The organism is Flavobacterium tagetis (assembly GCF_016735615.1).
GTDB classification, from domain to species: domain Bacteria; phylum Bacteroidota; class Bacteroidia; order Flavobacteriales; family Flavobacteriaceae; genus Flavobacterium; species Flavobacterium tagetis.
Genome location: NZ_JAERSF010000003.1, coordinates 461,374 through 519,044 on the forward strand (window position 1 = coordinate 461,374; position 57,671 = coordinate 519,044).

General features: G+C 33.2%; 44 protein-coding genes, 1 tRNA gene and 1 pseudogene (2 of these 46 only partly in view). 35 read left to right on the plus strand and 11 right to left on the minus strand.

The window, feature by feature from the left end; all coding sequences use genetic code 11:
- The 13 genes from JI750_RS16130 to JI750_RS16190 form a co-directional block, all read left to right on the plus strand.
- Positions 1–3,773: the 3' portion of a T9SS type A sorting domain-containing protein gene (locus tag JI750_RS16130; RefSeq protein ID WP_202004221.1), read on the plus strand. Its footprint begins 1,396 nt before the window's first position; only the last 3,773 of its 5,169 coding nucleotides appear in the window; its start codon lies beyond the left edge, outside the window; the stop codon is at positions 3,771–3,773.
- Between the two features lie 3 nt (positions 3,774–3,776).
- Positions 3,777–6,845, plus strand: a complete 3,069-nt coding sequence (locus tag JI750_RS16135; protein ID WP_202004226.1) for a fibronectin type III domain-containing protein — start codon at positions 3,777–3,779, stop codon at positions 6,843–6,845.
- Complete coding sequence (locus tag JI750_RS16140; RefSeq protein WP_202004229.1) at positions 6,835–7,293, plus strand: hypothetical protein; 459 nt, start codon at positions 6,835–6,837, stop codon at positions 7,291–7,293. The genes JI750_RS16135 and JI750_RS16140 overlap by 11 nt, the downstream gene beginning before the upstream one ends.
- Entirely contained in the window at positions 7,274–7,954 is a 681-nt protein-coding gene (locus tag JI750_RS16145; protein ID WP_202004232.1) for a hypothetical protein, read from the plus strand. The genes JI750_RS16140 and JI750_RS16145 overlap by 20 nt, the downstream gene beginning before the upstream one ends.
- 271 nt (positions 7,955–8,225) lie before the next feature.
- Complete coding sequence (locus JI750_RS16150) at positions 8,226–8,606, plus strand: hypothetical protein (protein WP_202004235.1); 381 nt, start codon at positions 8,226–8,228, stop codon at positions 8,604–8,606.
- Between the two features lie 227 nt (positions 8,607–8,833).
- Entirely contained in the window at positions 8,834–9,676 is an 843-nt protein-coding gene (locus JI750_RS16155) for a hypothetical protein (RefSeq protein ID WP_202004238.1), read from the plus strand.
- A gap of 30 nt (positions 9,677–9,706) precedes the next feature.
- Positions 9,707–11,005 carry an IPT/TIG domain-containing protein gene (locus JI750_RS16160; RefSeq protein WP_202004251.1) on the plus strand — a complete coding sequence of 433 codons (1,299 nt, stop codon included), beginning with the start codon at positions 9,707–9,709 and terminating at the stop codon, positions 11,003–11,005.
- Between the two features lie 28 nt (positions 11,006–11,033).
- Positions 11,034–12,080, plus strand: coding sequence for a hypothetical protein (locus tag JI750_RS16165; protein ID WP_202004254.1), 1,047 nt, complete (start codon positions 11,034–11,036; stop codon positions 12,078–12,080).
- 56 nt (positions 12,081–12,136) lie between these two features.
- Positions 12,137–13,480: a PKD domain-containing protein gene (locus JI750_RS16170; RefSeq protein ID WP_202004270.1), complete on the plus strand. Its 1,344-nt coding sequence runs from the start codon at positions 12,137–12,139 to the stop codon at positions 13,478–13,480.
- A 7-nt stretch (positions 13,481–13,487) separates the two neighbouring features.
- On the plus strand, positions 13,488–15,944 hold the full coding sequence (locus JI750_RS16175) for a TonB-dependent receptor (RefSeq protein WP_202004273.1): 2,457 nt from the start codon (positions 13,488–13,490) through the stop codon (positions 15,942–15,944).
- 73 nt (positions 15,945–16,017) lie between these two features.
- The gene (locus tag JI750_RS16180) at positions 16,018–20,715 is read left to right on the plus strand and encodes a hypothetical protein (protein WP_202004276.1); all 4,698 of its coding nucleotides are present in this window, start codon (positions 16,018–16,020) and stop codon (positions 20,713–20,715) included.
- A 152-nt stretch (positions 20,716–20,867) separates the two neighbouring features.
- The gene (locus JI750_RS16185) at positions 20,868–21,128 is read left to right on the plus strand and encodes a hypothetical protein (protein WP_202004279.1); all 261 of its coding nucleotides are present in this window, start codon (positions 20,868–20,870) and stop codon (positions 21,126–21,128) included.
- 51 nt (positions 21,129–21,179) lie between these two features.
- Positions 21,180–21,617, plus strand: a complete 438-nt coding sequence (locus JI750_RS16190) for a UCP033725 family protein (RefSeq protein WP_202004282.1) — start codon at positions 21,180–21,182, stop codon at positions 21,615–21,617.
- A 153-nt stretch (positions 21,618–21,770) separates the two neighbouring features.
- On the opposite strand, the gene JI750_RS16195 is transcribed toward JI750_RS16190, so the two are convergent.
- Positions 21,771–22,592, minus strand: a complete 822-nt coding sequence (locus JI750_RS16195; RefSeq protein WP_202004284.1) for a hypothetical protein — start codon at positions 22,590–22,592, stop codon at positions 21,771–21,773.
- 86 nt (positions 22,593–22,678) lie between these two features.
- Positions 22,679–23,479, minus strand: a complete 801-nt coding sequence (locus JI750_RS16200; protein WP_202004287.1) for a helix-turn-helix domain-containing protein — start codon at positions 23,477–23,479, stop codon at positions 22,679–22,681.
- A 184-nt stretch (positions 23,480–23,663) separates the two neighbouring features.
- On the opposite strand from JI750_RS16200, the gene JI750_RS16205 reads away from it, so the two are divergent.
- The 4 genes from JI750_RS16205 to JI750_RS16220 all read left to right on the plus strand — a co-directional run bounded on the left by JI750_RS16205 (position 23,664) and on the right by JI750_RS16220 (position 27,984).
- Complete coding sequence (locus tag JI750_RS16205) at positions 23,664–24,995, plus strand: amidohydrolase (protein WP_202004290.1); 1,332 nt, start codon at positions 23,664–23,666, stop codon at positions 24,993–24,995.
- Positions 24,996–25,011: 16 nt separating this feature from the next.
- Complete coding sequence (locus JI750_RS16210) at positions 25,012–25,677, plus strand: ankyrin repeat domain-containing protein (protein WP_202004293.1); 666 nt, start codon at positions 25,012–25,014, stop codon at positions 25,675–25,677.
- 272 nt (positions 25,678–25,949) lie between these two features.
- Entirely contained in the window at positions 25,950–26,924 is a 975-nt protein-coding gene (gene lhpI, locus JI750_RS16215) for a bifunctional Delta(1)-pyrroline-2-carboxylate/Delta(1)-piperideine-2-carboxylate reductase (protein ID WP_202004295.1), read from the plus strand.
- Positions 26,917–27,984, plus strand: a complete 1,068-nt coding sequence (locus JI750_RS16220; protein WP_202004298.1) for a proline racemase family protein — start codon at positions 26,917–26,919, stop codon at positions 27,982–27,984. The genes lhpI and JI750_RS16220 overlap by 8 nt, the downstream gene beginning before the upstream one ends.
- Before the next feature lie 104 nt (positions 27,985–28,088).
- Here the strand turns inward: JI750_RS16220 and JI750_RS16225 are convergent.
- The 5 genes and pseudogenes from JI750_RS16225 to JI750_RS16245 form a co-directional block, all read right to left on the minus strand.
- Positions 28,089–28,169 (minus strand) — tRNA-Tyr (locus JI750_RS16225).
- A 407-nt stretch (positions 28,170–28,576) separates the two neighbouring features.
- Positions 28,577–28,963, minus strand: a pseudogene (locus tag JI750_RS16230) (TlpA family protein disulfide reductase); the annotation flags it as partial.
- An 18-nt stretch (positions 28,964–28,981) separates the two neighbouring features.
- On the minus strand, positions 28,982–29,743 hold the full coding sequence (locus JI750_RS16235; RefSeq protein ID WP_111425513.1) for a DUF4369 domain-containing protein: 762 nt from the start codon (positions 29,741–29,743) through the stop codon (positions 28,982–28,984).
- 262 nt (positions 29,744–30,005) lie between these two features.
- The gene (locus JI750_RS16240) at positions 30,006–30,446 is read right to left on the minus strand and encodes a KTSC domain-containing protein (protein WP_095931645.1); all 441 of its coding nucleotides are present in this window, start codon (positions 30,444–30,446) and stop codon (positions 30,006–30,008) included.
- A 378-nt stretch (positions 30,447–30,824) separates the two neighbouring features.
- A complete protein-coding gene (locus JI750_RS16245; protein WP_202004301.1) occupies positions 30,825–31,070 on the minus strand; it encodes a hypothetical protein in 246 nt (81 codons plus the stop codon).
- Between the two features lie 86 nt (positions 31,071–31,156).
- Here JI750_RS16245 and JI750_RS16250 point away from each other — a divergent pair, with 86 nt between their 5' ends.
- From JI750_RS16250 to JI750_RS16290, 9 genes are all read left to right on the plus strand, one after another.
- Entirely contained in the window at positions 31,157–31,699 is a 543-nt protein-coding gene (locus JI750_RS16250; RefSeq protein WP_202004304.1) for a hypothetical protein, read from the plus strand.
- The gene (locus tag JI750_RS16255; protein ID WP_167511672.1) at positions 31,699–31,839 is read left to right on the plus strand and encodes a hypothetical protein; all 141 of its coding nucleotides are present in this window, start codon (positions 31,699–31,701) and stop codon (positions 31,837–31,839) included. Before JI750_RS16250 ends, JI750_RS16255 begins: the two co-directional genes overlap by 1 nt.
- A gap of 116 nt (positions 31,840–31,955) precedes the next feature.
- Entirely contained in the window at positions 31,956–32,189 is a 234-nt protein-coding gene (locus tag JI750_RS16260) for a hypothetical protein (RefSeq protein WP_111289368.1), read from the plus strand.
- Positions 32,161–32,559 carry a YchJ family protein gene (locus tag JI750_RS16265; RefSeq protein WP_236673062.1) on the plus strand — a complete coding sequence of 133 codons (399 nt, stop codon included), beginning with the start codon at positions 32,161–32,163 and terminating at the stop codon, positions 32,557–32,559. The genes JI750_RS16260 and JI750_RS16265 overlap by 29 nt, the downstream gene beginning before the upstream one ends.
- 106 nt (positions 32,560–32,665) lie before the next feature.
- Positions 32,666–33,784, plus strand: a complete 1,119-nt coding sequence (locus JI750_RS16270; protein ID WP_202004307.1) for a vWA domain-containing protein — start codon at positions 32,666–32,668, stop codon at positions 33,782–33,784.
- A gap of 267 nt (positions 33,785–34,051) precedes the next feature.
- The gene (locus tag JI750_RS16275; RefSeq protein ID WP_202004310.1) at positions 34,052–35,515 is read left to right on the plus strand and encodes a MoxR family ATPase; all 1,464 of its coding nucleotides are present in this window, start codon (positions 34,052–34,054) and stop codon (positions 35,513–35,515) included.
- A gap of 100 nt (positions 35,516–35,615) precedes the next feature.
- Positions 35,616–36,467, plus strand: coding sequence for an EamA family transporter (locus tag JI750_RS16280; protein ID WP_202004313.1), 852 nt, complete (start codon positions 35,616–35,618; stop codon positions 36,465–36,467).
- A gap of 451 nt (positions 36,468–36,918) precedes the next feature.
- A complete protein-coding gene (locus JI750_RS16285) occupies positions 36,919–38,205 on the plus strand; it encodes a Glu/Leu/Phe/Val family dehydrogenase (RefSeq protein WP_202004316.1) in 1,287 nt (428 codons plus the stop codon).
- Positions 38,206–38,338: 133 nt separating this feature from the next.
- Complete coding sequence (locus JI750_RS16290; protein ID WP_202004329.1) at positions 38,339–39,562, plus strand: sterol desaturase family protein; 1,224 nt, start codon at positions 38,339–38,341, stop codon at positions 39,560–39,562.
- Positions 39,563–39,708: 146 nt separating this feature from the next.
- Here the strand turns inward: JI750_RS16290 and susR are convergent, their stop codons facing one another.
- Positions 39,709–41,307 (minus strand): SusR family glycan utilization regulator, encoded by a 1,599-nt coding sequence (susR, locus tag JI750_RS16295; RefSeq protein ID WP_202004332.1) that lies wholly within the window; start codon positions 41,305–41,307, stop codon positions 39,709–39,711.
- A gap of 482 nt (positions 41,308–41,789) precedes the next feature.
- Here susR and JI750_RS16300 point away from each other — a divergent pair, with 482 nt between their 5' ends.
- The 6 genes from JI750_RS16300 to JI750_RS16325 all read left to right on the plus strand — a co-directional run bounded on the left by JI750_RS16300 (position 41,790) and on the right by JI750_RS16325 (position 51,468).
- Positions 41,790–42,311: a DUF5004 domain-containing protein gene (locus JI750_RS16300; protein ID WP_202004336.1), complete on the plus strand. Its 522-nt coding sequence runs from the start codon at positions 41,790–41,792 to the stop codon at positions 42,309–42,311.
- A gap of 8 nt (positions 42,312–42,319) precedes the next feature.
- Positions 42,320–43,402, plus strand: a complete 1,083-nt coding sequence (locus JI750_RS16305; protein ID WP_202004338.1) for a hypothetical protein — start codon at positions 42,320–42,322, stop codon at positions 43,400–43,402.
- Positions 43,403–43,430: 28 nt separating this feature from the next.
- Positions 43,431–46,448, plus strand: a complete 3,018-nt coding sequence (locus JI750_RS16310) for a SusC/RagA family TonB-linked outer membrane protein (protein WP_236673063.1) — start codon at positions 43,431–43,433, stop codon at positions 46,446–46,448.
- A 28-nt stretch (positions 46,449–46,476) separates the two neighbouring features.
- Positions 46,477–47,988 carry a RagB/SusD family nutrient uptake outer membrane protein gene (locus JI750_RS16315; RefSeq protein ID WP_202004341.1) on the plus strand — a complete coding sequence of 504 codons (1,512 nt, stop codon included), beginning with the start codon at positions 46,477–46,479 and terminating at the stop codon, positions 47,986–47,988.
- Between the two features lie 191 nt (positions 47,989–48,179).
- Positions 48,180–49,424 (plus strand): glycoside hydrolase family 99 protein, encoded by a 1,245-nt coding sequence (locus JI750_RS16320; RefSeq protein WP_202004344.1) that lies wholly within the window; start codon positions 48,180–48,182, stop codon positions 49,422–49,424.
- Between the two features lie 25 nt (positions 49,425–49,449).
- The gene (locus JI750_RS16325; protein WP_202004348.1) at positions 49,450–51,468 is read left to right on the plus strand and encodes a glycoside hydrolase family 97 protein; all 2,019 of its coding nucleotides are present in this window, start codon (positions 49,450–49,452) and stop codon (positions 51,466–51,468) included.
- A 401-nt stretch (positions 51,469–51,869) separates the two neighbouring features.
- Here JI750_RS16325 and JI750_RS16330 read toward each other — a convergent pair whose 3' ends face one another.
- Positions 51,870–52,784, minus strand: a complete 915-nt coding sequence (locus JI750_RS16330) for a hypothetical protein (RefSeq protein WP_202004351.1) — start codon at positions 52,782–52,784, stop codon at positions 51,870–51,872.
- Positions 52,785–52,958: 174 nt separating this feature from the next.
- Between JI750_RS16330 and JI750_RS16335 the strand changes: the two genes are divergently transcribed.
- The 3 genes from JI750_RS16335 (at position 52,959) to JI750_RS16345 (ending at position 56,547) form a co-directional block, all read left to right on the plus strand.
- Positions 52,959–53,435, plus strand: a complete 477-nt coding sequence (locus tag JI750_RS16335; RefSeq protein WP_202004354.1) for a MarR family winged helix-turn-helix transcriptional regulator — start codon at positions 52,959–52,961, stop codon at positions 53,433–53,435.
- A 60-nt stretch (positions 53,436–53,495) separates the two neighbouring features.
- Positions 53,496–54,917 carry an MATE family efflux transporter gene (locus JI750_RS16340; protein WP_202004358.1) on the plus strand — a complete coding sequence of 474 codons (1,422 nt, stop codon included), beginning with the start codon at positions 53,496–53,498 and terminating at the stop codon, positions 54,915–54,917.
- Positions 54,918–55,380: 463 nt separating this feature from the next.
- A complete protein-coding gene (locus JI750_RS16345) occupies positions 55,381–56,547 on the plus strand; it encodes a hypothetical protein (RefSeq protein ID WP_202004361.1) in 1,167 nt (388 codons plus the stop codon).
- Between the two features lie 100 nt (positions 56,548–56,647).
- On the opposite strand, the gene JI750_RS16350 is transcribed toward JI750_RS16345, so the two are convergent.
- Together JI750_RS16350 and JI750_RS16355 are read right to left on the minus strand one after the other, a co-directional pair.
- Entirely contained in the window at positions 56,648–57,082 is a 435-nt protein-coding gene (locus JI750_RS16350) for a DUF6526 family protein (protein ID WP_202004364.1), read from the minus strand.
- Positions 57,083–57,382: 300 nt separating this feature from the next.
- On the minus strand, positions 57,383–57,671 hold the 3' portion of the coding sequence (locus tag JI750_RS16355; RefSeq protein ID WP_202004367.1) for a DNA-deoxyinosine glycosylase. 197 nt of this gene lie beyond the right edge of the window; only the last 289 of its 486 coding nucleotides appear in the window; its start codon lies off the right edge, out of view; it ends in the stop codon at positions 57,383–57,385.

Sequence of the window (57,671 nt, forward strand, 5' to 3'; positions counted from 1 at the left end):
TAAAAGAAATACCTGTAGAAATTGAACAGCCTGAAAGTCCGTTAGCATTGTCAGGTGATGTTTCTCAAAAGGATCCGACTTTTAAAGGAGCTCAAGATGGAACTATTATAGCTTCAATAAAAGGGGGGAGTCCAATAGGTGGAAATAAGTATTCTTATGAATGGAGAAATGAAAAAGGTGATTTGATAGATGCAGGTAAGTCAAAAGGGAGTTTTTTTGATGGCATTTATACAATTACATTAAGCGGTGTTCCTGAAGGGACGTATACTTTGAAAGTGACAGACAAATTTAGTTGTGAATTAACACTAAAAGATATTGCTGTTTTAGACGATCCTGAGCCAATTGAAATTATACTGAAAGTTAAACAGAATATTTTTTGTAATTCAGCAAATTTAGGCGAAGAAGGATTTGAAAATAAGACTCTAGCGGCCAACGGAAGTTTAGTAGCTTTAGTTAAAGGTGGAAAAACATTAAAAGCAACAGACAATAAAGGCCTGCCATATTATTTTTATTGGAAAAAGCAAGTTTCTAAGGATGTTTGGGAGGACTTGGAAGTAAATGATTCAATAATAAAAGATCTTCCTAAAGGAACTTATTCTATAAATGTAGAAGATGCTAATAGAATAATGCATGGCACTTACACTTTAACAGAGCAGACTCCAATAGCAGTTGAGACTACAATCATTGAGCCTGATCCAATGGAAGTTATATTTGACTCAACAGATGTTTCTTGTTTTGAAGGTACAAATGGTTGGGCTAAAGCATCTATTAAGAATGGAAAATCTACCTATGCTTACACTTGGTATGGCCCTGATCATAATGCTGTAGAGGGAGACGAAATAAAAAATTTGGCTGCAGGAACTTATTATGTTGATGTTATTGATAAGGTAAAAGGCTGTTTTGTAAAAGATAGTGTTAAAATAACGCAACCTCTTAAACAAGTAATGATTAGTTATTCAACCATAAAAACTCCTACTTTTTCAGGTGCAAGCGACGGAAAACTTGTGGTAAAGATTTCAGGAGGAACAGTATTTGGCCCGACAGAAAATAATGGCAAATTGTATAATTACGAATGGATAAATAATGCGGGAGATATTCAAAATGTAACTGCAGTAGTAGAAAATGGAGTATATATCATCACTTTAGATAATGCACCGGCAGATACATATTTTTTGACAGTAACAGATAAAAATTACAATAACGCTAGTGGACAAATTGTTAATTGTTCTGTAGTGAAATCTGAAATGAAATTGACAGAACCAGATCCTTTGAAAGTGGTTTTTGAAATCGTTCAGACTATTTCTTGTAACGCCAAAAATGATTACGGAAAAGAGACAGATGCAAACCCAAATGACGGGCAGCGTGATGAATCTCAAGATGGAATTTTAAAGGCGCATGTAACAGGAGGAACTCCGCTTGAATTAGAAAAGAATAATGGACTTCCATATTTTTTTCATTGGAAAAAGCAGCAAGATAATGGAACTTGGAGAGATTTAGGAGTACAAAATCCAGTACTATCAAATCTTTCTTATGGAAATTACGCACTGAATGTCGAAGATAGAAATGGTGTTATTTTAGGTACTTATACAGCAGGAAAATGGATTGCAAAAGACTCTATTCAGTTTATGGATCAGCCTCCTGTGTTAACTGTTGAAATTGAAAAAGGAGATGTTTTTTGCAATGGAGGTAATGATGGCTGGGCAACTGCAACCGCAAAAGGAGGAAGTGGGGGATATACTTACGTATGGTCTAATGAAGTTGAATCGGATAAAAATACGATCTTAAAAACAGGGACTTATTCGGTAATAGCAACAGATGCGAAAGGATGTACGGCCTATGCTGAGGTTTTTATTGATGAACCTAAAAAACCGCTTGCTATTAATTACAAAGAAGTTTTTAATCCGACCTTCTATAAAGCAACAAATGGAAGAATTGTAGTTGAAGTGACTGGAGGAAAAATATCTAAAGATAACGATTATTGGTTTGAATGGAAAAATAGCAAAGGTATAGTGCAAACTGCGGCAACGACTAGTTTTGCGAATGATATTTATACCATTTCCTTATTAGGACTTCCAGAAGAAACGTATACTCTAACGGTTCGTGATGCCAATTACAATTTGGCAACAAATAAAGCAAGCTGTACAGTAGCAAATGCTGTGACAGAATTAGAAGATCCAGATCCGCTTGAGGTTACTTTTGAGATAATTCGTGATATTTCATGTAATGTAAGCAATGAATTTGGAAATGAAATTGATGCTAGTCCGCGAGATAACCAAAGAGATGAATCTCAAGACGGTATTTTAAAAGCACATGTTACAGGGGGGATTCAGCTTTCAGCAGAAAAAAATAATAGGTTGCCATATTTCTATACTTGGAAGAAAAAGCAAAATGACGGTTCATGGGCTGTTTGGAATAATACAGGTGACACGGCAGAATATCTTTCAGAAGGAACGTATGCACTAAACATTGAGGACGCCAATGGAATAAAATTAGGAACTTATGTAAATAACGTTTTAGTTAAAGAAATTGATGCAGAGAAGTATATACCACAGCCAGATCAGTTGAAATTGAGCTTTACCAAGTTTGATGTGGGCTGTACAACTGGCGATGATGGTTGGGCAGAAGCACATGTAACAGGAGGGACTTCACCTTATACGTATCAATGGACAAACGGAGAAACAACTCCAAAAATAGAAAACATTACAACCAACAATTATTTTGTAATGGTAACAGATGCAAAAGGATGTGTGGTTCAAGGTAGCATTTTTGTGGGGGATCCTAACGGAATATTAACTACAGAAACAGTAAAAAATCCGATTTGCTATAAAGGAAACGACGGATCGATTGAACTTAATGTAACCGGTGGTAATTTGCCTTATTCTTATTTATGGAATACAGGAGCAGTTACTAAAGATTTGAATAATCTTTCTGCTGGAAATTATGAAGTTACGATTACCTGTCCAGATTGTTGCGTTTACAAAAAGAGATTTGTTTTAAAAGATCCAGAACCTGTTATTGTTAATGTTGGTCCAGATAGAACTTTATGCATTGATCAAAGTTTAGATTTAGATGCTACGATTAAAGATTCGCAGGCAAAATACAGTTGGACATCTACCAATGGATTCACTTCAAATGAAGCAAAAATTAATGTGTCGAAAGCGGGAACTTACCATGTAAAAGTGACAACGGCTTTAGGATGTATTGGTGAAGATGAAATTGTAATTAAAACAAGCCAAATGGCAATTAGTGCAGAATTTTTATTGAGTTCTCAAGCTTATTTAGACGAGGAAGTAATTTTGGTTAATACGAGTAATCCTTTTGGAGAAAGTACAGACTGGGTTATTCCAAACGGAGTAAAAGTGGTAGAACAAAAGGAAAAATATATCACATTAAAGTTTGATGCGATTGGTGTCTATTCGATTGGTTTAAAACAAACACAGGGTGAATGTTACGCAGTATATACCAAAAATATAATGGTAGAAAAACGCGGGGCATTGCCAAACACTGAAACAGCATCCCAATTTATTATAGATTTTATTGTAACCCCAAATCCGAGCAATGGTAATTTTAAAGCAATTGTAAATTTAGAAAACAATAGTGCCATAAATTTAAGATTGTTCTCGTCTTCTGGACAAAATACTATGATTCAAAAGCAAGAATCAGGAAAGAAAAAATATGAGATAGATTTTAATACATCATTACAATCTGGTATTTATATAGTCGTATTAGAAACGGGACAGCAAACATTGGTTAAAAAAATTATCATCAATTAAAAAATGAAGAACCTTTTCAATAACATATATTTCGTTGTTCTATTTCTGTTTTTTAATGCAGTTGGATATGCACAATTATATCCAGTTCAGTTAACACCAGTTTTTAATAGCCCGTATAGTGTCAAAATATCCGATTATGCGACAAGCATGGATACTAAGATGCAATTGTTGATTAATCCGACCGATATTTCGATATCGCAAAGAAGAGTGCGTTTAAAACTGTACATACATGGTAACGGACTAAACATTCAGACCTCTGATTATGCTCAGGAACAAAGACCAATATATATAAACGGAGGAGAGCTACAAACCTTAACCAATGTTGATATTGCATCGCTTTTCAGGTTAGAAAACTTGCAAGGAATCACTCCAGCACAATATGCGAATCCGTTGCCAGAGGGAATGTACAATTTTTGCTTTGAGATGTATGATTTTGTAACGAATCAAAAAATTTCTCAAAAAAGCTGTGCCAATTTATATCTGATATTAAATGATCCGCCAATATTAAATACGCCTCAGAAAAACGAACAAATCGCTGCAACCGAGTTTCCTAATATTCTTTTTACTTGGACACCACGCCAGATTAATGCAACAAACGTATCATATAAGTTTGAGCTGAAACAGCTTCTAGATCCAACATTAGATCCGCAGATTGGGTTTCAAATGTCGCCAACCTTATACGAAGAAACTTTGTTCGGAACCGCTGTTCTGTACAATCTGAGTATGCCAATTCTTACTCCTGGTTTACGTTATGCGTGGAGAGTGCGAGCGATTTCAACAACAGGACTTTCAGAAAATTCTGTTTTCAAAAATGACGGATATAGCGAGATATTTTCCTTTAAATACACTGCTTCTTGTGCTGCGCCAACATTTTTGTTAAGCGAAAGCCAAACCTCCAAAAGCGTAAAAATTACTTGGGAGGGAATACCAGAACATACCCGCTATCAAGTACAATACAAAAAACAAGGTGTACGTAATGCACAATGGTTCTCCTCAAATAGTTTAAACAGACAAAGTTTAATAACCAATTTAGAACCGGGAGTTACCTATGAATTTAGAGTTGGATCAAGCTGTGATCCAGCAGAAGACGGGATACAGTCGTTTACGTACTCCAATACAAGCACTTTTACCACACCTACAGAAACTAGTGGTGTTCCTGCTTACAATTGCGGCATTGTGCCTCAGATTAATATCCAAAATCAAAAACCGCTTACCAATTTAATCCAGAGCGAAACGTTTAAGGCTGGAGATTTTCCTGTAACTATTTTGGAACTGCAAGGAGAAAATAGTCCATATTCTGGGCGAGGATACATTGTTGTGCCTTATTTAGGAGATACTAAAATTGCTGTTGAGTTTAATAGCATTGTAATCAATACCGATTATCAATTGATAAGTGGTATTGTGGAGACGAGTTATAATCCGGATTGGAAGAATGTAGTTGATGGGAAGCCAGACCCTTTAATTGAAGAAATTTTTGGACCACAAACTGGTAATGAAGAAGTAGCTGAAGCAATTACAGAAGATCCGAGTGAAAATAATACTGAATCTGAAGATGTTGCTGAATCTACAAATTACGATCAGGATGTAGATAAGAATAAAGATTCAAATGTAACAGAAGAAAATACTACAGCTAGCAATGGACAAAATCCTAATGAGGGAACAAATATAATAAATGAAGCGACAAGTTCTAATAGTAATTCAGGAACAGAAAAAAGTGACAATGCATCTTCTGGAAAGGGTTATTATATAGAGTATAGGAATAAAAAGTATTATAATGGAGATAAGATAAATATTCCTTTTAATAGAAACGGATTGATATCAAATCGATTTAAAATGAAAGAATTTGAAAAAGACACTAATGTTAAATATGAATTAAGTTATGAAAGTGAAAAAGGTGTCCGATTTGAAAATGTAGAGGGAAACAATTATTTAAAAAAAACAGAGTCTGAGAAAGAAGCAAATTTTGAGTTTAGTTTTGATAACACGTTAAAATATCAGTTAAAATCTGTTGCAGATAATGATAAAAAAACTAGTTTATCAAATGAAATAAATTTGATCGTCAAACCTTTTCAATTAAAGTATTTGAGAGCGGTTGACGCTTCTAACTCTAAGAGAGTAGCCAATGAGTCCGAAATTTTATATTACGTTGATAAATCTGTAGTTTTAACAGATAGTAAAAAAACAAAATTTTCAGTAGGTTTTAATATACCAATAAATGAGGTTCCTCAAAATGATATTAAATGGAGATTTAATGACGGTTACGATAAAAATAAAGATGGTGTTGATTCTTTTGAAGTTTATATTAATGATGATAAAAAAAATGTGTTAGTAACTGCAATCTCAGGAAATCCAACAGAAGGCAAAAAAAATGTTAGTGTAAAGTGGATAAATGAAGACCGTATAAAACATCAAGTAGTCCCGACTTATATTCAGAATACAGCTGAAAAAATATTTAATAATTTAACAAAATTAGATACAATTTTAAAAAAGGCAGGTATCAATAAAGTTTTAGAAATTAAGCCAAAAATAAGTGTTTCAGGAAGTCAGTTTAATGACATTGATAAATTGTCGAGACATTATAAGGTCATCCAAGAAGGAGAAATTAATGCTTCTGTAGAAGCTAAAGCAACATTTAAGGCACCACCTCCTTATTCTGGAAAAGTAGAAATACCTTTTACTGATATTAAAGTTGTTGATTACGGTTTTTATTTAGCAGTTAAAGTAAGTTTAGGTATTCAAGGAAAGATAAGAAATGAAAAAAGAGATGATGTTTTAGAATTTGAAAATGTCGAGAATAGTATTTGCATTAAAGGTAGTGGTGGAATTGAACCAGGTCTGAAGTTAGAATTACTTCCTGGGAATGAAGTAGTTTCGGCTACTGGAAAAGCTTATGGAAAAGCAGAACTTACAGCCACGGGTTGTTATGTTATTGGCAAGGGATTCAAACCGACAGTAGCCCTTAGTCCTTTAGTGGCAGGAGCAAACATTAATGTTAAATCAGGGGGAATTTCGATTTTTGATTACTCATTTGAAAAAACCCTTTCTGAAAAAATAAAGTTTTATGGAGAATAGAAAAAAAATATTAAATGAATTAATGATTAGACTAGGTTTAATTGTAATAACCATATTACTAGTTTTTTTTTCAATAAGTTTTACAATTGATATATTTTCTGATTTTTCTATCTATTTAAATAGAGATGAGTATAAACGTGGAAATATGATTGTTACTAGGATTGGGGAAGATTCATATGGAAGCCCGCATCTATTTGCAAATGGAAAAGTGGAGAATATTAAAACTTCTATATATCTAGGATTAGAAAAAGAAGTTGAGATTAAAAATTATTATCCTATTTTATATAAACGAGATGGAAAGCAATCTTTTTTGATCACTAAAGATTTTGAATTTGATCCTACAAAATACTTGTATTATGGGATTTCTAAAATTTTTAGTATTGTTTTCTTCCTCTTTATTATCTCTAAAATTTACAAATACTTTAAAAATGACAAACTTAAATTTTAAAATTTTACTAATTATTTTTTCTATTTCGTTTTCTTGTTTTGGCCAAGGAAAAGGAATGAAAATAACTATTAATTCAAAGCAATTAGATTCTAAATATGAACTTTATAAGCCTGCTAAGCAAATTAGAATTGTTTATAAAGATACGAGTGATGCAAAAAACAAAACAACTGATGAATTAATGACCTCAATTATTTCTGCTAATAATCAAGATTGGGTAAATTATAATACGTTTGGTGGTAAAGAAAAGGCGGCTATTTTTTCTGAAGATGAGTTTAATAAAAAAGTTAAACTAAAAGAAAAATATTATTTAGAATTACTATCGAAATTAGAGTTAAAAGTAGATAGCATAAATTATACTATTGTAAAATTTAAATATTTTCAAAATAATCCCGATAAACCAATCATGGGAGTTACTCTTATGATTCATAAAAATGAAAGATGGTATCAGACTTTTAATGCTGAAATTAATAATTTATCAATGATGATGCTAGTTTTTAAAGAAGATATTTTAGGAAGAATGATAAAAGGAGCTGGCAATAATCAAATGGAGAATGATTTGATAAAAATAATTTATAAAGATGGACTTAATGTTGATTTTTTGTTTAAGCAAAATTTAAATTCAGAACAGAAGAAGTATTTTATAAATGATTTAAATTGGTAAAATAGGGAGGGATAGTTTTGACCAAATATTATGTAGAAAATGTTTAAGAGGAATTAAAAAAAGAGGGTTTAATTGCTAAACAATACGTGCCCGAAAAGATTTGTAGTGCTCTTTGTGAGAAAATAAAAAGGAAATTAAAAAAGTTCATTGAAACAGAATAAATACGGTTTTGTAAGGGATGAAAAGAATACGAAGTAAGGAGAAATTGCAGAGCGAGAGTAGTCTTCCAACTAAAACTTTACTGTGGAACACACTAATTAATAATGTACTAATGAAAATTGAAATTAATAAAAAGTACCTGTCAAGTTTAATCGCGAATACTGATCTTCATGCAGGTGGTTTGTTTTTTTGTATAATCTACCAAAATCAGCTAGAGTTCTTTGAAAATGGTAAAGTTGAGCTAACAAAAAAGGTCGTTGATGCCTTTCGTCCTATGGATGAGCATGCTGTTAAACAGTTACAAAATTATAAGATTGTTGGAGACTACTCATTTAATGATAGAGGATATTTGGTTTGCGAGTTTGAGGATTTGTTTTGGACATTTACAGGAGTGCCTACCGAAAAAGATAGTTCAATTATTCCCTTTAACATTTATGATAGTCGCTTACAAAATAGATGGGGAGAAGTTTATAAACTTGAGGAAATTATTTAATGACAACCTTTTTTCAAATATTATTTTCCCTGCTAGCGCAAGTATCCTGTCCGTGAACGAAAAGGTTATATAAATTATAAAAAACGCCAGTGATGACAGTAAAAGAAAATGATATTCAATATTGGACAATATTCAAAACTAAAAAAATAATATAAAAAAAACACGAAGATTTATCGTTGCTAGGAAACGAAAAACATTTTTAAAAAACAAAAACTAAAAATTTACACATGAAAAAAAATCTTTTAACCCTATTAGTAATATTAATTAGCACATGCGGTTTTGCACAAAAATTAAAAATTGATAAAGGAGAATTAAAACTAGACGAAAAAACAATAGGTTTTGTAGAGGGAAAAAAACCTCTTTTTACCATTTTTAGCTTAGATAAAAATTATTCAATTACAGCTGAACTAAAGAAAGCGCCAAACGAAGAATCTTTGGTATTGCCATGGATTGAACTTAAAGATCTAGCGACAGGAAAAACTAACGAATTAGAATTTAAGAACAAAAGCAGAAAATTCAGTGCCTTCAATTATGATCGCAGTATTATCTATGAATTATTAGACAGAGGCATGGTAGGCACAGAAGGTTTAAACAAAGAAGCAATTGAAAGTTTTATCAACGGTGAATCAGCAGGTATAGCTGCGAAGCGTTTAGGAGTTCAAGGCGAAGTGGATAATGCTAATAAAATTGCAGATACGTACCAATTAGCAATTGACGATTCTGGAACTATTTATAGTATTAAAGCACAAAATCAAAATCCAGACGACAAAAGAATTGGGTTTATAAAAATGACATCGCCTTCTTCAAATGGAGATTTAAAATATGAAGTTTTAGACCTTAATAATAATTTAATAGGAACATGGTTTGCCAGAGGAGGAATGTTTTCAGGGTATGATAAACTTGTTAACGAACAGGTAATCACTTTTGACAAAAAAGCGCTGAAAGCAACTTTTGATAATAGAGGAAACCCTACAGGTTATAAAATGAGTAAAGATATTACAGCGATGAATATTGTTAGGGTATTAGTTGGAAATGGCTATACTTTAGGAACTCAGTTTAATGGAAAATAAACTTGCGAATTAATATATAGAATGGTAAAAATGAAGAAAAGAGTTTTATTAGTAGCAATGCTACAGCTTTTTATGGTGTTAGGTGGTTGTAGTTCAGATTCTGGAGATGACGCAACACCAGAACCGCCAGTTGTGGTGGTAAAAATACCAAAAATGATTTCGTATTCTAAAAACTCTGGTGAAGTTGGCGAAACAATTACAATCAATGGAGAAAATTTTCCTGATAAAGTTAGCGACATCAAAATAACTTTTGATGGGGTTTCAGCAACAATTGTTTCATCGACATTGACTGAAATTAAATTTGTTTTGCCACAAACGGAAAAAATATTGCCAAGAATTATTTTAACAATTCAAGACAAAGAGATCTATAATGGGATCACAGATGTTTATGGTAGTAGTATTGCTATTTTCCCAGCTCGTTCACTAACAAATTGGGTAACGCACGAAAATACGTTAAAGGAAGATGGTGGAATACCACGCCTTATAGCTATTAGCGATAAAGTAATCTATGTAAATTCTGATATAACCGGAGCGAGTGTTTATAGAACATTAGATGGTGGAGTTACTTGGAGACGTTGGGCAATTAATGGCTTTGGTGCTGGATTTTGTGCAACTAAAAATGATGAAGGGTGGTCGAGCACAGGTTTTGGAATTTCAAAAATTACGAAAGGAGGCTATTTTGGAATTGACACATTTGCAAATTTTGGTGGCGCAAAGGATCTTCAAACTCCTTACTGTCTATATGTTGATGATAGTATGACAAAGGGGACAATGGTTACACAATATGGAGATGTATATGTAACTTCTAATGGAGTTGATTTTACAAAAGCGTATGATGCACATTTAGATGAAGAAGGCTATGATCGTGGATTTGCAAATAAATCTATAGAAATTGATAATGATCATATTTGGATAGGTGGACAAAAAACGGTAGCAACAATAAAATATCCGTATGTTTTGTTTAAAAATGATGAAACAGGTTGGAAAGAACATTACTTGCAAAATGAACCAAACTCTTCAGTGGTACAAATAGCTTTTGCAGATAAGATAAATGGTTTTGTTTTAACTAGTAATGCAACAATCTACAAAACTATCAATGGTGGCGATACTTGGGAAAAAATTTATAGTGGAGAAAAATTTACAAAATTTACGTTTAAAGATGCCAATACAGGTTGGGCAATTTTAGATAACAAGATTTATAAAACAGTAGATGGAGCTAAAACATGGACTCTTGATTACACACACGATCAATCGATAAAAACTATTGCTTTTAAAGACAATGTTGTTTGGGCTATCTCTACAAATAAGATCATCAAACGCTATTTGTAAATTTTTTAAATACTATAAATATATAATAATGAAGAAAAGAGTTTTGTTAGTGACAATGTTACAGTTTTTTTTAATGCTAAATAGCTGTTCAGGTCCAGAAAGTCAGCCAGGAGGAACTCCTGAAGTGAAAGGAGAAATAAAAGCAGATTACATTACAAGTTTTTTTATCAATGACTTTGTCGTTAGCGCTGATAATATACTTTATACTATTGGGCAAACTAACGACGAAAAAGGATATTATGTAAGTTTAAAAAAGACTGATCTTGATGGTAAAGAAACCACGCTTAAAAATCTTGATCTAGGAATTTATACATATGCCAGACTTGCTTTGGCAAATAATGGAGATCTTCTAATGGTTGCAAAAGGGAATGATGAACCACATCAGGATAAAATAATGCGTTTCGAAAATAACTTTTCGGAGTTGAACCCATTTTATACCATGAAACCAATAAGTTCTCCATTTGCCAGTAAGATTAATCTTTTTCGTATCTGCAGTAATAACGATAATACTTATTTTGTTTTTGATTTAAATGCAAGAAATATAAAGCGAGTTTTACCAGAGTTAAAAGGAGATGTTTTTGTTGCAGGTTCAGGTAAAAATGAAATAAAAGATGGTACAGGGCTAGAGGCAAGTTTTGCTGCTGTAACAAAAATAATTAGTTTCAATAGTATTTTGTATTTAATTGATGAAGTTTATGATCCAAGTACAGGGACTTACAAAAACTCTGCGATTAGAAAATTAGAATATGTGAACAATGAGTGGAAAGTAACAACTCTAGTTTCGGCAACAAATGGGGATCATTTTTCTGATCTTACTTTTGATACAAAAAATGAGTTATATGTAGTGAATGCTGGAAAAGGAATCTTTAAATTAAATCTTCAGGATAATAGTCTGTCTCTTTTTAAAGATGGAGATTTGAGAGTAAAAGCATCTGGTTCCGGTAGAGGGGTTTATTCTTCTTTCAAATATACTGAAATGCTTAAGTTTAAAGGAAACGATATTTATTTACTAGTTTCTGGTAACTTAATCAAAATCTCTGATTTCCAAACAAAATTTGCAGCTACAGAAAAATAATATAAAGAAAAGCACTGCAGTTTTATAAATAACTGCAGTGTTTTAAAATGCCCTGAATGAAAAAAACTTTACTCTTATTTTTACTTTTCGTTATTACTTCTTGTTATCAGGAAACTGCTATAGCCATAGAAGGTGAATTTACAACTTCGTATGTCGATCAGGATGAATCTATACCCGTTATTATTAAAATTGATAATAAAATAACGGGTGCAGATACGTATGAATGGACATTTGAAGGAGGAAATCCGTCTGTTTCAAATTCTAAAAATCCTGGTGAGATTTTATACAGCAAGCAAGGAACTTATACCATTAAGTTAATAGCAAAAAATGTAGATGGAGAGAGTAGAGAATTTACTCAAAATGTTGTAATAAAAGACGGAATCAATATTGAGTTTACGCATGAAATCATAAAAAGCAATTATTCTCCAGTTGAGGTCATTTTAAAGAATTCTACTATTGGAGAAGGTTTGACTTTCAAATGGGAATTTCAGGACGGATCGCCAGCTTCTTTTACAGGAAAAACACCGCCAAATGTAATATTTACAACTCCAGGGGAGCATACAATAACTTTGACTGTTTCTAATGGTTTTGAATCTGAAAAACAAACTAAAACTATTACAGTTAATCCATATTTGATAAGCTTATTTACATATGAGCCAAAATTTGAAGATGATGATTATGAAGCTTCTGTAACGATTAATTTTACCAACAAATCAGTCAGTGCAACAAATTATAAATGGACATTTGAAGGTGGAAATCCAGCTGTTTCTACTGAAGAAAATCCGACAGTTGTTTTCGCAAATGCGGGTACTCATGAAGTGACTTTAGAAGCATTTAATGATAAAACAAGTCAGATTTTTAAATCGACAATTACGGTTCTTCCAGATACAAACTTGAGAACATTTACTAATGTTAAGTTAGGAATTAATACAGCGCATAATGGCAATAATATCGGTGCAATGTTCTCGACTGTTACGCGCGAAGTTTATAAAGAAAACGAAATTAACGATGAGAATAGTGGCTTAATAGATATTGTATTTCAAGGCTTAAACAGCAATTTTACCTATAATAGATTTGTCTCTCCAGATCAGGCCAATAACTACGGATTTTTAGCATTAAAAAATGCACAAAGCACCATTTTTGTAAACTCACAAAACTTGTGTAATTGTGGTTTAAATTTTACTGAGTCACAATTTGACAATATGGCAAATGATACGCCTATAAAATCATTAAACATAAGTTATACCGCTGGAGGAGCACAGGAGTTTGGTTTTACCTATCCGAGAATCATTTTATTTAAAACACAAGATGGTAGAAAAGGAGCCATCAAAATTAAAGAAATGGTAAAGAACGGTTCAAGTTCTTACATTTTATGTGATATCAAAGTTCAAAAACAATAACCAGTAAATGAAGATAAAAAGTAATAAAATCTTAGTTTGGTTATGTATTGTTTTTGCCTGTTGTTTTTGCGGGAAAGGATATGCACAAGACGTAGATTTGGAGAATTTTTATAAACCTAATTTTAAAGTAACGGGTAATATTAATGCCAATATGATGTATTACAATTCTAATATGGAAAATTCGCGTGAACCATTCACGTATCTGTTTTCTGGTAGTTTGAACATCAGCGCATTTAATTTTAGCGTTCCGTTATTTTACAGTTTTACCAATCAGGGAGAAAATTTAGGTTATACCGCTCCATTTGATTTTAATAGATTAAGTATTATGCCCAAGTATAAATGGGTAAAAGCCTACATTGGAAATGTGAGCATGACATTTTCTCCATATACATTAAGCGGTTATCCGTTTAAAGGTGTCGGATTAGAACTTACTCCTAATAGTCCGTTTAAAATTGCTTTAATGGGAGGGCAGCTTCTTAAAGCCGTTTCTGAAGAAAATGCTATGGGAGGAATTCCAGTATACCAGCGTTTTGGTTATGGAGCCAAAATAGGTTTTGAGAAAGCGCAATATAAACTGGGTTGGATTGGTTTTTATGCCAAAGACGACGCTAGTTCATTAAACATGGTAAATGATAATGGAGTTACGCCAAAAGAAAACTTTGTAAACAGTTTGATTTTTAGTACTTCTTTAGTCAAAAATTTGAATCTTAATGTGGAGTATGCTCTGTCTGTGCTAACAGATGATACAAGAAGTGAAAGAATTTCTGGCGGAGGTTTTCGAGATAAAATATTCTCTAGTAAAGAAAGCACAAGTTATATGAATGCCTTGAATGTTAATTTTGACTATAATATTCAAAAAAGTACTGTTGGGTTAACATACGAGCGTATAGATCCAAATTATAATACTCTTGGAGCATTGTATTTTAATAATGATTTAGAAAACATTGCACTGCGTTTTGCGAGGCCTTTTTATCATGATAAAATTACAGTTTCAACGAGTTTAGGATTTCAAAAAGATGATTTGGATAAAGTGAAAAAGCAAGACACGAAGCGTGTGGTTGGTTCTATTAATATGAATTATAGAGTAACAGATCAATTTAATATTACGGGTAGTTATTCCAATTTCTCAACTTACACCAATAAAAAATTAGATCAGTTCGAGCTTATAAACAATCCTAATGTTGTGCAGGCCGATACTTTAGATTATAGACAATTATCTCAAAATGCCAATGTAAATATGTCATATGCTTTTGGAAAAAAGAGAAATCAAAACCTAAATTTCAATTATAGCATTGCAGGTCAGGCAAACGAGCAAGGAGGCGTAATCAGAAAAGGACAGGCAAGTACAGTTCAGAATTATAACTTGGCTCATACAGTTAGTTTTCTGGCCACAAAAGTTTCTTTAAACAGTTCACTTAATTATACCAAAAATGAAGTGAGCCGAAACAATAATTCTGCTATGGGAGCTTCAGTTGGAGCATCTAAGAAATTGTTTAAAGACAAACTGAATACTAATCTTGGTGTTTTATACAATAATTCACAAGGAAATATGAATTCAAGTTCTGTTTTTGGAGTTAAGTTCAATAACAGTTATGTAATGTTTGAAAGGCATAATTTCAGCTTGAACATAATTTCAATGTTTAGAAGCAGCACAAATACTCAGAAATTTAACGATTTAACAGCAACTTTAAATTATTCGTGCTCACTTGACAAGATTAAACTGCCTGCTAAGAAAGAGCCTAAAAAGGAAAAAGAAGAGGTCTTAAACCCTATTCTAAAAATAAACCATAAAGACAAGACTTACGAAGGAACAAGGGACGAAATCATAAAACAGCTTCAAGACATGCAGTTGACACTTCGTCCAATGCCTAAAGAAGATGTTGACGAGCTACAACATTTGCTGACACTTACGACCTTGACTCCTGATGACGATAGCTTCAAAGAAAAAGCTTTAACCTATCTTAAAGCGTATGATGCAAATAATGATATCTTAAATAAATACGATAATTATATTCTTGAAACAACAAAAAGTTTAAAAGAAGAAATGATCCGAAAAGATGAAGGATATGAGAATGATTATGTTATGGCTCTAGGAAGAGTCAATAAACATAAAATGCACGGTGTAAGTGAGAAAGATGCAACAGATAAGGTGAGTTATAACTCTTATTTAAAACTCGTTGAGCGCAAGAACAAAAAGTTACAGCCTTTATTAGTGCATCGATGGATGTTTAATGAGATTGTAATACTCTCAAATACACCTGTAGATCAGATTTCTAAAAATGAAAATCTTTCTGTTTTTAATAAAGAAGAACTAGGACACTTCTTCAAGATGATGAAAGAGAAAAAGACAGAAAAAGAAGTGATTGAAGAATTGAAGATCAAATTAATTCCATTCTATCATGATTTAGCACTTAAAAATGTAAAAGATGATGAGGTTGATTTTAAGTTTTTAAAGAATAATTAAGAGTCAAAAAAGCGAATAAAATATAAAAGAAGTTAGTATGCTTTATTTTTCAAAAAAACAGAATGATTTGCTTATGAAAAAGAATTACAAAATATATTTCGCAGCCTTACTGATCATGCTTTCGGTCGTTTTTTCTTATGGGCAGGATATTGCTCCTCCAAAAGAATTAAGCGCTGCTTCGAGTTCAATCCAAAAAATTGAAGCCTCTGACCGTTGGGTAGATAAATTTTCGAATGAGGATTTAGTTGAATTGCCAATTGGAATTCGTAAAACAGTAAGTAATGTGCAATATTCTATCGGGATAACAAAGGCTACTTTTACGCCTGAGTACACTACTTTGACTGTTTTTTGTAGAGTAGACATTCCGCAAAAAGACAAGAATGGGCAGCCGATGCAATTGTTTTTTGGTGCAAATAATGTGAAATTATCGCATCAAGGAGGTATTATAGGAGAAGCCAAATTGGTCTTATTAGGTAATGTTGATATTCCTTTTAGTGAGAATAAATGGCAGGTATCGCTATATGGAGGTTTTGATATGGCAACCGGAAATGTCAATGACGATTTAACTTATGTAACAATTGACTGCGATGGTTTTAAGGAAATGAAAATTTCGGGAGCAGTTGAGTTCTCGAGAGAATTGATATTGCCAATTGACCCAATAACCAAAACTGTCGACGAGAAAAAAACAACAGTTCCTAAAACATATTATAACGGTAAAACAGCTCAGATTCCTAATCGTGTTAGAGGAGAGTTTAACTTCATGGCTAGCAGTTGGAATGATATTTTGGTCAATGTAACGCTACAGCCTTTTGTTATGAAAGATAAGCGTAACGGAAAAGATTTTGAAGGGAATTTTCAGTTTTTAGTCAGTAATGCGGTTTTAGATTTAAGCGATTTGAGAAATAATCCTACCGTAGTTTTTCCAGAATATTATTCAAAAAATGCACTCTTAGTACCAAGCCCAGATGCATGGAAGGGTGTATTTATACAAACATTTGATGTAGGTCTTCCAAAAGAATTTCAAACTACAGACACCGCTTCAAAAAAAGAAAGAATTCATGTAGGCGCCCAGAATCTTATTATAGATAAATATGGAGTTTCAGGAACTTTTTATGCAGATAATGTTTTTCCTCTGGACAGAGGTATCACCAGTCAGGAAAAATCATGGGCTTATTCCTTAGATCACATAGATGTAACCATTGCTGCGAATACTTTTGTAAAAGCAAATTTAAGTGGTCAGATTCTTTTGCCAATTAGCAAAGTTGTACAAGAGAAAAAAGAAAAAGCGGTAACGACAACACCAACACCAACAACACCAGCACCAACTACTGGAACACCAGCGACTGCAGAAACACCTGCAAAAGCTCCGCAAACTAACAGAGCAGGATTAGCCTATACTGGTTTTATATCTATGCAGGAACAGCAGTTAGTTGTAGTTACAAAAGACTCAATTGCTTTTGATATCTGGAAAGCAAGAGCATTGTTGCTCCCAAATAGTTCTATTGAATTAAAATTAGTAAACGGAAAGTTTTTACCTAAAGCCAATTTAAATGGAACAGTTTCTTTTGGAACCAATAAAGAAGCTACAGATGACAGCAATGTAGAAGGAAAAAAGACAGTTGATTTTAAAGGAATTTCTTTTGAAAATTTACAATTGCAGACTGTTTCACCTATTATTTCTGTTCGAAATATGGGGTATAAAGGTATGGTTACCTTTGGTAATTTTCCTGTTTCGATTGGCAACATAAATGTAGCCATTAATGGAGATGATTCGAGGATTGATTTTGATCTGGGAATTAATTTGATGGATGAAACTAGCGGAGCTGGTGCTACAGCCCGAATAGGCATCTTAGGAAAAATGTATGATGATGGCTACAGACAGCGAAGCAGATATAACGGACTTGATGTTTCGGCGATTAGTATAGAATGTAAGTTCAGCGGACTCTACATTAAGGGAAGTCTTATCCTGATGGAAAAAGATCCTGTATATGGAAACGGATTCAATGCAGATTTGGAAGTTGATGTTGCAGAAGTAGTGAATGTAAAAGCAAAGGCTATTTTTGGACGCACTAGTTTTAGATACTGGTATTTTGATGCATCTGTAAAAATTCATACTACCCCTTCGCCATTTATGATTAATGGTTTTGCTGGTGGCGCTTATTATAAAATGCGTCGAAATGAGGATATAGCCATTAGCGAATTTTCTCCTTCAGGTCTAAGTTATCGACCTGATGAAAAAATAAATTTGGGTGTAAAAGCCTTAATTTACTTTTTTGTTGCTTCAGAGAAAGTTTGTAGTGGAGAAGCAGGATTTGAAATAGCTTTTAATTCAAAAGGCGGTGTAAATAGGTTGGCGATTTTTGGTAAAGCAAAAGTTATGGCCGAAATAGAAGGATTGGGAGAGATGACAGCTTTAGTGCAAAAAGTAAAATCTAATTTAACAGCAAAGAAAAGTCTCTTGAATATGAGTACGGGTGAACTTATAGGGTCTTTTGTGAGTACCTTTCTCCCGAAAGCAAAAGAGGCTATACCAGAACCTTTAACAGATGCAGTAGGAATAAAAATGGCATCTGCTATCGAATTTGATTTTCAAAATCATTCGATGCACGGTACTATGGATGTATATATCAATACGCCAGGTAATTTTCTTTCTGGAATCGGAGAAGGAGGAAGAGCAGGTTGGGGAGTCTTCCACAAAGATCCACAAGATTGGTACATGTACATGGGAACACCAGATGACAGATGCGGTGTTAAAATTGGTGTAGCAGGAATGTTCTTAAAAACTACCAGTTATTTTATGGCAGGAACAAAACTTCCAGGAAGCCCGCCACCGCCACCGCAGGTTGCTAGTATTTTAGGAGTCGATTATAAAGAACTTGACTACATGCGTGACGAGAATGCACTGGCAAATGGAGGGGGTCTAGCCTTTGGAACAAGTTTAGATTTTGATACAGGAGATTTAAGTTTCCTACTTTTTTATGCCCGTTTTCAGGCAGGAATGGGATTTGATATAATGCTTAAAGATTATCAAGAAGCAAGATGTTCAAATACTGGAAAGACTGTAGGAATAAATGGCTGGTACGCCAATGGGCAATCTTATGCTTATTTGCAGGGTGAACTTGGAATTAGAGTTAAATTATCATTCTTAAAATTAAAAGTGCCAATTATTTCTGGAGGAGCTGCAGTTTTATTACAAGCAAAACTTCCAAATCCAGTTTGGATGAGAGGATATATGGCAGGAAATATGAATATATTAGGAGGACTGATAAAAGGAAAATTCCGTTTCAAATTTGAAATAGGAGAAGAATGTCAATTTGAAAATGCATCGCCACTTGGAGGTATCAAATTGATCACCGATGTAACTCCAAAACAAAGCTCTACAGATATAGACGTTTTTGCTATACCGCAAGCTGCATTTTCTATGAAAGTAAATGAGGCTTTTGTAATTCCTGAAGATGCAGGAGATGTGACTTATAAAATAATACTAGAAAAATTTAAAGTATTTGATGGAACAAAAGAAATTCCTGGAACTTTTGAATGGAGTACTGCAAAAGACAGAGTTAATTTTGTTTCGACAGATATTCTGCCTCCTCACAAAGAATTGAAAGTTCAAGTTGAGGTTAGTTTCCAAAAAATGGTAAATGGTGCGTTCCAACCTATAAAAGTGGACGGAAAAGTAGCTACAGAATTCGAGGAAAGAGTGTTTACAACTGGTGGAGCTCCAAATCATATTCCGCTTACCAATATTAAATATTCATATCCGATTGTAGATCAGAAATATTTCCTTGAAGAAGAATATCCAAAAGGATATATACAGCTTAAGCGAGGTCAGGATTATTTATTTGAAGACTCAAACTGGGAAACTAGTATTAAGGTAGATCAGGACGGAACTTCTAATTCAAAACCTGTAGCGTTTAATTATGAAACAAGTTCAAACGAAGTATATTATAACTTGCCAAATATTGATCAGGAAAAGAAATACAATTTTTCAATCGTAAGTAATTTGAAGCAGAATACATCTAACAGAGGAACGACGGCTGAAAAAAGCAATACAATAAGTGATGGCGGTAACGATATACAAATAAGAGAAAATCAAGCCGACGCCTTATCTAAAGCAGAGGGAAGCATTGATCGTTTAACTTATTCATTCAACACTAGTAAGTATAAGACTTTTGCTTCTAAGATGAATGCGATTAATCCTGATGGATATAATTTTGGAGTTCTGTATTCAGATGTTATTTATTTGACAAATACAATTTCAAGCCAAGAAGCATTTGATATGGTTGAGCTTAGAGGTGTAGCTTATAGTGATAATAAACCCGTAATAACAGCAGAGTCTAGATTAAATGATCAGTATTTCATAGTAGACATTTATCCTTATTTGTACAAAGATTATCCTTTAAATGGTGTTTTTACAATAAATGACAGAGATACCAATGAGTTAGGTGTGATTCCTGCGAAAGCAATACCGATACTTAGTTATTATATGAGTAGTTTAGAAAATGATATTAATCAATCTTGGACTAGAGATAACTTTCCGTTTAAGTATAATATGCCAGCACTTTATAAGCAAGATTGGGTTGATTTAAATAATCAAATCGTTAACTCGTATGTTAATGGTGATACAAGTCTTGCTCAGCGCTTTAAAAAGAATACTTTCCAATTTATGCGATTTGGAAATTACGAAATCGTAATGAAGTATAATCTGCCAGGAGACAAGCAAGCAAATCAATTTATTTATAAGTTTAAAAACAACAATAATTTTAGGTAATTTTTAGAAAAGAACCTCTAGATAATGTAAATAAATCCGTTTGAGAATTCTCAAACGGATTTTTGATTTAATGCGGTTATCATTCTCGATATTTAGCCGTTTTTTATTAATTTTCATAACTAAAAAAGCGGTATAAAAATTTGAAGAAAAAAATGTTTGAAGTTTACGTAAACAAACAAAACAATGATGAAATAAAAAGATTCATCATACCTAAAAATAAAGGATATAATAATGCTACATGGATTCTAATAACCATAAAAGGAAACAGGGAATTTCTGATGGAGCGATTTTTTGAAAAATTAGAAACCACAGAAGAATGGGAATTAAAAACAAATTATGCCTTTCCGTCAGCACTTATGAACGAGTTTTTACGCTTAGATTTTGATGATGAAAATCTGAAAGCAAATTTGTAATTCAAGTCATTTTTGTTGAATTAATAATAGCAAAATAAAAATAGAGCGATTATGAAAATTAGAAGAGATTTTTTCGCAAAACATATGGGAATTGAGTGTAGGTTTTGGGAAAAACAAAACAATTTTTATGTCTTGCAAACTGACTATCGCGAAGAATTATTAAGTAAAGGTTATAGAATAGATAATGAACTAAAATCTAGAATATATAAAGAAGTTTCTTTTAATGATATTGAAAGTGCTTACAGCGTAAATACTTTTTGTACATACAAAGGTTTTAAGTTTTTTGTAGAAAGTGCTTCTAACGGAGAATACACTTTGCGACCATTAGAGGAGGCAATGAATCATTTTAATGATTTTCCTAAGCATGCTTATGATCCCGTATATGAGGCTAAGGAAAGTGAAATAGAAGAGCTTTGGGAAGAACGAATACCAATAGATAAGTTTGTTTTTGATACAGAACCCATAATTTATATTAAGAAAAAAGTTTAAGAAACTCTCAACAGATTTTTACTTTTAGACATTCCGATTCTGATCTGTTTCATCTTCATCAAAATCCTGTTGTCATGTAAAAATATGGCTCTTGGATACTTAAAATTTTTTAAAAAGCCAGACAAATAAGTTCTGGCTTTTTAAATTTGTTTTTTATCTAATCCTTATAAATTTTAGGTTATCGGTTTTGGTTGTAATAACTAAACTGGCTTTATGCAAGGTGTATTTTCCTTTTAGATAGTCTTTTGTTTTATTCTGTTTATCGTTTGATTTTAAAGTTAAAGAATCTTTTGTAAAGGAATATTCTCCATTTACAGTGTTTTTTAATCGGTCGGTTTTGTTAATTTGAAAATTATTCATGATTTCAAAATGTAACCTTTCTTTAGTTTGAAGATTTTCCCAAGTTCCGTAAAAATCGTCTTGTGACATGTATTTGGTTTTCATAATACTGAACATGATAAAGAAACCAATAAATACAGCAGGAATATAAACGAATTTTACTACACTAATCTTATTCATCCATTTAGGTCTGTCACTGTTTTGAAACAATGGAGGTTCTTCTAAAAAATATTTCAGGAAAACTTTGTAATCAGAGAAAAATACAAACAAAGCCATTAGCGTTAATATTGTCGCAATTTCTTTTGCATTAATATCATAAGCGAAATCTGTTAGAAGAATATTAACCATAAAAGTTAAGAAAAGAATAATCCCTATTCTTGTCGTTTTTCTGAAAAAGAGCAGGAGTGAGCTTATTATCTGTGTAATGGCAATAACAATTGGGTACCAATTGCAGTAACCATAATAATACCAGGTAAGACGAAAACCATCTAGAGAGCCAATTGGCATATCATATACGCTTGGCTGAGATACAAATTGGGTTTTTAATATTTTGCCGTAAGCATACAAGATTATAATTGTTGCTAGAAAATATCGACAAAATGTGTGTAAGTAAAGATGGATTTTTTGCCAGTTCATTTTTGGGATTTTTTAGTTTTATATAATTTCGAACTTAGTAAAAGTAGATTAACCCAAAATAGTAGAATTGTACAAATGGAAACTATTTAGATAAACAGCCAAATATTTTCTTTTTTTGTATTTATATGTTTGAAAAATATTTGTGGATTCCTGTTTGTAAGCTCTTTAAAATTTCGAATAAAATGAGATTGATCATAAAAATCATACTGAGATAATTCAGAAAAATTCTTGCTTTCTTTTTGTTTAAGAATTGAGTTTCTAAAGCGATGTATTTTTCGATACTCAGAAGGCGATTTGCCAATGTGTTTTGTAAATATTTTATTCAAATATTGTCTGCTTATTTGATATTTAAGGGCAATTTCTTCAATCTTTTCATCATTTTCAATAGACGCAAGTATTTTTTCAATCAAAGAAAAATCCTTGACTTGTAGTTTGGAAAGCAGATAATCTTCAAGTTCTAGAATTTGTCTGTCTCTAGATAAACTGAAAATTTCAATCATTTTTTCATTAAAGTCAGGCATAAAAGTAAAATCCAAAAGAGTGCTTTCAGAAAAAATGATTTTAGAATCTGATAAAAACTGACTTATTCCTAATGGCTTGAAATAAATCGTAACTTCATTTATAACTTCTTTATAATGAATTTTAATGGGTTTTTTATATCGCGAAACTACACATGTCATTATGTTTTTAACTGGTGATGACTGTATAATAACTTCGTTATTTTGTATTTCAACATCTATATCTTCATTGGTAGTTAAGATGCAGAAATTGTTTGGAAAAGTCAGATATTGTATTGATCCTGAATTTTTATCTTTAGCAATAAAGTAATATCCTTCAATGTACTTTTTTAAAATTTCATTTTTCGGCTGATAAAAATCCAGATTCATTATGTTTTCTTAGGGGGCTTTTTTTTTAAATGGTATTGATAAAACTAAAGTAGCAAATAAAAAGTTTACATCACTTTCCAATAAAGAAAGATTTTCCATGAATTACTTTAAGCGCTATTGGTTTTTGTTTCATACTGCAAATTTTATATTATTAACTTTGAAGTTATATTAAATCAAGAAAATTATGGACAAAGATAAGATGTCACGCAAGGATTTCCTTAAAAACTCTGCATGGGGCTTTGCGGGACTGTCTCTTTTACCGGGAGTTTTGCACGCTGCCGATAATGAAATAAATAATCAAAGTAAGTTGACAAAAGTGACCAGTTACACTTTAAAAAATGTTCGATTAGAAACAGGATTTGAATATGAAGGAGAAAATGTGATCAATACCAATACAGAACTTTTTACTGTAGAAATTGCCAATGAAAAGATAAAAGCTATTAAACCAAATAAGCCACAATCTCAAGCAATAGATGCTAAAGGTTTATTGATGTTGCCATCATTCCGCGATATGCACATTCATTTGGATAAAACGCTTTATGCTGAAAAATGGCGTGCAGTACGTCGTACAGGCGGAATTAAAGGTATGATCGAGTTGGAGCAGAAAATAATGCCTGAATTACTTAAAAATTCAACTTACAAGGCAGAAAAGCTTATCGAACTATTGCAGTCCAATGGATCTGCATTTGCAAGAAGTCATGTAAATATTGAACCTACTTCTAAATTGCAATCCCTAAAAAATCTGGAAATAGCTTTAGCAAACAAAAAAGATAGTTTTGGAGCAGAATTAGTTGCATTTCCGCAACATGGTTTATATTATACCGATTCATTGCCGTACATGAAAGATGCAGCTAAAATGGATATTGACTTTATTGGAGGTTTGGATCCTACTAATGTTGACGGTGCAATTGAAAAAACAATGGACACAACTGTTCAGTTGGCATTAGACAATAAAAAAGGAATTGACATTCACTTGCACGAATCTGGAAAATCTGGTCAAGACACTATCGAGTATTTAATTAAAAAAGTAAACGAAAACCCTGCTTTAAAAGGCAAAACGTTTGTAAGCCATGCTTTTGCTTTAGGAGCTTTGGACAAAAATAACCAGGAAGCTATTGCAGAAAAATTGGCGGACGCGCAAGTGGGAATTGTTTCAACTATTCCGTTTGGCGGATTAATTATGCCGATTCCGACTCTTTTGAAATATGGTGTAACAGTGATGACAGGTAACGACAGTATCGTAGATTATTGGAATACATTTGGAACGGGAAGTGTTTTGCAAAAGGCAAATTTAGCAGCACAATTATATGGGCAAAGTTCCGAATTTGGGTTATCCAGAATGCTGAAATTAGCAACTGCTGGTCCAATTCCTTTAGATGACAAAGGGGTGCAGCAATGGCCTAAAATAGGGGATGATGCTAATATAGTATTAATTGATGCGTCTTGCTCGGCAGAAGCAGTATCAAGAATTTCGCCTGTAAGATCTCTAATTTATAAAGGAAATATTGTTTATTAATTTAAAATTTTAAAAAATGAAATTGCTTGTTTTAGCCTTGGGTTTGATGCTCAGCTCTTATCAGGCTTCACCCACAGAAAATCAGAAAACTGAAATGACGAACGAAAGAGATATTTTAAAAGCTGTTCAGGAAAATAATATCGATGCGGTAGCAAAAGCTTTGAAAAACGGCGAGAATGTTAATTTAACAGACAGTCATAAGCGCTCTTTATTACTTATTGCTACGAATAATAAAAATTTTGAAATGGCAGAGCTTTTGGTAAAACATGGTGCAGATGTTAATCAGCAGGCTGATAATTTGGATAGTCCGTTTTTATATGCAGGGGCAAGCGGACAGACCGAATTATTGAAATTGTTTTTAGCCAACGGAGCGCGTTTCGATGTTTTTAATCGATATAATGGTTCTGCTTTAATTCCTGCTTGTGAACGTGGCCACATAGAAACAGTACGGCTGCTTGCACATACAAAAGGTTTTCCAGTAAATCATGTTAATCGTTTAGGATGGACGGGATTAATGGAAGCTGTTGTATTGGGAGATGGTACTAAAAAGTATCAGGAAATAGTTCAGATATTAAAAGATGCTGGCGCCAAAATGGATATTCCAGATCACGATGGCGTAACGCCTTTGCAGCATGCTGAAAGAGCAGGATATAGAGAAATTGCAAAAATTATCAAATCGTAAAGAGCAATATTGTTAATGTTATAACTAATCTTTTTGGTATATTATTTTATGAAGAAGGGGCAGCCATTTAGCTGTCTCTTTTTTTATTTTTTAAGGAGCCTTAAAATACTTTTCGTTTACCTGAGAAATTATCGAAAATAGAAATTTTTTAATTTAAAGGAGCAATGAATTGGTACTATGTTAGCCTTAAATTGGTATATATTATCTGATTGTAGGTGAAATAGTATTGCAATAGAATAATCTTCTATTTTTAATGAAATTTCAACAAATACATGGAACCAATACAACTTATTTCAGATCATTTTATTGAAGAAAAATGTAATTTTAAAGAACTCATAGAAAAACTTCGAACTGGATTTTCGACTCCAGATATTAAAGTTCCTATGCGTCATCATCATGATTATCCTAATCCATTAGAGAACAAAGATTCTACACTATTGCTAATGCCAGCGTTTCAAGCGGGTAAAGATCTAGGAGTAAAAATAGTTACGGTAAGTCCTAATAATGGTAAATATGATTTGCCTTCAATTCAAGGAACTTATATTTATCTCGATGGACACAAAGGAAATATAAAAGCAATTCTAGATGCAAAATCATTGACAGGTAAACGTACTGCTGCAACATCTGCTTTGGCTAGCAGCTATCTTTCACGAAAAGATGCTTCTTCTATCCTGATGATTGGTACTGGAGCTTTGGCTATTAATTTAATTCAAGCCCATTCAAGTGTAAGACCAATAAAAGAGGTTTATGTTTGGGGAAGAACTATAGAAAAAGCACAATTGGTGTGCGATGCTTTCAAAAATACTTCGCTTACCTGCAAGCCAGTTTCAACGATAGAAAAAGTTATTTCGCAAGTTGATATTATTTCGACAGCAACTCTATCACCAGTTCCGCTTGTTTTTGGGAAATGGTTGAAAGCTGGACAGCATTTGGATCTTGTTGGTGCTTATAAAAAAGATATGCGTGAGGCAGATGATGAAGCCGTTTTAAAATCAACTTTATTCCTCGATACTTATCAGGGCGGATTAAAAGAAAGTGGCGATATTTTGATTCCGCTTACAAATGGAATCATTTCAAAAGAAACAATCAAAGCAGATTTGTTTGAACTGTGTGGTAATAGAAAACAAGGCAGAACTTCGGATACCGAAATAACCTATTTTAAGTCTGTTGGACATGCTTTGGAAGATCTTGTTGCAGCCGGATATTTTTATGAAAAGTATAATTTAAAAACACAAGAAAATGCCTAACACATACCAAAACATTTGCAATAATATTGACTACAAAGCAGACAAATCTGTACTGCAGATAAAAACCATTGATATGCACACAGGTGGCGAGCCTTTGCGTGTAATTGTTTCTGGTTTTCCAAAACTTAAAGGAAGTACAGTTTTAGAATACCGAAGAGATATAAAAGAAAACTACGATTATTTAAGAACAGCGTTGATGTTTGAGCCTCGTGGTCATGCTGATATGTATGGTTGTATATTACTTCCTCCAAATGATGAAGAGGCAGATTTTGGTATTCTTTTCATGCATAATGAAGGATATAGCAGTATGTGTGGTCACGCCATTATTGCTATAAGTACCTTGGCAGTAAAAATGAACTGGATAATAGTAAAAGAAGGTGAAAACGAATTAAAAATTGATGCTCCATGCGGTCGAATTTTTTCATTTGTTAAGGTGTCAAATGGTGAAGTAATTGGAGTGAAGTTTCATTGTGTGCCAAGTTTTGCTGTAGGTTTAGATCGTATTGTAAATGTTGAGGGTATTGGTGATGTTGTTTATGATCTGGCATATGGTGGCGCTTTTTACGCTTATGTTGATTTGAGAAAAAATACACATTTGAATTTTGGTTTATCCGAGGAAAATTACCGTGCCATTATTCAAAGCGGTATAGATATAAAACACGCAGTAATGAATCAGGACAAAGAAATTCAGCATCCATTTGAAGAAGATTTGAGTTTTTTATACGGAACCATTTTTATAGACGAACCAATGAATATTTCAAATCATAGTCGAAATGTTTGCGTTTTTGCCGATGGAGAAGTCGATCGTTCTCCAACAGGTTCAGGTGTTTCAGGAAGAATAGCAATTGAAAAAGCTAGAAATGCTATTAAAATAAATGAACCAATCACAATAGAAAGTATAACAGGAAGTACTTTTAAAGGATGTCTTGTTAGAGAAGAGAAATTTGGACCTTTTAATGCCGTAATTCCACAAGTTGAAGGAACAGCTTTTGTAACAGGATTGAATACATTTTTAATAGATCCAAAAGATCCTATGAAGAATGGGTTTATACTTCGATAATTAATTCTGCAAAACAAACAAACTGTAAGTCATTTAGATTTACAGTTTTTTTTATTTCTAAGTTTAGAACAAAAAAAAGTCCTAATCAAAGATTAGGACTTTCGTGGGGAGAGCAGGATTCGAACCTGCGAAGTTCACACAGCAGATTTACAGTCTGCCCTCGTTGGCCGCTTGAGTATCTCCCCGATCTCAGCTTGTTGCGCTTTGTTGTTCTAAGCGGTGGCAAAGATAGGAACTCTTTCTACATTTCCAAACAAAAAAAGCACTTAATTTTAAGTTATTTTATGGTTGTTTTTTAATTCGCTGGAATTGAATAAAATAAAAATTATATAAAATGTATTTTTTTTACCATGTTTTCAAAAGTAAGATTAGGATTATATTTTTAACAACATTTTTTCTCTAAACTTAGTTTTTTATGAACGCATCAGTTATTGTTTTTACTGATGTTTGGAGTAAATATTGGAGAAAAAGAAGCTTTGTTATAAACTGAGTTTTATTTCTTTTTTGATCAATTTCTTTTTCTAAGTTTATGAAATAGTTTAAATAAAAAAATCTCCACTAGGGAGATTTTTTTATTTATTTTAAATACGAATTATTTAGCTAACAATTCTTGAATTTTAGCTTTCAATTCATCACCTCTTAAATCTTGAGCTACTACTTTTCCTGATGCGTCAAGGATAAAAGTTGCTGGAATAGATTCAACGTTGTATTGTCTTGCAATTGGCTCGTCCCAAAATTTCAGGTTAGAAACTTGAGTCCAAGTTAAACCATCTTTTGCAATAGCTTCTTTCCATTTTGCCGCATCTTTATCTAAAGATACTCCAACAATATTTAATCCTTTAGAATGAAACTCTTTGTATAAAGCCACAACATGAGGATTTTCTTGTCTGCATGGTCCGCACCAAGAAGCCCAGAAATCTACAATAGTAACTTTACCTAAGCTTTCTTTAAGCGAAACTACTTTTCCTTCTGGATTTGGAGCTGAAAAATCTGCTCTTCATTTAGCGCTACCTACCGCTGGAGCTGTTGCACCAACAGATGGCATTTTTGCTTGACCAAATCTAGTTTTGATTTCTTTTCCAGGAGCAGTATTTTTTAGAGACTCATCCAAACCATTGTAAAGACCTTCTAATTTTTTCATATCAGCTGTTGGATCATTCAATAAACTTTGGATGATTAAAGCTGTAATGAAAGATTTTGGGTGATTTTCAGCATAAGCTAAATATTTCTTTTTGCTTCCTTCTTGAACTTCTTTCTGGATTTCCATGTATTGTTTCATCAAGCCATTGATAGTTGCTGTATCTTGAGCTTGTTGAGCTTGTTTCATTTTATCGTTGTTCTTTTTCTGGAAATCGATTAAACTTTTTTGAGTTTTGTTCATATCTTCCATGAAAGTCACATACTCATCATTGTTGTAAGTTCCAGAAATCTTAGATTTGTGGATACTATCTTTATCAATAGCAACTTTAATTTCTCCAGTTTCTAAGATAAATGGGATAGGTCCGTTAGCACCTTGTAATATTAATGTATGGAAAGCTGGTTCAGTAACTTTTCCTTTAATTTCAAATTTTCCGTTTTCAACTTTTACTGTATCAAGAGAAACTGGCATTCTTGTAGCAGGGTCTTGACCTTGTAAGATGATAGTTTTTCCATTTTCAATTCCTGTAGCAGTACCTGTAATAAGGTATTCTCCATCTTTAACTTTGCTGCAAGAAATGATAGCTGCAGAAGCTGTAAGTACAAAAAGTATTTTTTTCATTATAAAAAATTAATTAGTTAATTGATTTGTGTGACAAAAGTATCTAAAATTATAAAACATACAGAATTTTGTAACCTAAAATTTTGTTATAGTTTTTTTGAGTCTAAAATACATGAAATCAGCATGTTTGTTGGCTTAATTTGATGAAAAACTATTAATGTGGAACATAATTCAAAGTTCTCTATTCAATTTTTTAAATTTTAAGCATAAAAAAAGCACTCGTTTAACTGAGTGCTTTTTAGTGAAATATAGTATTATAAAACTATTCTTGATTTGTTTTCTTTCTCCAAGTAAAAGAATTTAAAATATGTCTTTTAGCAAATCTTGCTGGAGAATCTGCATTTACCATTTTCACGTAAGTTGCTTTAGGAACACTGATGTATTCGTAAACACTTCCGTTAGAAAAATCAATAATTAAACGACCTTCTACAAATTTGTAATCTGTGATAGAACAAGTTGAAATTGTTTCTGTGTACTCAGGTAAATTTAGTTTGATAGTATCAGGGTGAATACTTACTAAAAAGTGGTAAGCTTCGATAATCGTTTTACTTTTTTCTTCTGCTTCTTTTAAACCAGCTTCATTTCCCACAAATTTATCAGGATGAGATTCTTTCATCGCATTACGATAAATTGTCTTTAAATCTTTTAACTCTGCAGTTTTTTCTACGTTTAGTAACTTGCGGTATTCAACTATTTTTTTCATAAATAAAAGGTAACTACTTGTCTATTAGTTTGAAATCGTTTTGTTTTAGTTCAAATCGACAAATTTTTTGCAAAGGTACACTTTTTTTTAACTTTTCAGTTTTGATCGAAAAAATATTCAGGAAAGTTGGTTTATTAAAATGTTAACTAGATATTAGAATCGTTTTTTAACCGCAAAGTGCGCAAAGAATTACGCAAAGAACGCTAAGATTTTTTTGAGCAAAATGTTTATAAACATTAAGTTCGCAAAGCTTTATCTAGACAAAGCTTTGCGAACTTAAATATTCTCAAAGTATAACATGCAGTAAAAAAAAATCTTAGCGTACTTTGCGTTAAAAATTACACGTTCCAACAAAACCTGAAACCTGAAACAAAAAATCTATTCTGGCTTATGATTGGCCTTGTCAAAGTTTCTTGATTTTTTAGGGTATTTATCATAGCTCATGTCGCTTGGATTTTCGATAACAGATTTTATTGTAATCCAATCGCCCTCTTTAAATTTGGCTTGAACCATTTTGTAGTCTAAAAGATATTCTCCGCAGAAATAATTATTATTTTCATCTTTTTCGATAATGCCGGTAAAAACTCCTTTTTGTGGCATCTTTTGTTCTATATCTTTAGACATGATTTTTTTGTTTTGAATTAAAGAGCAAAGATAAGCAATTTAGGTTTGTTTTAGGGAGTTCGCCGTAATCTGAGTATATTTGCAGCATGCAGAAAAACTTTAAGCCACATCCTAATTCTTTTAAAAATACCTTTTGTGCCTTTAATGAAGTACTTCCAGATGCCATTCAAGGTTTAAAAAAACAATTTGAAAGTAAAGCAGGAAGCTCCTATTATTATACTGAAGAAGGAATGTATCGCGTTTCTAATCATTGGGGAAGACTGGCCAATAGTAAATGGCGATTGATTGCCCGTGATCCAGAAACAGAATCAAAGACAAAAATTGGTTTTGCAAAATGGACAGAATTTTATCCTGATAATGCAACTGATAAACTGTATTATATAGAAGCCGATTTCGAAAAAAATCTTGCCAATTATCAGCATAAAAACAATCCTAAATATGGCGGAAAAGCGATTTTAAGAACAAGTACTGAAACTACAAAAAGATTAAAACAGATTAGAAACCTGCAACAGCTCACCAATTGGGCAAAGCATTTTGATTATGATGATATTGATGACCTGCGAAAACAAATTATCAACGAATTGATTTTTACTGAAAAAACGTTAGAGCAAATTAAAAGAGAGGTGTAATGGGACGTAATAACGAAAAGAACATTAAAAAACATAACGATAAATTGCACAAAGCTCAGGCAAAAGCCAAACAAGCAGAAATTGCAAGAAAAGAAAAACTTAAAGAAATAGTAAAGAAGTACAACGAAAGTAAAGAGTAAATATACGTTGCCACGAATTTCACGAATTAGCACGAATTTTATTTAAAATCGGTGTTCAATGCAAATTAAAAATTAGTGAAAGTTGGTGTAATTCGTGGCAAAAAAAACACAAACAAATGAATTCAAAATTCGAAACACTAAAAGCAAACGTACAGGAAATCATTGATTTGATTGCTGCGAAAAACGACAGAGAAGCAAACAACAAATTATTGGAAGTAAGCGAAACACTTGACGAAATGATTGATTTTGCTGAAGAAGATGAAGAAGTGAGAGAGATTACTCGTTATCAGGTTTTATTAAACCAGCTTCATGTAAAAATTAATGGAGAAGAACCAGTTGATGGAGAATAAAAAATGTTTCTGCGACACAGGATTGCTTTTTAAAAATTGCTGTGGATTATATCTGAATGACAATCAAAAAGCACCTTCAGCATTAGCTTTAATGCGTTCCAGATATTCGGCATATGCAACTCACAATGTCGATTATTTAATGGAAACTACTTATGTTTCAGAGAGAAAATATTATTCGAAACCTGAAATTTTAAGATGGGCAGTTTCTAATAAATGGCAGAAATTGGAAATTTTGAGTTTTTCTGAAAACACAGTAGAATTCAAAGCTTACTTTTTAGATTCAGATAATAAACCACAAGTGCATTATGAATTTTCTACTTTTAAATTCGAGAATGGCGCTTGGTATTATTTGGACGGAAAGTTTGAATAATTATTACATCTAACACTGTTAGTTGAGATTTTTGGTTAAATATTTTAACTAAAAATTAATAAACGATTCGTTTTTCATAATTCTAAAAAGATGTAATTTTAGATTTATGAAAAACGAATTTAAAAAAGGCTTTTATTTTAAGACTTACGAAGCTCCTTTTCAGTCTCCGTTTGACAAACTTTTTACGATTTTTAAAGAGTTGATCACCCATACTTCGGGTGATTTTGATGAAGCAATAAACTGGCTTCGGGAACTGGACAAAGAATACAAACTTACCGACGAAAATTATACCATTGACGACTTTATTGAAGATCTAAAGAAGAAAGGATACATTAGAGATGAAGTAAAAGACGATGGAAGTTCTGGTTTCGGAATTACTGCAAAAACCGAAAGAGCCATTAGACAGCAAGCTTTAGATCAGATTTTTGGAAACTTGAAAAAATCTGGGAGCGGAAATCATAAAACAAAATATGCTGGAAGCGGCGATGAGCATACAGGAGAATTCCGTGAATATAATTTTGGCGACAGCTTAGAAAGAATTTCTTTAACTGAAAGCCTTCGAAATGCTCAAGTTAATAACGGTGTCGAAAGTTTTATGCTCACTGAAAATGATTTGATCGTAGAAGATGCCCAATACAAGGCACAAATGAGTACAGTTTTGATGATCGATATCAGTCACAGTATGATTTTGTATGGAGAAGACCGAATTACTCCTGCCAAAAAAGTAGCCATGGCTTTGGCAGAGTTAATCACAACGAGATATCCTAAAGACACTTTAGATATTTTGGTTTTCGGGAATGATGCTTGGACAATTCCCATCAAAGATTTGCCGTATTTGCAAGTTGGCCCTTATCATACGAATACGGTTGCTGGTTTGCAATTGGCAATGGATATTTTGCGTAGAAAGCGTAACACCAACAAGCAGATTTTTATGATTACCGATGGAAAGCCAAGCTGCGTTCGCGAACGTGATGGCTCTTATTATATGAATAGTAACGGTTTGGATGAATATATTGTCGATAAATGCTACACTCAGGCGCAACAGGCGAGAAAATTACACATTCCGATTACGACTTTCATGATTGCCCGGGATCCGTATTTGCAGCGATTTGTGAATCAGTTTACAGAAGCCAATCAAGGAAAAGCATTTTATACGGGAATTAAAGGTCTTGGTGAAATGATTTTTGAGGACTATGAAGCGAATAGGAAGAAGAGGATTAAGTAGAGTTGCTAAGGTTCTGAGATGCTAAGATACTAAGGTTTCTTTGCACCTGAATATACGTTCTGTATTCCGTTCGGATATCGTAGAGACGCACCGCAGTGCGTCTAACACATCAATTGTCACGCTGAGCGAAGTCGAAGCGTCGTTTCAATTGGTTTGATAAAAATTAAAGACAACGCAATTGTAGAGACGCACTGCAGTGCGTCTACACACAGAAATGACACAATACATTGTCATAAAAAATAAATAAACAATCTATATTTCAACACAATGGAAATAAATACTATAAAGACATTAGGTCAATTAAAAGCCACTGGATATAAAACTACAAGCATAAAGGATGAATTGCGTAATAATCTTCGTGAGAAAATCAAATCGGGGAAACCTGTTTTTGAGGGTGTTCACGGATTTGAAAATACTGTAATTCCAGAATTGGAACGCGCGATTTTATCTCGTCATAACATTAATTTACTAGGACTTCGCGGACAAGCAAAAACACGTTTGGCACGTAAAATGATCGAATTATTGGATGAATACATTCCGTTTATAGAAGGTTCAGAAATTAATGACGATCCGTTAAATCCGATTTCTCGTTTTGCAAAAGATTTAATTGCTGAAAAAGGTGATGAAACTCCAATTTCTTGGTTACACAGAAGCGAACGTTTCTTTGAAAAACTGGCAACTCCAGATGTAACGGTAGCTGATTTAATTGGAGATGTTGATCCTATAAAAGCGGCTAATTTAAAATTGTCTTACGCTGATGACCGCGTAATTCACTTCGGAATGATTCCGAGAGCGAATCGCTGTATTTTTGTAATCAACGAATTACCCGATTTGCAAGCCAGAATTCAAGTAGCGTTATTCAACATATTGCAAGAAGGAGATATTCAGATTAGAGGCTTTAAATTGAGAATGCCTTTAGACATGCAATTCGTTTTTACTGCAAATCCAGAAGATTATACCAACAGAGGAAGTATTGTAACGCCTTTAAAAGATAGAATTGGTTCTCAAATCTTGACGCATTATCCAGAAAGCATTGAAATTGCAAGAACGATTACAGAACAAGAATCTAAATTAGATCAAAATCAGACTGATGTTGTTTATGTTCCGAGTTTAGCAAGAGATATTTTGGAGCAAATTAGTTTTGAAGCCCGCGAAAGCGAATACATTGACAATAAAAGTGGTGTAAGTGCGAGAATGAGTATCACAGCTTTCGAAAACTTAATTAGTACAGCAGAGCGTCGAGCTTTGATTTCTGGTGTTGATAAAACAACTTTACGCTTATCTGATTTCATCGGAATTATTCCAGCTATTACAGGAAAAGTAGAATTGGTTTACGAAGGAGAGCAGGAGGGAGCCGATGTTGTGGCCGAAAGCTTAATTGGTTCTGCGATTAGAACTTTATTCCCGGAATATTTTCCTAAAATAGAAAAATTGGAAAAACCAGATGAAAAAACACCATATTCAGATCTTGTAGAATGGTTTTTTGCAGAAAGTGGTTTCGAATTGTTAGACGATGCTTCAGATGCAGATTACAAAAGTATTTTAGATGAAGTAACGCCATTAGATGACTTATTAAAAAAATACCAACCTCAATTGGCAAAAGAAGATGTTTATTTTATGAAAGAATTTATTCTTTGGGGATTGGTTGAATACAAAAAACTGAGTAAAGATCGTTTTGCAAAAGGAAGTCAGTTTAGAGATATTTACGGAAGTTATATTAGTAAATTTTAAAAACATAGTACTAAAATATAATCTGGTCTAGCTGGTTTTTTGAAACCGGCTGGACTTTTTTATTTTACAATAGCTACTTTTACAATCCAAAAATAAATTTATGTTATTTCTTATATTAAGTATTCTTTGCAGTGTTATTGTAGGTGTTATATTCAAAATTTCTAGAAAATATAATGCTAATCCATCACAAATTATTTCGTTTAATTACATTGCTGCGATTACGCTTTGTTATTTTACTTTTGCGCCAGATCTAAATGCATTAGACAATAATGCGCCATTAGAAATCTACACTTCTGTTGGAATTTTACTTCCAATATTATTTCTGTTTCTAGCACTTTCTATAAAGTATATGGGAATTGCAAAGACAGATGCAGCACAAAGATTGTCGTTATTTATTCCTATTCTAGCAGCTTGGCTTTTGTTTAATGAAGGATTTAATACTTATAAAGTTATTGGAGTTTTAGTTGGTTTTGCGGCACTTTTATTCATCTTAAAAAAGCCATCAGACAACGCAGAAAACAAATGGATTTATCCAGCAACAGTTTTATTTGGTTTTGGAGTTATCGATATTCTTTTTAAGAAAATAGCCTTATATACAGTTGTCCCTTATACAACATCTTTGTTTTTTGTCTTTCTAATTGCTTTTGCTGTTTCTATTCTTATGGTGATTTACAAGTTCTTTATAGCAAAAGAAAATTTTGTTTTAAAAAGTATTCCTTTCGGAATATTGGTCGGTATTTTTAACTTCGGAAATATATTATTCTACTTAAAGGCTCATAAAGCATTTGCAGAAAATCCGTCAACTGTTTTTGCGGGAATGAATATGGGCGTAATTATTTTAGGAACTCTTATAGGCGCTTTTTTCTTTAAAGAGAAACTCTCAAAAATTAATATTTTAGGTTTGTTTTTGGCTCTTATAGCAGTTGTTTTCATATTTTTATCGCAATTATAGTATTTTTTTTAGTTCATAAACCTTTAATTTACAGTTGTTTTTGTAAGTAAATTAAAAATCTCTTAAATTAACTCTACTAATTCTATAGAATTTATAAATATATTTTTGTAGCTTTGTCTCAACAATGAAAAACTATAGCCGAAATATAATGACGTCTTTTCCATGCAGCTTTGCGATGTGCTGTATGGTGAACCACGTTTTGAAATGGCGTTAATAGAGAAAGTACTTGTTAGTTATTTTTTTTTTTTTAGCCTTTCATTGCACCATGAAAGGCTTTTTTTTGAATCATTAAAAAATCAAGATATGAGAACCAATAGAAATATGAAAATTTTGATGCGCCGCTGCCTGATAAAGATTCCGTGTTGCAACTAATGACAGCATAAAATAGATAAGATCTTCAGAGAGAAGATTGATAAACGTAAAAAATAACCCAAACCTAACACTATATATTATGAGCTCAGAAATTATAAAACATAATCCGTTTCAATCCATGATTGATCGTTTTAATATCGCTGCAGATATTTTGAATTTAGATGATTCTATTAAACAAAAACTGCAACGTCCAGAGAAACAAATCACAGTAAATTTTTCTATTACATTAGATAATGGAAATGTTCAGAACTTCGAAGGATACCGCGTAATTCACAACACAGCTTTAGGTCCTTCAAAAGGTGGAATTCGTTACGATACTGCTGTAAACTTGGATGAAGTAAAGGCACTTGCCGCCTGGATGACCTGGAAATCTGCTGTAACCGGAATTCCATTTGGTGGAGCAAAAGGCGGCATTATTTGCGATCCGAGAAACCACTCTAAAACAGAATTAGAAAAAATCACAAGAGCTTATACCAAAGCTTTAGCTGATATTTTCGGACCAGAAAAGGATGTTCCTGCTCCAGATATGGGAACTGGCCCAGACGAAATGGGTTGGTTAATGGATGAATTTTCGTTATTGCACGGAAGACCAATTCATGCTGTAGTTACAGGAAAACATCTTCATTCGGGAGGATCTTTAGGCAGAGTAGAAGCAACAGGAAGAGGAGTGAGCATTATTACGCTTTTGGCACTTCAAAAACTAAAAATCAGACCTGCAAGAGCTACGGCGGCAATTCAAGGTTTTGGAAATGTTGGATTGCATTCTGCTTTATTTCTTCATGAAAAAGGAGTAAAGATTGTTGCCGTAAGTGATGTTTCAGAAGCATTTTACAATCCGAACGGAATTAATATCCCAGAATTGATCTTGTATTATAATCTGAATAACAAAACCATAAAAGGATATCCTAATTCTGTAGCGATTAAACATGAAGATTTATTGCTTTTAGATGTTGATGTTTTGATTCCGGCTGCAAAAGAAGATGTTATTACGCAGAAAAATGCTGGAGATATTCAAGCGAGAATTATTGTCGAGGGCGCCAATGGGCCAGTTGCTTCAGATGCAGATCAAATTTTACATGATAAAAATATATTAGTTGTTCCTGATATTTTAGCCAATGCCGGTGGTGTTACCGTTTCTTATTTCGAATGGCTTCAGAATTCGCTTTTGGAGTCTTGGAGAATCCACCAGATTAATAAACGTCTGGAGGATATTTTAGAGAAAGGTTTTGAAACTGTTTTTAGAGTTGCAGTAAAACACAACGTAACGCCTCGTATTGCGGCTTATATTATTGCTTTGAAAAAAGTGGCCGAAACACAATCGGTTAAAGAAGTGGCATTGGAAGCACCTCTATTTAAGCAGAATTAAAAATCAGGTTTAGTTCGTAAAAGATCATTTTCGTTGATTACGTTTTTTGTCTGCTAAAAACGTAATTGATGGAAGTGTCTTTTTCGTTTGAACTAGTAATTATAATTTTTAGAATCGAAAAGTATCATACAAAATGAAAAACATCAATTTTCTAGCATTTGCCATGCCGGCCTTTTTTCTTTTTTTATTTTTGGAATATAAGCTTGCTCAACGCAGAAAAAAGCCTGAAATTTTTAACTATGAAAGTTCTGTCTCCAATATCTCGATCGGAATTGCAGAGCGTTTGATAAACTTATTTATTGCTGCCAGTTTTTACCAGCTGTATTATCTGATTTATGATGATTATAGATTATTTGATATTCCGAGTAATGCTTTAGTTTGGTTTGCACTGATCCTTGCTACAGATTTCGTTTGGTATTGGTACCATCGATTAGGGCATGAAGTTAATTTTTTCTGGGCAGCACACATTGTGCATCATCATAGCGAAGAATTTAATTTTACTGCGGCAGCCAGAATTACAACTTTTCAAGCTATAATTAGAACTGGATTTTGGTGTGTTTTGCCTTTTATTGGTTTTCATCCAAGTATGGTTATTACGATGTTAATTGTTCATGGTGCTTATTCTTTCTTTACGCACACACAGCTTATCGGAAAAATAAAATGGTTAGAATATGTATTTGTAACGCCTTCTGTTCATGGAGTTCATCATGCTTCTGACGAGAAATATCTAGATAAAAATTACGGAGATATGTTTACTTTTTGGGATCGTCTTTTTGGAACTTTCCAAACCGAAGAAGAAAAACCAAAATATGGATTAACACATCCGCTGAAAAGCTACAGTTTCTTGTGGCAGCATTTTCATTATTACTTCGAAATTTACGAATTATGGAAACGCTCCAGCGGATTTAAAGCCCGATGGAATGCAGTTTTTGGAAGTCCAGCCGATATGGATCAAGATATTCGCCCGATTCTAGAAAAACGTTTTCTGCAAGATAAAGCAGCTCCAAATCAGAGACTTCGATTTAAAAATTATCTTTATATCCAGTTAGGAATCTGCACACTCATTCTAACTGTTTTTACGTATTATTTTGATTATTTAGAATTGTATGATAAAGTGTTTGTGCTTTCTTTGGTAATCATCACTTTAATTAACTGTGGTGCTTTGTTAGAACAGCGAAAATGGATTTATTATCTCGAATATACTCGTTTAGCCATGATCTCGACTTATTTTCTATATGAAGAAGATTTAATCGCATTTTTCTTTGTTCCGATTGCTGTTATGATTTTTGCGGAGCAGTTATTTTCGTTAAGTAAGATTTATCAAAATACCATTTTGCAGTTGGAAAGTGCTGAGTAAAAGATAGCCACGAATTCACGAATTATTTTTTAATATCTATTTGTGTAATTATTAAGCACAAATTTCATGTATCATTTTAAATAAAAATTCGTGAATTCGTGGCTAAAAAAAAACTTAGCATCTCAGTATCTTAGAATCTCAGCAACTTAAATAGTCTTTATCTCCATAATCTTCTGCTCAAAAGTATCTTTAAAATCAGATTTGCTTTTAATTCTGGTTTTGTACGTATAAATTGTAGCTACAGAAAGTTCAAGGAATTCGGCCATTTGGTTGCTGTCTTGAATTCCTAATCTATACAAAGCAAAAATTCGTAATTCCGTATTTAAAAGTTCGCCTTTTTTGACAATACATTTATGATCGTTTGGGAATAATTTATTGAAATCGGTTACGAATGTCGGGAACAGTTTCAAGAAAATTTCGTCAAATTGATGAAACAGATTTTCGCGTTCTTCTTTTACATTATAGCGCTTTAAACTCGCAATAACTTCATCTGTTTTTTTGGTGATGATTTTATGCAATGTACTTTTCTGTATATGGTCTATTTTATTAATGAAAGCTGAAGTTGCTTTTATGAAATAGGTAATATATTCTTCTTTAATGGCATTGGCTTCACTCAAACTCACATTCATTTCCTGCAATTGCAAATAAGAATCGGCCATGATTTTTCGCGCTTTATTTTTCTCTTTTAATTGTTTGAAAATGATTCCAAGAAAAACAAAAATGATAACAGTTAAGATCGTCAAGAGAATAATAATCTTTTCGAGTTTATCATTTTTATCTTTTACATTATTCAGTTGCGCTTTTTCTATAATAGGTAAAATAGACGAAATCTCAATTTTTCGATGCCTTGCATTATAAAATGTAGCATCATCCATCGCGATATTAATGTATTCGTTTGCTTTATCCAAATAGCCCATTTTAAATAGCTCATTGGCTAAATTTCGAAGAGCAACAGTTTCTTTCGTTGCATTTTTTACATCGGCAATGGCAGCAAGAGCCAAGTATTGAATGGCTTTTTTGGTATAACCTCTTTCAGAATAAATATAACCAAGACTTGATGTTGCAATTCCGTAATAATCTGGAGGCAGATTGTAGTTGTTAATCCAATAGCTGAAAGCAAATTCAGCGCCTCGCCAGTCCTGCTGTTTGAGGCGTTTAAGGCTTTCTGCGGCCCAATATTCATTGGTATTGGTTCCGATTAATTCGAGAGCTTTCTTCAAGAAATGGTTTCCCTGTTGTACATAATGAATATTAAAACGCTGATCACGATTGTAATCGGCTAAATCATAATAAGCACGAGCTTTGATGTTGTAATACTCAAATTTGTTTTTGAGATCCAGTTTGGTATCGTCAATCACATTTAGCGTATCAATTGCTTCTTTAAAAAGTCCAGAAGACAAAAGCACAAAACCTTCTTTGATTCGGCTTTTAGATAAATACTTCGGATCTTTTAAAATTTTTGCCTTGATTTTAGATTGCTCTAAATAATAATAAGCCGAGTCATATTTAAAAGATTTGTATTCATCAAATAAAGCCATATAACAGTTATACAACTCTTCGTTATTCTGGTTAAGGGTAAACTTCGATACATTTTTCTTTAAAGACTCGATTTTTCGATATTTCTGTTTCAGATAAATCTCTTTTTTCAAGAGTACCTGATCTAATTCTTCCAAATAAGGATTTGTCTCTTTCGCAGTAAGAGAAAAACCTGCCAGGAAGAAAAGCAGCATCAATATTCTTTGCATGATTTGTTTGGTTTAGGGAAAAAGGATGGTTGATAGATATAGTTAGTTAATTCGTTTTAAAATTAAGAATAAGTTTGAGATTAAGCTAAACCTGTTTTTCTAGAATCTTGTAAATTGTTTAAAAACATTGCTTTAGAAGGGGATTTTCTGACTGAAAATAAGCTGTAAATGTTAAAAACAGGTAAATTATTTGCAATTATACAATAAAAACAAGTTATATATATGCATAGTGAAAAAAATATACTGATTATTTTTCATATTGTCATTTTTACCATATAAAAACTGCTTATTTTTATCTAAACAGCGTCTTGATTTTTTACTAAAATCTAAAAACATAAATCATTGATAATTAATTGCTTATGTATTTTATTGTTTGAATTTTATCTTGATTTTTATCAGATTTTTTTTTTAGGATTTATTTAACGTCTAGTTTCGCTGTATCCTTTTGAAGGGGATAACAAACTAACGAAAACCAAAAATTTATGAAATGTAAAAGTCTTTATTGGCTAGCTTTTATGATGTGTTTTTTTGCGATTGGATGCGATAACACAGATGACGGAAGCTACGTAGAACCGATTACCCTTTATGAAAAAGTAAATGGAAATTGGGGATTAACAAATCTGAAAATGGTTGATGAAGTTGCGAAAGCAAATAATATCGAACCAAACGAAGAAAACTTGAGTACTTACTTTAACTACGAAGATTTTAAAATCAAATTTAACGTAGATGAAAAGAACAATCCAACAAGTTATGAAGTAACTGGAGATGTCCCTCCGTTATTTGCTCCTAAAGGATATTGGGCATTAAGCTCAGATTTTCAGCAGACCAACGGCGTTGGAACAAAAATCTATTTGTACAGCGATGCTCAAAAAACGCAGAAAACTGATGAATTGAGTTTAGTTTCGGTTCCTGGTAAAACCAAAGAAATGCAGATTCAATTGACGCATGCTTCTGGAGGTGTAGATTTTGTGTCTTATGTATTTAAATTAAATGCTATTAATTAAAAAGTAATATGAAAAAGTTTATATATACAATTTTACTTGCCTTGTTGATGGCTCCTAATTTTATTCAGGCACAAGAAGCCGCTGGAGCTGTAGGGCCAATATCATCATTTCCTGTTATTTACAAATATGATGAACAGGTTACATGGTATTTTGATATGTCGGCATCGACATTTGCAGAAACAGAAGATTTATACATCTGGATCTGGTCTCCATCTGAACCAGATGCCGGAAACTGGGAAAACTCATCAGATTTTGCAAAATTGAAATACGAAGGAAATAAAATCTGGAGTTTTACTTTAACTCCAACAGTTTATTTTTCTAAAACTCCAGACGAAATTGCAGCAAGTGCTGGATTCTGGTTTCGCTTAAAAAACAAAAACGGATCTAAACAAAGTGATGTTGGCAATGTACCTTATACTGATTTTTCATCTTTCTATACTTCAGGTGAATTATTTAGATCATACCCAACAAAACCTTTAATCGATAAACCGGTAAGCATCATATTTAATGCAAATCTTAATCCTGCATTTGCTGGCACTCCGAGTGTACACATGCATGGTGGTTTGAATGACTGGGCTATTCAGCAAATGTATGAAGCTGCAAAACCAGAAATTGCTGCAAAAACAAAATTGAAAGATCTAGGTAATGGTTTTTATAAAATGGATTTTGTTCCTAAGCAGTACTTTAATGCGCCAGATGATTTTGTAATGGAAAAAATAAATTTCCTGATGGTAGCAGAGAATTGGACAGCGAATTCTGGCGATCAGGTTATTTACGCAGGAGAATTTGTTCCGCCACCGCCGCCAAGTTTTGCTTTCTTTCCATCACAAATCAGCCAGAAAGATTTTCTTGGAATGTCGAGAAAAAATAACGAAGCAGGTGTAAACAAATTAATCTACACTATTACAGCTGGACCAAAAACAATTTCTGGTGAGTTTACTGGAGGAACTGCAGAAATTAAAGGTTTTGTCAATTTAGTTTCGGAGCTAAATGGAGTTCCAAGTTTAAGTGAAATCCATGTTTTGGTAAAAGACAATAAAGACAAAACGATTTCGGATACTACGATTCCGCTTAAAACTTTAGATAAATAATCACTATTAAATTAAAACACCAATTCTAATGAATAGTAAAAATACAAAAAGCGTCCTGCATCAAATGTGGACTGCTAAAGGAGCGGTATTGATGATTTTTATGCTTTTTCTTTCTGCCAGCACTTTCGCGCAGACGAAAAAACAAATCTCAGGAACCGTTTATGACAATACGGGTACGGTATTGCCGGGAGCTTCTATCATTGAAGTAGGAACAAAAAACGGAACTACAACAGATTTTGATGGTAAATTTAGCCTTCAGGTAGCCGTAGGAGGTGCAATCGAAGTTTCGTTTATCGGATCAACAACACAAAAAATCCAAATTACGGGAAGCACTTCTAATGTTGAGGTGCGTCTGCAAAATGATGGATATACATTAGCAGAAGTTCAGGTAGTTTCTGTAGGTTACGGAAAAGTGAAAAAATCAGATTTAACAGGAGCAATTTCTACAGTTGGAGCAGATGATTTAGTAAAAGGAACTATTTCTTCTACAGAGCAGGTTTTGCAAGGAAAAGTAGCGGGATTGAATATTATTCGTCCTTCGGGAGATCCTGCTGCGGGTTCTACAATCCGTCTTCGTGGAGGAACTTCTTTAACAGCTAGCAACAGTCCGCTAATTGTTGTGGATGGAATTGCTGGTGTTGATATTAACGTAGTTCAACCTTCAGACATTAAATCGGTTGACGTTCTTAAAGATGCTTCGGCAACTGCAATTTACGGTTCTCGTGGAGCAAATGGGGTAATCATGATTACAACAAAATCTGGAACAAAAGGAGTTTCTGTGGTTTATAGTGGATTAACAAGTGTTGGATATGTAAACGATAATTTAGATTTATTATCTGCAAACCAATGGAGAGGTTATGTTCGTCAGAACGGAATTGCTGATGCGGTTGATTACGGTGCAAATACAAACTGGCAAAAAGCAATCGAGCAAACAGCAATTTCTCAGTCTCATACTTTAAGCATCAATTCTGGAAAAGCAGACAGCGGTTTTAGAACTTCTCTTTCGTACTTAAACAACGAAGGGGTTATTAAAAAATCTGGTTTAGAGAGATTAAGCGGAAATGTTAGTGCTTACCAATTTCTTGGAGATAACAAAGAAGTAAAATTTGATATGGGATTATTTGCAAATATTGACAAATGGCACCCAATTGATTATAGAATTTTTGAAAGAGCTTACAACTTAAATCCAACAATTCCGGTTTACGATGCAAATGGAGATTTTAGTGTTGTAACAGGAAACCTTTATCAAAATCCAGTTGAGATTTTAACCAACAGAACTTTTGATAATGAAAGACACAGACTTTTAGGTTATTTTAAAACTGATGTTAAATTCTTAAATGATTTTACTGCGACAGCAAACATTTCGTTAGAGCACAATGCAGTAAAAGGAGGAACTTACAAACCATCTTATGCGGTTATGGAAGGACAGACTGAAGGTGGTTTTGCACAAAGAACCTATGCAGAATACACAAATGCACAAGGGGAGCTTTATGTAAATTACAGCAAAATTATAGACAAGCACAATATTAGCGCTTTGGCTGGTTATTCTTACCTAGAAAATATCTACGAAGGTTTCGGAGCGCAAAGAGGCGGATTTGTAACAGATGCTTTCAGCTACAACAATTTAGGAGCTGGTTACAACTATCGTTTAAGCGATGTGTATTCATACAAAGGAAAATCAAATTTAGTTTCTTTTTATGCTCGTGCTAACTACGGTTATGATGGTAAATATTTATTGACAGCAACAGTAAGACGTGACGGATCTAGCCGTTTTGGAGAAAACAATAAATGGGGAACTTTCCCGTCTGCTTCTGCTGCGTGGAGAGTTTCTAACGAAGAATTTATGGAATCTTCAAAAGGATGGTTAGACAATTTAAAATTAAGAGTAGGTTGGGGGATTACTGGAAACCAAGACGGAATTGGCGAGTACAAATCGCTTTCTATCTTAGGAGTTGGAAACGACAGTTATTACGATCCAGTTACAAAAACTTGGAGTTTGGCTTATTCTCCAAAACAAAACCCAAATCCTGATTTGAAATGGGAGTCTACAGAACAAATTAACGTTGGTTTCGATTTTGGTCTTTTCAATAGAATTACAGGATCTTTTGAATGGTATTCTAAAACAACAAAAGATTTATTATATACTTACGAAGTGCCTCAGCCTCCATATTTAGTAGGAACTATGTTGGCAAACGTTGGTGAAATGTCAAACAAAGGAGTAGAGTTAACTTTGAATGCTGACATTATAAGAGGAGAAAAATTCAATTGGAATGCTAATTTAACTCTTGGGCACAACGTTCAGAAAATTGAAAAACTTTCAAATCCAACTTATAAAACAGATGTTATCTACAGCGGATCGCTTCATGGCTTAGCTGGTATGTCTGGGCAATATTCTCAAATTATTGCCGAAGGATATCCTGTTGGAACTTTCTGGGGATTCAGAAACGCAGGTTTAGATGCTAATGGAAAAATACAGTATTACAACGCTGCAGGACAAGTAGTAGAGGAAAGCGCTTTGGTTGATGCAGACAAAACGGATTTAGGAAACATTCAGCCAGATTTGACATTAGGTATCGGAATGAATTTTACTTACGGAAATTTTGATCTTGGATTTTCAGGTTACGGAATGTTTGGACAAAAAGCTTTGAACGCAACAAACATGATGTTGAACGATCCAACTAGATTGCCAGCTTATAATGTGCCAGATTCTTTCTTAAGCAGTGGCATTACATCTGCGCCTAAGTATTCTGATTACTGGATCGAAGATGCTTCTTTCTTTAGACTTCAGACATTAACTTTTGGTTACACTTTACCATTGAAATACAAAAAATCGAAAGTTAGAATGTATGTAATGGGCGAAAACTTATTTGTAATTACAGGTTACAAAGGTGTAGATCCAGAGATTGGTTTAAATGCTCAGGATGGAATCGGTCAGACTGGAGTAATGGATCAAACTGGTTTGGCAGCTCCTGGAATTGATAGATACAACAATTATCCTCGACCAACTACTATTTCTGTTGGATTAAATTTTACGCTGAATAACTAAGCGAATTGATAACCAAAAAATATTAACAATGAAAATCAAAATAACAGCAGCAATACTTTTAAGCATGCTTTTTACAGTATCTTGTACTGATTTGGACGAGCAGCTGTATGATCAGGTAGAAGATGGAAATTTCGGAAATACAACCAAAGAAGTTGATGCGCTGGTAGGTGGGGCTTATTCTTCTTTAAGAGGATTCTCCGATGCAATCTCTAATAATTTTCCAACTTGCGAATATGTTTTCTTTTTGAATGAAGTAGTTTCAGACGAAGCTACAATTCCGACAAGAGGTACAAACTGGTACGATGGAGGACAATACCAAGATGCGCAAAAACATACTTGGAAATCAGATAATAGAATGATTCTTTCGGCTTGGCGTTACAACTATACCGGAATCGCTAAAATCAACGCAATTATCTACCAAATCAATAAATCATCTCTTAGTGATAAATCGAAAGAACCGATTTTTGCCGAATTAAAAGCGCTTAGAGCCTATTACTATTACAATCTTTTAGATCTATTCGGAAATGTGCCAATTGTAACCAATTTTGAAGATACAGATCTTCCGACAAATTCAACAAGAAAACAAGTGTATGATTTTGTTGAAAAAGAATTGACAGATGCTCTTCCATATTTAAATCCAAATGTGGTGTATTCTAAGATGACTAAAAATGTTGCATATTCTATTTTGGCTAGATTGTATCTTAATTCAGAAGCGTTTATCGGTCAGCCACGTTGGCAAGACTGTATCAATATGTGCCAAAAGGTTACAGGATACAGTTTGACACCAGATTTCTTTTCGAATTTCGTAACAGAAAATCAGACTTCGCCAGAAATTATTTTTGCGATTCCTTACGATTCAAAAGCAGGAACAGTTGGAAATTACATGAATTCAATGTCTTGCCATTACAGTCAAAATCTAGCTATTTCTGCAATCCCAAATAATTATCCTTGGAGTGCAAACGGAATGTGTGCACAGCCAGGAGTTTATTCTTCTTTTGCAGATACAGACAAGAGAAAAAAATGTATGCTAGAAGGCGATCAGATCAATCTTGCAACAGGAAGTGTCATTATTATGGGTAATGGAGATCCTCTTACTTATACAGAGAACCTAACAAGTCTTGAAGATGCAAAAGAAAATGAAGGTGTTCGTTTACATAAATACGAAATGAAAGCAGGAGAACAATGGGAGCGTGATCACGATTTTGTCTTAATTCGTTACTCAGAAATCTTAATGATGCAGGCAGAATGTTACGTTCGTTTAGGTTCGCCAGATTTAGCTAGACCATTTGTACAGCAAGTTGCGTCTCGTGCAGGTGAAGAATTGCCAACAACAATTGACCTTAAATTTATTGATCAAGAGTTATTGAAAGAATTCACATTTGAAGGAAGAAGAAGAACAGACAACATTCGCTTTGGAACATTCTTCGAGCCATGGTGGTCAAAAGGCACAACGGAAAAATACAGAGCAATTTTCCCAATTCCGAGTACTGTTTTAACTACTAATAAAAATCTAAAACAAAATCCTGGGTATCCAAATTAGGTTACTAGAATGTCAGTCTTCCATGTTGGTTAGTCGTGGAAGGCTGGCATGTTTTAAGAAGTTACTAAAGATTTTTTTTAGCCACAGATTAAATGATTTTCACAGATTATTTTTTAATAAAAATCCTTTTTAATCTTTTTAATCTGTGGCAAAAAAAATAATCACGAGTTCTAAATAAATATTATCTCAATATGAAAAGATATATCACATCGTTGGTTTTTGGTTTGATGAGTATTGCGATGGTTGCTGGATGCAGCAGCGATGACAAAGGTTCAGACAAACCAGTAGAACCAGAGAAAACAAACCCTGTTGCGATTGAGAAAACCAATAGCACGAAGATTTATATGCACTATATGCCGTGGTTTGAAACCAACGAAAGTAGTGCCGATAAAAAATGGGGATATCACTGGACAATGGCAAACAAAAATCCGAACAACGTAGGAGCAAACGGCCGAAGAGAAATTGCATCGTACTATTATCCGCTGATTGGACCGTATCACTCAGGAGATAAAAATGTGATCGAAAATCATTTATTATTGATGAAATATTCAGGAATTGATGGAATTCTGATTGATTGGTACGGCACTTACGACGTAAATGATTACGGAATGATCAAAGAAAATACAGATCAGCTTATTGAAATGCTGGATAAAGTAGGTTTAGAATATGCCATTGTATACGAAGATCGATTCTTGACAAATGTTGTGAATGCAGGAAAAGCAATTTCGGTAACCGGTGCAGCAAAAACAGATTTGGCTTATGTAGAAAAGAATTATTTTTTTGATGCTAATTATATTAAGATTAATGGTAAACCGCTGTTAATGAATTTTGGACCAATTGTTCTACAGACCCCCGCTGAATGGACAAATGTCTTTAATACTTTAACAGCAAAACCTACTTTCTTGACACTTTGGGATCACTCTTCAATGGCAGGAGAAAATGCTTCAGGAGAATATGCTTGGGTTTACAAAGACAATAGTTATTTGACGAATTTTTATACCAATACAAAACCAAAATTGAGTGTTGCAATGGGAAGTGCTTATCCAGGTTTTAAAGATTTTTATGCAGCAGGCGGAGGTGGAGCAGCAATTGGATGGACAATCGAACATAACAATGGAGTGACACTTGATGAAACTTTGACTTTAGCAAAAAACGCCAATGTAAATTATCTGCAGCTGATTACATGGAATGATTTCGGAGAGGGAACTATGATTGAACCAACAGTTGAATTTGGATATTCTTTTATCGAAAAAATCAAAACTTTTGCCGGAGTAAAAAATACTGAAAGCGTATTTCCAGATATCAGCAAATTGTATGATTTACGCGTACAGAAAAAAGGAAATGTCGAAATCCAGAAAAAACTCGACCAAGCGTTTAATTATTTTGTTTCGATGCAGCCAGCAAAAGCAAAACAAGTAATAAGCGAAATAAAATAGAGCTGTAATTAATACAATTTAAATAATGAAAAACAGAAAATATAGATACTGTCTCGTGGCTTTTGCATCGATGCTGATTATGGCCTGCAGTACTAAAAAAACGTATAAAATCAGTTCTCCAGAAAAAATCTCTGAATTAACGTTTGAATTAACTCCTTCAGGACAGCCGCAATACAGTTTTTCTTCTAACGGAAAATCGGTTATTGAACCGTCTCTTATGGGATTTGAATTTCAAGGTTTAGCTAAAATGACAGATGGTTTTGAAGTCGTTTCTACAGAAGAAAAATCGGCAGATGAAACTTGGGAACAGCCTTGGGGCGAATTTAAAAAAGTGAGAGATCATCATAACGAACTGATTGTTCATTTAAAAGAAGCAAAAGGCGAGGAGCGCTTGGTTGATATCATTTTTAGGGTTTTTGACGATGGTGTCGGATTTCGTTATGAATTTCCAAAACAACCTCATTTAGGAAAAGTGAAAATCTCCAATGAAGTAACGCAATTTACTTTTAAAGATAATAACGAAGTTTGGTGGATTCCGGTTCACCGTGAAAACAGTTATTATGAAAGTGAATACCGCAAGACGTTAATGAGTAAAACAGATACAATTAATACTCCGGCAACTTTTGAAACCAAAGACAAATTGTATGTAGCCATTCACGAAGCTAACTTGACAGATTTTGCTTCAATGACGCTTTTAAAAACTACAGACAAACAATACAAAAGTGATTTAGTACCGTGGGCAGATGGTGTAAAAGTATATACCGAAACACCTTTTAAAACGCCTTGGAGAACTATTGTAGTTGGTAAAACTCCTGGAGATGTAGCAACTTCTACAATTATGCTGAATCTGAATGAGCCTTCAAAAATAGAAGACTTATCTTGGATCACTCCATCAAAATATATTGGAATCTGGTGGGGAATGCATTTAGAAAAATACACTTGGGGACAAGGTCCAAAACATGGAGCAACAACCAAAAACACAAAAGAATATATTGATTTTGCTGCGAAAAATGGTTTCGACGGAGTTTTGGTAGAAGGCTGGAACGAAGGCTGGGACGGCGATTGGACTGCTGACGGTTCTGCGTTTAGTTTCGTAAAAGCCTATCCAGATTTTAATTTGGAAGAAATCACTAAATACGCAGCCATTAAAAATGTTCGTTTAATTGGACATCATGAAACGGCTGGAGCAACTAAAAATTATGAAAGCCAATTGGAAGATGCATTCAAATTGTATCAGAAAATGGGAGTAAACTCGGTTAAAACGGGTTACGTAAACAAATATTTGGACAAAAAAGAATGGCATGACAGCCAGTACGGAGCACGTCATTACAGAAAAGTAATCGAAACAGCCGCTAAATATCATATCATGATTGATAACCACGAACCAATGAAAGGAACGGGTTTACAGCGTACTTATCCAAACTTTATGTCACAAGAGGGTGGAAGAGGGCAAGAATACAATGCATGGTCTGTAGATGGAGGAAATACGCCAGAGCATTTAACGACTTTGCCTTTTACAAGAATGCTTTCTGGTCCATTTGATTACACACCCGGAAACTTCAATTTTGATTATAAAACGCCATCTGGAGCAAAAGTTCAGACTACGTTGGCAAATCAATTGGCATTGTATGTTATTATTTTCAGTCCCTTGCAAATGGCTTCAGATTTGCCTGAAAATTACGAAGGAAAGCCAGAGTTTCAATTCGTAAAAGATGTTCCGTGCACTTGGTCTGATACTAAAGTTTTAGATTCTAAAATTGGAGAATACACTACGATTGCCCGCAAAGATTGGGATGAGAAGAATTGGTATTTAGGTTCAATTACCAATAGAAATGCAAGAGACTTAAAAGTAGCCTTATCATTTTTAGACAAAGGCAAAGAATACGAAGCAGAAATCTATGCAGACGGAGCTGGAGCAAATTATAAAACCAATCCGTATCCAGTTGCAATCTCTAAACAAAAAGTTAACAGCAAAACCATTTTAAATATCAAATTGGCAGCTGGTGGAGGAACAGCAGTAAAATTCTCTCCAATCGAAAAATAAATATTAGTTAAGTTTTATTTTGAGTTAAGTTAAGTTTAAGTTTGGCAATAAACCCGATAGCTGGAGAGCTGTCGGGTTTGTTTTTTTGTTTCAAGTTTCAGGTTTGAGAAATTTTGAGTGTAATTTTACCGCAAAGTTCGCAAAGCTTTTTGATGAAATTTTAATCTCGCAAAGACGCGAAGTCGCAAAGTATATATAAAAAACTTTGCGACTTCACGTCTTTGCGAGAATATTTTGTTTAGCTAAAAAACTTTATGATCTTAAAAATGAATTTTAAGTATATTTTAAACACAAAGTTCGCAAAGCTTTGTATAAAACCTTTGCGAACTTTGCGTAAATCTTTGCGTTCTTTGCGGTTAAAAAAAAACTTAGAACCTTAGCATCTCAGCACCTTAGCACCTTTACTTAGTAACTTTAACATGCTTTCCAAAAGTATACACTGCAGTTATCGTTGGTCCATTATATCCCCATTTTAAGAAACCATTTAATCGTTCTTGAACAGTATCTACCCTAAAGTTTAAACCAGTATAGCCAGCTGTAAGGCTAAAGTTGTCTACAACATTATATAAAACCGATAAATTGTAACTTATGATTCGCCCATCGGTTTCGTCAATTTTTACTGCCAGATAATTTACGTTAGCATATAAACCCCAGCGTTTTCCAAGAACAAATTCTCCCCATATTCCAACATCTGGCAATGGAGCTGTAAAGTCAAAAGTATCATGATATTCTACACTTTGTGTATTGGCATTTAATTTTAGACCTAAATCTGCAAAAAGAACATGCGCACCAATTAATAAACCAGCTTGATATTTAGGTTTCGATAAAATAGCATAACCATAGGCAATTCTAGCAATCTGAACATTAAAAGTACCACGAACACTTCCATTCAATGGATAAGTATGGTCTCCGAAATTTATATCTCTTTGCAACGTTTTTGTTGCAGTTCTATCTAGTACAAAATATTCAAAACCTAATCGAGATCTTTTAGAAATACGCCAGTCAAATGTTCCTAAAAAGGATACGGTCGATTTAGAAAAGCCTAGATCATTTTCAAGATCTATTTCGGTTCCTATATTTCCGTTATTGCCTTCAACTTTAACGACAGTATTATTTACAGGAAAAAAACCACCGGCAGAAACTTTAAATTTTCTATTGTGCCAGGGCAGATCCTCTACACTATTATCTTGAAAGTCGTCTGTTTCAGTTTTTAGAGTTGTTGTTAAGTCTTCGTCTTTTGCGGTTTCAGCAACAGTCTGAGCGTTTAGCGGAATCCAAAGGAGCATCATTACCAAAAAAATAAATAATTGTTTCATCAGAGTAATTTTTAAGTTTTTATTAGGCAATATTTAACATTTAAAGTTAGTAAAAATAATCGTTCATTTTTGTTTTTATAGCTGAATTATTTTTATAAATAACTTGTATATCAATAAAATAAGGATTTTGCGAAATAATAGTTGACATGTCACTCTTTTTTGTAATTTTGCATCATGGAAAAAAGACATACCGATAAAGACAGTTTTTCAAATTTTTGGAAAGAAGAAATATCAGATAGTTTCTTCTTTCAGATTCATCGTATCAAACGAGCAATTTTCAGACGTACAAACGCGTTAATGAATGAAGCAGGGATTACATTACAATTAGAACAACTGCCACTGCTTATGATTCTGCATCATAAAAGTCTTTCACAAAGAGAATTGTCAGACAAAACAATGCGCGACAAATCCTCTATTTTAAGAAGTATTTCAGCTCTTGAAAAAAAGAAATTGGTTGAGGTGGTCAAGGATAAAATGGATAAGCGAAAAAACATTGTAAGTCTCACTGATGAGGGAATTTCACTAGCAAAAAGTATTCGATCGCTTATGAAAAGAGCAGAAGAGGAGGTCATGTCTGTTTTTTCTCCAAAAGAAAGAATCGAGGCGTTGAATGCAGTAAGATCTTATGCAGATAAGTTAGAAACGCTTTAATTTTTTTTGAACTTTAAAAGTTGATATGTCAACTGATTTTTAAATAATTATTTTGAATAAATGAAAAAAAATGAATTGTTAGAAGGGCCAATCCTTTCTTCATTATTAAAATTGGCAGTCCCAATTATGATTGCTAATTTATTGCAAGCCGCATATCAGTTGGTAGATGCTTTTTGGGTTGGACGTTTGGGCGGCGATGCTGTTGCGGCGGTTTCAATAAGTACGCCTGTAATATTTTTAACCATAGCTTTAGGAACTGGATTGGCAATTGCTGGTTCTATTTTGATTGCGCAATATTTTGGAGCAGGAAATCAGAAAATGGTCAATCATGTGGCGGCGCAGACTTTGTCGATGGTAATTATTGTTTCTGTTTTCTTGTCGATTATCGGATACATTTTAAGTCCGTATTTTTTATATCTGCTAAAGGTAGAGCCAACGGTTTATGTTGATGCGTTAGGATTTATGCGCGTTGCATTTGTTGGTTTGGTTTTTAGTTTCGGATTTATGATTTTCCAGTCGATTATGCGTGGTGTTGGACGTGTAACTTTACCTGTTTATATAGTTTTAGGAACTGTTATTTTGAATTTTGCTCTAGATCCGCTGTTTATTTATGGATGGAATTTTATTCCAGCATTAGGTGTAAAAGGCGCTGCTTTAGCAACTTTGTCTACACAGCTTTTGGCGATTATCATTGGATTTGCAATTTTGTTTAGAGGAAAGCACGGAATTCATCTTCGCATTTCCGATTTTAAACCAGACTATAAACATATTAAAAGAGCTTTTGAAATTGGTTTTCCATCTTCGATCGAACAATCTATGCGTGCTTTGGGTATGATGGCGATTACGTTTTTGATTGTTCGTTTCGGTACATTGACAGTTGCTTCTTATGGAGCGGGTTCCAATTTGATTCAGCTGATTTTAATTCCAGCTTTAGGATTATCTATGGCTATTGCCACTCTTGTCGGACAAAATATTGGTGCAGGAAATATTGATCGTGCCGCTCAAATATCAAAATTGGGAGCCTATCTAGGTTTCGGATTATTAACTGGTCTTGGCGTAATAGCTTTTATATTTGCACCTTATTTAATTGCCTTTTTCGTTCCAAATGATCAAGCGGTTATTGACGGAGGAACAGAATTGCTTAGAATTACATGTCTGTCTTGGGGATTTCTAGGTTTACAGCTTTGTTTGACCGGAGTGTTTCGTGCTGTTGGAAATACCAAATTACCTATGATTCTAACTTTAGTTTCGCAATGGGTTATCCAGTTTCCGCTTGCTTACATTTTATCTCATAATACTTCTTTAGGTAAAATCGGAATTTGGTGGGCTTTCCCAATAGCTTCTGTTGTAACGGCTTTAATCACAGTTGCAGTTTATGCAAAAGGTGATTGGAAGAAAGAAAGGTTAACAGGTAAAACCAATAAATTGATCGATAAGGTCGAAAGTGAAATAGTGAAGGAGGGGTTTGATATTTCTAAGTAAAGGTTCTAAGGTTCTAAGTTTCTAAGTTTCTAAGATTCTGAGGTTCTGAGGTTCTGAGATTCTGAGGTTCAAAGTTTTTTTGTAGAGATGCACTGCAGTGCATCTAACGAAAGATTGGCAGATTAGGAATATCCTGCATTTTAGACGCACTGCAGTGCGTCTCTACGGAAATTCTTTGTCGATTAGTTTTATTGAATGGCTAAATTTTCGGAAACTTGTTTTGAAACCGTAATTGCGTGAGGGATGGGAATAAGCTGCCGAAGCAGCATGGACAGCCCGACACCATTATAAAAAAAGGGCGAATATGCGTTGCTATTGTTTGCCCTTTTTTTATAATGGTGGCACGCCCAGATTATTTTACTTTTTAATTTTCTAAATATATTTTTATGAAAGCCAAAATAAATTTTAAGTATATTAGAACCTTAGTATCTTAGCATCTCAGAACCTTAGCACCTTTAAAAAAATGACAAAAACTTTAAAACGTTATTTTGTAAAATCTTTTATTGTATTAGCCTTAATTCATTTAGCCTATTTTTTATACGGTTTTTTTACTTTCAAAGGAATCGCTAAAATTAATATCTACACCGAGTTTTACCTTTTCAAATTTTATGATGACGTTTCGATTTCACACTTTTTTGTAAGCGGATTGTTTTTGCTTTTCTTCTTGATTTTTCTGATTCGCAATCATTCAAGGGAAAATTATAATGGCGGTAATCTTTTTAAAATTGCCATTTGTCTGCTGTTGATATCATTTTTGACTTTTTCATTTTTTGTTAGTTATAGTTTCGGAATGAACGCTAAACTAAAAGCGGAATTATCCGAAAATGATTTTAATAATGATAAAAAACTTTTGAATGTTTTAAATCCGTTTTTATATGGATATACTTCTTACAGTTCTGATAAATTATTCAATTACGAGAACATTTTATATCCAAAGCCTTATCCCGTAATTAAACAAGAAGATACAATTGTGCCAGGCGAATATGCTATCACAGAGACTAGTTATTATAGTATTGACACTATAAAAGCGCTAACAAGTACTTTTGATAAAACGACTAATAAGGCAGATAGTATTTTTGACATTTTTGGTTTTGATAAAGAAGAGTTACACAAAAGAGTTATCTCAAAAACAGTTTTAGGAGATAGCACAGCAATTATTTTTAAGAGTGCTCAGGTACATCCAGAACATGATAGTGATATTTGTATTTTCTTAGAAAACAAATCTTTGTTTAATCCTGTTCAAGGAGATTCTATTGATAAACAAACTTATCAAGCGGCTGTAGATCGTTATAAATTGCTGTATAATTCTAAAAAAGATTCGCTGGCTTATACTTTTCAGAAATTAGACACGATTTTAAGAAAATACAATATAGAAACGAGTCTAATTCCGAAACAATTAACTCAAGATGTATATCATTATAGAGATCATCAAGACGAACCTCTTAACGGAATTAGAAATACTTTTGATAGAAAAGCTTTAATAGAAAAATTTAAAACTTTGGATAAGTTATTTTACGAACCTAATTACTTACACCCGAATATTATTGCAATTTATTTTGCTGTAATTGTTTCGGTTTGGATTGTACTATTTGTGTTTTACCTTGTTTTTAATAGAAAGAAAGTTCAATAACAATGTCAAATTTCAAATTTCAATGACAATTTCAAAAATCAAAAAATAATTGAAAATTGTTATTGGAATTTGGAATTTGGAATTTGGAATTTGATTTTTACTAAACCCTGTGATAATCTGCTTTCCAGTGTACAATTGCTTTTTTGATCGCATCGCCAGTCAAGTTGTTTTTTAAAACGTCTTCTACAAGCGGAATCAATTCGTTGTCTGGTGCAAAGCGTAAAGCAAATATTTGATCGTCTGTAAGTTTGTATTCAAATTCTTCGAATCTTTTTCCCGTAAGGGTAAAATAGCGGTAACGCATTTCTAAACGTACAATTCTGTTTTGCAACGTTAACGCATAGTGCTGGCGCAACATATAAGCTAGAACAAAAAGAAATACAAAAGCTATGCTTATAAATGCCCATATCAATTGATCTTCTGTTGTAATGCTTAAATATATGCTTGCAATTAAGAATAAAATTAAAACAGGATAATATATAAAATGGTGCGGTGTATAAAACCGTATATGATTATAATATGTCTGGATTTTCATGTTTTTATCTTTAAATGGTAGCCTATAAAAACAAAACTACTCTATATTTCTATAGAGTAGCTTTTTCCCAAAAATAAACTAACATAACCAATGTTCTCTTTATAGACTAAACTTTTTACAGTTTGCTTTGTAAATTTTAATAAGAAGAAAGCCTTTTCATTTCGTTTTTCAAATCTTCAATATGGCTTATTTTTCTTTGATGTAAAATTAGATCGAGAGTGGTTGTTTTTTGTTATACTTTAAACGGAAAAAGTTACATGATTCCAATATTTGCATTTTAATTATATAAAATCATAGTGTTTATAATAAGGTTTTAATGATGCTCCATTCATCTAATTTGTTTTGAAAAGCCTTGCTAGCATTGGCAGGACTAGTTGAAGGAAGCGTAAAAGTTTTATATTGTTTTGTTAAGTGAACATATTTTTTAAAAAATGCAGCCGCTTTTTGTCCGTTAAAAAGAATGCTTTCTATTTGAGTGTGCGTTTCTAAGAAATTTTCAAAATCATTTGCGATTTCATTTTTAATGGCACTATCCAAACTTCCAACGCGTTCACAAAATTGTAAGACATCCCAAAGCGCAATATTATTT

What these genes read in the sequence shown, in the direction of transcription:
- JI750_RS16135 (WP_202004226.1), top strand. Translation starts at nt 3,777, where the DNA reads ATGAAGAACCTTTTCAATAACATATATTTCGTTGTTCTATTTCTGTTT.
- JI750_RS16140 (WP_202004229.1), top strand. Translation starts at nt 6,835, where the DNA reads ATGGAGAATAGAAAAAAAATATTAAATGAATTAATGATTAGACTAGGT.
- JI750_RS16145 (WP_202004232.1), top strand. Translation starts at nt 7,274, where the DNA reads ATGACAAACTTAAATTTTAAAATTTTACTAATTATTTTTTCTATTTCG.
- JI750_RS16150 (WP_202004235.1), top strand. Translation starts at nt 8,226, where the DNA reads ATGAAAATTGAAATTAATAAAAAGTACCTGTCAAGTTTAATCGCGAAT.
- JI750_RS16155 (WP_202004238.1), top strand. Translation starts at nt 8,834, where the DNA reads ATGAAAAAAAATCTTTTAACCCTATTAGTAATATTAATTAGCACATGC.
- JI750_RS16160 (WP_202004251.1), top strand. Translation starts at nt 9,707, where the DNA reads ATGAAGAAAAGAGTTTTATTAGTAGCAATGCTACAGCTTTTTATGGTG.
- JI750_RS16165 (WP_202004254.1), top strand. Translation starts at nt 11,034, where the DNA reads ATGAAGAAAAGAGTTTTGTTAGTGACAATGTTACAGTTTTTTTTAATG.
- JI750_RS16170 (WP_202004270.1), top strand. Translation starts at nt 12,137, where the DNA reads ATGAAAAAAACTTTACTCTTATTTTTACTTTTCGTTATTACTTCTTGT.
- JI750_RS16175 (WP_202004273.1), top strand. Translation starts at nt 13,488, where the DNA reads ATGAAGATAAAAAGTAATAAAATCTTAGTTTGGTTATGTATTGTTTTT.
- JI750_RS16180 (WP_202004276.1), top strand. Translation starts at nt 16,018, where the DNA reads ATGAAAAAGAATTACAAAATATATTTCGCAGCCTTACTGATCATGCTT.
- JI750_RS16185 (WP_202004279.1), top strand. Translation starts at nt 20,868, where the DNA reads ATGTTTGAAGTTTACGTAAACAAACAAAACAATGATGAAATAAAAAGA.
- JI750_RS16190 (WP_202004282.1), top strand. Translation starts at nt 21,180, where the DNA reads ATGAAAATTAGAAGAGATTTTTTCGCAAAACATATGGGAATTGAGTGT.
- JI750_RS16195 (WP_202004284.1), bottom strand. Translation starts at nt 22,592, where the DNA reads ATGAACTGGCAAAAAATCCATCTTTACTTACACACATTTTGTCGATAT.
- JI750_RS16200 (WP_202004287.1), bottom strand. Translation starts at nt 23,479, where the DNA reads ATGAATCTGGATTTTTATCAGCCGAAAAATGAAATTTTAAAAAAGTAC.
- JI750_RS16205 (WP_202004290.1), top strand. Translation starts at nt 23,664, where the DNA reads ATGGACAAAGATAAGATGTCACGCAAGGATTTCCTTAAAAACTCTGCA.
- JI750_RS16210 (WP_202004293.1), top strand. Translation starts at nt 25,012, where the DNA reads ATGAAATTGCTTGTTTTAGCCTTGGGTTTGATGCTCAGCTCTTATCAG.
- lhpI (WP_202004295.1), top strand. Translation starts at nt 25,950, where the DNA reads ATGGAACCAATACAACTTATTTCAGATCATTTTATTGAAGAAAAATGT.
- JI750_RS16220 (WP_202004298.1), top strand. Translation starts at nt 26,917, where the DNA reads ATGCCTAACACATACCAAAACATTTGCAATAATATTGACTACAAAGCA.
- JI750_RS16235 (WP_111425513.1), bottom strand. Translation starts at nt 29,743, where the DNA reads ATGAAAAAAATACTTTTTGTACTTACAGCTTCTGCAGCTATCATTTCT.
- JI750_RS16240 (WP_095931645.1), bottom strand. Translation starts at nt 30,446, where the DNA reads ATGAAAAAAATAGTTGAATACCGCAAGTTACTAAACGTAGAAAAAACT.
- JI750_RS16245 (WP_202004301.1), bottom strand. Translation starts at nt 31,070, where the DNA reads ATGTCTAAAGATATAGAACAAAAGATGCCACAAAAAGGAGTTTTTACC.
- JI750_RS16250 (WP_202004304.1), top strand. Translation starts at nt 31,157, where the DNA reads ATGCAGAAAAACTTTAAGCCACATCCTAATTCTTTTAAAAATACCTTT.
- JI750_RS16255 (WP_167511672.1), top strand. Translation starts at nt 31,699, where the DNA reads ATGGGACGTAATAACGAAAAGAACATTAAAAAACATAACGATAAATTG.
- JI750_RS16260 (WP_111289368.1), top strand. Translation starts at nt 31,956, where the DNA reads ATGAATTCAAAATTCGAAACACTAAAAGCAAACGTACAGGAAATCATT.
- JI750_RS16265 (WP_236673062.1), top strand. Translation starts at nt 32,161, where the DNA reads ATGGAGAAGAACCAGTTGATGGAGAATAAAAAATGTTTCTGCGACACA.
- JI750_RS16270 (WP_202004307.1), top strand. Translation starts at nt 32,666, where the DNA reads ATGAAAAACGAATTTAAAAAAGGCTTTTATTTTAAGACTTACGAAGCT.
- JI750_RS16275 (WP_202004310.1), top strand. Translation starts at nt 34,052, where the DNA reads ATGGAAATAAATACTATAAAGACATTAGGTCAATTAAAAGCCACTGGA.
- JI750_RS16280 (WP_202004313.1), top strand. Translation starts at nt 35,616, where the DNA reads ATGTTATTTCTTATATTAAGTATTCTTTGCAGTGTTATTGTAGGTGTT.
- JI750_RS16285 (WP_202004316.1), top strand. Translation starts at nt 36,919, where the DNA reads ATGAGCTCAGAAATTATAAAACATAATCCGTTTCAATCCATGATTGAT.
- JI750_RS16290 (WP_202004329.1), top strand. Translation starts at nt 38,339, where the DNA reads ATGAAAAACATCAATTTTCTAGCATTTGCCATGCCGGCCTTTTTTCTT.
- susR (WP_202004332.1), bottom strand. Translation starts at nt 41,307, where the DNA reads ATGCAAAGAATATTGATGCTGCTTTTCTTCCTGGCAGGTTTTTCTCTT.
- JI750_RS16300 (WP_202004336.1), top strand. Translation starts at nt 41,790, where the DNA reads ATGAAATGTAAAAGTCTTTATTGGCTAGCTTTTATGATGTGTTTTTTT.
- JI750_RS16305 (WP_202004338.1), top strand. Translation starts at nt 42,320, where the DNA reads ATGAAAAAGTTTATATATACAATTTTACTTGCCTTGTTGATGGCTCCT.
- JI750_RS16310 (WP_236673063.1), top strand. Translation starts at nt 43,431, where the DNA reads ATGAATAGTAAAAATACAAAAAGCGTCCTGCATCAAATGTGGACTGCT.
- JI750_RS16315 (WP_202004341.1), top strand. Translation starts at nt 46,477, where the DNA reads ATGAAAATCAAAATAACAGCAGCAATACTTTTAAGCATGCTTTTTACA.
- JI750_RS16320 (WP_202004344.1), top strand. Translation starts at nt 48,180, where the DNA reads ATGAAAAGATATATCACATCGTTGGTTTTTGGTTTGATGAGTATTGCG.
- JI750_RS16325 (WP_202004348.1), top strand. Translation starts at nt 49,450, where the DNA reads ATGAAAAACAGAAAATATAGATACTGTCTCGTGGCTTTTGCATCGATG.
- JI750_RS16330 (WP_202004351.1), bottom strand. Translation starts at nt 52,784, where the DNA reads ATGAAACAATTATTTATTTTTTTGGTAATGATGCTCCTTTGGATTCCG.
- JI750_RS16335 (WP_202004354.1), top strand. Translation starts at nt 52,959, where the DNA reads ATGGAAAAAAGACATACCGATAAAGACAGTTTTTCAAATTTTTGGAAA.
- JI750_RS16340 (WP_202004358.1), top strand. Translation starts at nt 53,496, where the DNA reads ATGAAAAAAAATGAATTGTTAGAAGGGCCAATCCTTTCTTCATTATTA.
- JI750_RS16345 (WP_202004361.1), top strand. Translation starts at nt 55,381, where the DNA reads ATGACAAAAACTTTAAAACGTTATTTTGTAAAATCTTTTATTGTATTA.
- JI750_RS16350 (WP_202004364.1), bottom strand. Translation starts at nt 57,082, where the DNA reads ATGAAAATCCAGACATATTATAATCATATACGGTTTTATACACCGCAC.